The following is a 57,163-nucleotide window of genomic DNA, read 5'->3' as shown; positions in this document are numbered from 1 at the left end:
AGACTGTGCGGTTATGAAGTTCAAGCAGTGAAGCGAAACGGCAGCGATGGCGACAGGCGCAGAGTTTACCGATTGAAGGCGGCTCGAGTCGCATATCTGGAAGCAACCTCACGCAGGATGCAGACTGAACAAGAGCCTGTAGAATCTGTACAAACGTCCACCAGTGGGGTTTTTATGTATGTAAAACACCATGAAGTGGACGTAAATATACCAGAAAAGGCAACAGGAATACAGGCAGCAGAAACGACCGAATACAGATTAGAGGAGAACAGATTAGAGGAGAACAGACCAGTGAATAAAAAAGAACGGATATGTGAAGACGAGACGCCACCCATGCCGGAGAATAAACAACCCGAATGCTTAAGGCCTGCATATACCCAATGGGAACCCACGCACCGGAAGGAAGAGGCACCGTTGAAAGTCTTCCAGAGGGAGAGTGAAGTAGAACGGCCCGTTGAATATTGCTACGCCGTCAGCACTCTCCAGCCAGCTGAATACCTGCCTGATTGCCGTCACATTGTAGACAAGGCATGCCTTGTTCTACACAACAACATTGTGGGAAGCCACTGCCGTGCCGATTTCCCATCAATGGTGATGAATCAATACAAAGGCAGGGACGGAAAAAGGGAGACAGGAGACGGGAGACGGGAAAAAGCAAAAGCAAAAGGTTTTTGTAGAGACGCCCAATTTGGGCGTCTTCAGCACAACAGGTGGCTCATCTCACAACAGACGTTTCTGCAATGAAACTAATGTATCACCCTGTTTGTCCTGTCGTTTTTTTGGGGGCAATACAAAATGTAAATAGCATTACAGGCAAACACCTTCACCCACATCTCTCAGGAAGATTTTCACCACAAGACCCTCCGCTCCATTCTCCGCCGAAATCTCTCCGCCGAGCCTCCCTGCCAGCAACTGGCAGACAAAGAGACCGAGCCCCGTTCCTCTGCCCGCCTCCTTCGTGGTAAAAAATGGCTCAAACATTCGTGCGGCAACCTCTTCACTCACCCCGCCGCCGTTATCCCGCACCTCAAACCGCACACTCCCTCTGTCCCTCCTGCCGAAGAGAACAATCTCACCATCCTCCCTCATCGACTCCACAAGGGCATCCGCAGCGTTCAGCATACAGTTCAACACTATCTGCTGCAGAAGATCTGCGCTGCTGCGGAAGGCAGCACAGGTATCCTCACCGAGATCCAGGCGCACAGAGCAGTGACGCACCCCGGAGTGCATGGAGGCCAGCTCCGCACACTCCTCAAGAAATGCCCCGAGGACCAGTTCTTCGGCTTCAACTTTATCCGGACGGGAAAACTGCAACAGCTGAGAAATCAACCGCCCCACCCGGTCCAGCTCCTTCTGGGAATTCTCCGCAAAACTCACCCGTTCCTCAAGCTCAACATCATCAAGTTTGAGGAGATCAAGATACCCCTGTACAATCGCCAGCGGATTGCCTATTTCATGGGCCAGACCAGCAGAGAGCTGCCCCACCGTCACCAGTTTCTCGGATCGCACCAGCCGGGTCCGACTCGTCATAAGCTCTGCATTCACCCGCTCCAGCTCTACCACCTGCTCTCGCAGCTGCTTACGGTCCACATCAATCCGCTCAAGCATCTGTCGCAACCGGTGACTCAGTGCCCTGAAGGGTTGCCGCACCTCCAGCTCCCCGGTGAAAAACAGATCTTCATCACGATATTGCTCTGCCAGCAGACTTACCTTCTCCAGCGGCCGGACAAAAATCCGGTCCAGCCGAAAAAAGAGCACCACCCCGAGAGCCAGCGCATTCAACACCAGAAAAACCGCCGCAAGCCAGAAATGCTTGTCGTGGTTCCTCTGCAGCCACCGGGCCTCCCGCAGCTCTATGAGCGCACCGCGCACCTCATGGACATCTGTCCCCTTCTCAACCATATCCAGAACCACCTTTACCCTCTGACGAACCGCGTCACTATCGTGATGCACGGAGAGTGAGAGCAGAACAAAGCTCTGTACTCCGAGGGCAAAAGCAAGGAAGAAGACGATCAGCGTGAAGAGGCGAAAACGGATGTTGAGGAAGGTATCCATAAGAAAAAATTAAGAGAAAGGAAGGCTGAAGCTGGATGAGTACAATACGTGCAACACCGTGATATGAATAAGAGTACGCTGCCAGCAGCCCTCTCTTTTAGAAAGGTACCAGATCATGATCTTTCTTCAAACAGGAAGATCTCAGACTGAGCATACAGGGAGCTATATGTTCAGGGAACCTTGAATAATCAGTCTTTCGCCCATCTTCTTCGTTACAGTCAAAAATTTATCCTCGCAATATCAAACATATAGCTCCGGTAAATTTTCTCCTGTGCCTTGAATATGAACGAAATACAAGATTATTCAAGGAACCCTTCAGCTCTTTTCCCGTTTACTCGTACGTATTGAAACAGCGATGTTTCATACCATTTACATTTTGTATTGACCAGATAACGCAACTGCGTAGACATCTTTTTTGGCGATTGCGAATGAGTACTAATTCGTGTTTATCCGTGGTTTACCAGGAGCATGAGAACAGACCCTGCTCCAGATGGATCGATAAGCAGAAACAATACATTGCCACAATACTCATGTAGTTTGCTACCACGGAAAACACGGAAGGACACGGAAAACATCAATTACCTCAAAGCAATCACAAGGGCATTCTCTTATGTTTTTTTCAGTAATAATTCGTGTTTATTCGTGTCCATTCGTGGTTCCTTTTGTCGTTTGTAACTACGAATGGATAAACAGGATGCAAAACGGGTTACAACTTAATAGGAATGGTATCATACGTACGTTTTACGCAGAATTTACTTATCGTCAAGGACGGTATATCCTTGTAATATCGCCGAAAAATATTCGTGAAAACAAGGGTTTATTGTCAAACCGGGAAGAGCTGGCATCTGTTGAAGATTGTTGAAAAAATTGTATAATCATATTTTTAATTTTTTAGTTCTTCCAAAAATACTGCATATTTCTGAGAATCAGTGAACTCTGACGGTATCCTTTTGCTTGAAAAAAAATCCCCTCCTTCAGGCCGGAGAAAATGTCAATGCACAATAAGGCCATCTGAGATGAAAAAAAAAGTAATGATTTTAGGGGCCGGAGTATACCAGGTTCCGCTCATTCAGAAAGCAAAAGAGATGGGTTTAAATACTTTGGTTTTGAGTATTGCTGGTTGTTATCCAGGGATTGAGCTGGCTGATTTATTTCTTGAAATAGACACAACTGATGAAAAAACAGTGCTCCAGGCCGCTGTTCATCATGAAATAGATGCCATTGTTACAAGTGGAACTGATGTCAGTGTTCCGACTCTTGCATACGTGACCCAAAAAATGGGTTTGCCGGGACCATCAAGATTCGTTGCTCAAACCGTATCATCAAAAACAGCTTTCAGAACATTTCTTCAGAAGGAAGGCCTCAACTGTCCTGAATTTAAGGTTTGTAAGACTCCTGAAGATGCCTGGATATTTTATCAATCCCGAGGTTGTAAAATTGTCATTAAACCTGATGATGCTTCAGGGTCCAGGGGAGTAACCATTCTTCATCCTCATCTGAAGCGCGGGGACGTGCTGGAAGCCTTTAATCTCTCGCGATATTTTTCCCGAAATGATTTGATTTGTACTGAATCATTTTTAGAAGGAATTGAAGTTGGCGGAGATGCTTTTTTTCAAGATGGTGAGTTGCTGTTTTTTACTTCTACACGCAAATATCTGGATGGGGTTTTGGTTCGAGGTCATTCCCTGCCCGGTATTCTGAGCAAAACTGATGACATGCGTGTCAAGGACGAACTGTGCCGCATTGCAGGTAAACTGGGGTATACAACTGGCCCTGTAAATTTTGATGTTATGGTTGGACCTGAGCATATAACAGCTGTGGAAATCGGGATTCGGAACGGAGGAAATGGTATCACGGATTTAATTTACCAGAGCAAAAATGTTGATCTTATGGAGTGGCTTTTAGAAAGTGCTTTAGGCCATGTTATCAAAGGGGCAGTTGCACGTGATACAAAACCGATGTGCAGCTATGTCTTTGGCTCTGATCGTTCTGGAACACTCAGAGATATTTCTACGCTGGAAGAGCTAAAAAGTTATGTTCCAGAAATTACGACATTAGTGCTGGCTAAAAAAACAGGTGATTTCGTTGCCCCTTTTTCGCACAATGCAAATTTGATTGGTTACGCTATCCTTGAATGTAGCTGTAAGGAATACAGAAAAACAGCCGATAAGCTGCAACGTGCTTTGCACATAGAGGTTGATGATGAATACTATTAACTATTCTATCGTTATCCCATGTTATGCGTCCGGGCTCTGGTTGCCTGAACTGGTGCAGCGGATTGCTGAAGTCATGAAATCGTACGGTATTTTTGAAGTGATTTTTGTCAATGATAGAAGCCCTGATAAGAGAACGTGGGATACTATCGTACAATTATCTGAAAAATATGATTTTGTTCAAGGGATTGATTTGCTTTACAATATTGGCCAATTTCGAGCAACGCTGTGTGGGCTAGAGCATGCACAAGGTCGTTACGTCATTACCATGGATGATGATCTGCAGCACCCTCCGGAAGAATTACCAAAATTGATAAAAGCAATGGATTCCTCTCCTGATATGGATTGTATTATGGGCGCATATAACATAAAAAAACATACTTTTATCCGAAATTCAGGATCAAAATTTTTAGCATTTGTTATGGACAAGATGTATAACAAGCCTCGTGGTATTTCTACAACGAGTTTTCGAATTATGCCTGCAGAATTTGCAAAGATTTTAACTTTATACAGGATAGCATATCCGTTGCTGGGCCCATTGATCGTAAGCGTGACAAAAAAAGTTATGAATGTGTCGGTCGAACATCATGTTCGAAATTATGGACAGAGTGGATATTCTATCAGACGATGTGTCTATGCAACTTTTCACAGTATCATCAACGCATCAATTTTACCTCTGCGATGGTTTTCCGCCATTGGTTTTTCGACTGCGGGTTTCGCCTTTATACTCTCTCTTTGGTACTGGATGTGCTGGATGTTCGGAGGAAGTAGTGTGAAGGGTTTCACGTCACTGATTCTTACGATCTCTTTTTTTAGTGGTATGATTCTCGCTGGTATTGGTTTGCTGGGAGAGTATATTGGGCGAATCATAAGCGAAATTACAGGGTTGCCCAGGTACGAAGTGCGGTCCATCGTTGGACGTGGACGGTGATGGCTCCTGTAATTGAAGGGGACAATCTTTATCTGCGTAAACTGGTTGTATCCGATTTGAATAGAACTTGGGAATGGTTGCATCGGCGCGATATTTATTCAAAGATTGGCGTTCAGGTGCCTTTTACAAAGGAGCAACAGTTTCGCTGGTTTGGTAAGTTGCAAAATGACGATACTAAGATTGTTTGTGCTATTTGTCGGAATATCGATCAGATACATATTGGGAATGTATCGTTGGATATGATTGATCTCCGGCATCGCAATGCTCGATTGAGCATATTTATTGCGAACCCGGCGGCGCGTGGACAAGGATATGGATCTGAAGCTTTAACGTTACAGGAACAGTATGCTTTTTTTAAACTCAAGTTGCATAAAATATGGTGTAAGACAGATGCAGGACACCCCGAAGTGTTGCATTTTTACGAGAGGCTGGGGTATCTGCAGGAAGGTCTGTTGAGAGAGCATGAAGTCAAAGATGGGCAATTTGTAGATAAGGTTATCTTGGCTAAATTTGAGATAGCCAAAGTTCTTGAGAGGAAAAGTCAGGAATCAAATAGTAATGCATCTTTTTAGAACACCACATAAAGGGATATTTAATTACGCTTTGTGGTCTTGGTTGATCCGAAGATTTTTTTTATTTTAAAAAACCATAAAAAAATTAAGAGAGATCCTAATGAAATTTATTCAGAACCTCTTCGTTGATAAATTTCTTTGCTGCGGATTGATTTTATTGATCTTATCTAATTTACTGGGAGGCGTTTTAATTAAAATCTCTCCAATATATTATAATAAGCATTCGGCAATTGCATTGTTATCCCTTACGCTTGTGTGTGTTTATGGTGTCCGAACTCTACTCTGGTTACTGTTGGGAAAAAAATATCAGTTGTCATTTATATATCCTCTCCTTGGTGTTAACTATATATTATCGCTTTTTGTCGGTATATTATTTTTTCACGAACCATTTATTTTTCAACGTTTAGCCGGAGCTGTAATTATTTTAGTCGGAGTTTCGATTATCACTCTTTCAAAATATCGAGATGATACGAGTATGGGAAAAATGAAATGAGTATGGAGATTGGTTTTCTCTTACTTTTGCTGGTTTCCATGCTTGCGGCTGTTGGACATATTTGTTTTAAAAAAGCTGCCGTTGCAAATATTTCTTTTGCACGTAAATTCGTGCACCCATTTTTTTTGGCTGGTGTTTTCTTTTTTATCTGCTGCCCTGTTATTTCCTCACTTGCTGCGCAGGTTATTGATTTTTCGATAATGTACGCCATGACGGCGCTCAATTTCGTTTTTGTTCTTCTATTATCTCGAATTATTTTGGAAGAAAGTATTGATTGGCCCAAGATTACAGGTGTTTGCATTATAGTTATCGGACTTCTGGTGATGATTACTGCCTGATATTTTGAATTTTCATAAGGGTACCCTGAACCTTTCAAAGAGAAGAAATTATGTCATCTCAAACAGTTATCCCCTTCAACAAACCGTTCATCGTCGGCAAAGAGCTTTTTTATATCTCCCAGGCTGTTCTCAACGGCAATATCTCCGGGGACGGCAATTTTACCAAAAAATGTCATGCCTGGATGGAAGAGCGGTTCGGGGCAAAGAAGGTCTTGTTGACGAATTCCGGCACCGCAGCATTGGAGATGGCAGCCATTCTTGCGGATATCGGACCCGGGGATGAGGTCATCATGCCCTCGTTCACTTTTGTGTCCACGGCCAATGCCTTTGTGCTTCGTGGGGCCTCCATCCGATTCGTGGATATCCGGCCGGATACCCTGAATCTTAATGAAAAACGTATTGCCGAGGCCATTACTCCACGGACAAAGGCCATTGTCCCTGTCCATTATGCAGGGGTGGGATGTGATATGGAAACTATAATGGGATTGGCCGACGAACACGATCTGCTGGTTATTGAAGACGCAGCCCAGGCAGTGAACGCCACCCGCAACGGCAAGTACCTCGGCACCATCGGCCACCTCGGCTGTTACAGTTTTCACGAAACCAAAAATTTTATCTGCGGTGAAGGCGGTGCTCTGGCCGTCAATGACGAACGCTTTCTGGAACGGGCGGAGGTCATTCGAGAAAAAGGCACCAATCGCAGTAAATTTTTCCGGGGCGAAGTAGATAAATATACCTGGATCGATATTGGTTCCTCTTACCTCCCTTCGGAAATCCTCGCCGCATTCCTCTATGCCCAGCTGGAAGCATCAGCAACCATTACAAAAAAACGCAGAACCATCTTCTGCAACTACGCTACAGCCCTGGCACCCCTTGCAGCCCAGGGACATATCCGCCTCCCCTACACCCCCGACAGTTGTATCCACAACGGCCACATGTTCTACATCATCACCAATACAGCCCGGGAACGCAGCAACCTGATTGCCCATTTAAAGGCCCGGGGAATCCACGCCGTGTTTCACTATGTACCACTGCACACCTCCCCCATGGGACAGAAGATAGGAGTGAGCGGGGTTGAATTACCGGTAACTGAGGATATCAGCGAACGACTGGTGAGATTACCGTGTTATTTTGAATTGAGTGCGGAGGAACAGGAGATTGTTGTTGGGGGGATTTGTGAATTTTATCAGACAAGGACTGCTTAATAATAAGCATTACATTTTGGCAGGTGTTTTTTATGGAAAATGAAAACTTCTATATTTTTTTTAACAAATTAAGTGTCAGTTGTTTCTTTATATCTGTTTTTTTTGTTTTATTTATTACCGTTTTGTGTAATGAATACATGCCTATTTCGTTTTTTTTATGTTTGAAGATCCTTGGTCTTTCTGCCTTTTTTTTATTTATTCCTGATTTTTTTTATCTATATTTTAAGCAAAGAAAAAATTCTTCGAGGGTTATTTCTGTAGAAATTTCGACTATTTTATTAATGGCATTAATTTTTTTTATTGGCCTTATTAAAGCAAATCCTTTTTTAACGTATTTTTTAATCCTTATTCCGTTTTTAGCCTTTTTGTATTCTTTATTGCAATGGAAATTTTTAGAATTTATTCAAGTTGTTGCTTTTGTTTTTCTTGTATCAATTATACTTTTTTCATTCTTTTATGGCCAAGGGTATCACTTTCCTCTTTTTGCTAAAAGAGTAGCACTTGGAGGAGCTAACATAGACACAATGTTTCACTGTGCCATCTCGAATATGTTTAAAACAAATCTTTATCCGTCTACGGGTTTAGATGGTGCTCCATTATTGCACTATCACTTCGGAAGTCATGCACTTTTTGCTATGATATCAAGAGTACTTGGAATTAATTCGATAAACTTCTATAATATAGCTTATCCAATATTATTTATTCCGTTGTTTATAAAATCTTTTTTTATTTTTTTAAATAGGTTGTCTGTATATATATTTAAGCAACCAATAAATCTTTTAGTTGCTTCGACTTTTGTTTTATTTTTGCATATTGTGTATTGGATATTGGCGCTGGGACATCTGGGACATCCTTTCGTAAGTGAAAGTAATTTAATCTCCTTGTTGCTGTTTTTTTTAATATTAAGCTTTCTTATTTCTTTGGGTAAAGACTATTGTGAATTAATCGTTATTTTGTTTGTCTTTATTGGCGTTTTTTTGATTTCCTTTACAAAGATATCAACAGGAATAGTTTCCATTTGTCTTTTTTCTTTTTATATATTGAGGGTTAATAATTTTTCCAAAAAAACTTTTGCAATTATTTTCACGTTGTGTTCCTTAGAGATATTATTAATTTCAGTTTTTATTTTTCCTCATTCAACATCAACGACAAATGGTCTCTCAATATTTCGGTTCTCGAATGTTTTACAGGCAACTATGATTTTCGGACGTCCATCTGAAAATCTATCTCTGATAAATTATTTTTTCGTCATTTATTTATCTATATCTGTATTATTAAGAGAAATAAAATATTTTGGGCAGAAAAAAGTGTACTGGATGTTTGCTAATAAAAAATATTTACATATAGAAATACTTATTATTTCCACATGCTGTGGTACTTTTTTTGGTTTTATGACTTTATTAAAGACACAAAATGCCTCGGATTTCTTTTATTTTACCTATACATCGTATTTTCTATCTATAGCTTTTTTTGTTGTATATCTATGCAATCTTATTAATAATTGTAATTCAAACAACAAGATTCAAATAAAAATATTTATAATATTTATTATTCTGAATATGATTTTTGTATTTAGAATAATAAATATTCCTTTTATATGTAGAATAATAAATATTTCTAGAGTTTATAAAGAAATTATCAATACTAATATTGCTTTTCAAGCAATATCTAAAGATACCAATAAGAATATTTTTTCACAATTCCTTAAAGATTTAAATGCTATTGATAAGGACTACAATAAAAAAAATACATGTGTTTTTATACCTCATACCGAAAGGTGGTATTATGATTCTCAAAAACATCATAAATATGGGTCTCCGTTTGTTACGCCAGCTTTTTCTGGTATTCCCCTTATTGATGGTGTTCCTGAATATGCAAAGAGGAGAAATAGATACGGTTATTCTCAATATTCTCACAAAACAAGAAACATTACTACAACTGAAGCCATTCATGCAGCCAGAGAAGAGGGATATGCTGAGATAATTATATTTACTCACGTTAAATATGAATTAGTACAAAAACGTTATCAATTAAACACAAAAGAGTAGCGACTTCCGGTTTGGTAATAACTTGGATATAATTGGAATGCGCGAGGGCTGGATGAGTATAATAAGTGCAGCAGCGTGCTATGAAAAAGAGTGCGCTGCCGGTATGGTTACGTCACCACAACTTAACCGGAGGTTACCATGCACAAATGTACAAGTCCTTGCTACCAACAGATCACTCTTTTAGAAAGGTACCAGATCAGTGCATTTCTTCAAATAGGAAGATTTCAGACTGATATTGCTGATACGTTGAATCGTTCTAAGAGTACGATTTCACGTGAAATTAATCGCAACTCTTTTGAAGGAATCTATGATCCCTGTGTTGCTCATGTCATCGCGATGACCAGACGAAAATCTGCTGAGAAGGCCACAAAACAAAACCCTGAAGTATTGCAGATTGTACAAAAGTGGCTCCGACTTGGGTGGTCCCCAGAGTCTATAAGCTCTCGCTTTTCTGTTGAATTACCTCTGCAAGAATATGTTTGCCATACGGCGGTTTATGACTGGATTTATAAAGATCGGCAAAAGGGAGGAAAACTCCACACGTATCTCCCCCGGTATGGCAAACGTCGGTGGAAAGGGGGGAAACGTAAACGAGCCGGGGGTTCTCTTATCCCTGACCGCGTAGACATTGCAGAACGTCCTCAGATCGTGAATGAGAGGACGCGGATTGGAGACTGGGAAGGAGATACTGTTTATGGGCAGAATGCGTCCCTTGTGGAGCGTACCAGTCGTTTCACGCTTTGTGGCCGAACACAGACGAGAAAACTAACAAAATTGTTATTTATTCAAGGGCGTAACATGAGCATTAAAATATTTGGAGGTACAAAAGAGAAGAGTATCATAGTTGGCAATGCGAATGCTCTTCGGTGGACAGGGAGCGCCCTGTCATTAGCTGGAATTGCCTTTATGGTTATAGTTCCCAGCTGGTGAAACGATACTCTTTTGAATTTTTAATTGTCGATATATTGGTAAGTTGGCAGGATATTCTGGCTCAACTCAGCTGCTATGCACTATAAGAATGGATAAAGAGGATGTAAAATTGATCTCATTGTAGAAATGCCCGTTGTTCTGGAGATGCCCAAATTGGTCGTCTCTACGGAGCCTTTTGCTTTTTCCTGTCTCCCGTCTCCTTTCTCCTGCCTCCCGTCTCTTGTCTCCTGCCTCCCATCTCCCCTTTTTAATCTTTATTCTCAAAAGCTTTTCGCCCTTCTTCGCCCTTCTTCGCCTTTCTTCGCGTTCTTCGCGTTCTTCGCGGTAAAAGAACTGTTTTACCGTCTTTCGCTTTTCCCTTTCTCCCGTCTCCCTTCTCCTGCCTCCCATCTCTTATCTCCTGCCTTTAAATCCGCCAATACAAAATGTAAATAGTATTACAGACAAACACCTTCACCCACATCTCTCAGGAAGATTTTCACCACAAGACCCTCCGCTCCATTCCCCGCCGAAATCTCTCCGCCGAGCCGTCCTGCCAGCAGCTGGCAGACAAAGAGACCGAGTCCCGTTCCTCTGCCCGCCTCCTTCGTGGTAAAAAATGGCTCAAACATTCGTGCGGCAACCTCCTCACTCACCCCGCCGCCGTTATCCCGCACCTCAAACCGCACACGCCCTCTGTCCCTCCTGCCGAAGAGAACAATCTCACCATCCTCCCTCGCAGAATCCACAAGAGCATCCGCAGCGTTCAGCATACAGTTCAACACTATCTGCTGCAGAAGGTCTGCGCTGCTGCGGAAGACAGCAAAGGTATCCTCACCGAGATCCAGGCGTACAGAGCAGTGACGCACCGTAGAGTGCATGGAGGCCAGCTCCGCACACTCCTCAAGAAATGTCCCGAGGACCAGTTCTTCGGCCTCAACTTTATCCGGACGGGAAAACTGCAACAGCTGAGAAATCAACCGCCCCACCCGGTCCAGCTCCTTCTGGGAATTCTCCGCAAAACTCACCCGTTCCTCAAGCTCAACATCATCAAGTTTGAGGAGATCAAGATATCCCTGTAAATCGCCAGTGGATTACCTATTTCATGGGCCAGACCGGCAGAGAGCTGCCCCACCGTCACCAGTTTCTCGGATCGCACCAGCCGGGTCCGACTCGTCATAAGCTCTGCATTCACCCGTTCCAGCTCTACCACCTGCTCCCGCAGCTGCTTACGGTCCACATCAATTCGCTCAAGCATCTGCCGCAACCGGTGACTCAGTGCCCTGAAGGGTTGCTGCCCCTCCCTCTCCCCGGTGAAAAACAGATCTTCATCACGATATTGCTCCGCCAGCAGACTCACCTTCTCCAGCGGCCGGACAAAAATCCGGTCCAGCCGAAAAAAGAGCACCACCCCGAGAGCCAGCGCATTCACTACCAGAAAAACTGCCGCAAGCCAGAAATGCTTGTCGTGATTCCTCTGCAGCCACCGGGCCTCCCGCAACTCCACGAGCGCACCGCGCACTTCGGCAAAATCTCTCTCCTTCTCAACCATATCCAGAACCACCGTTACCCGCTGACGAACCGCGTCACTGTCATGATGCACGGAGAGTGAGAGCAGGACAAAGCTCTGTACTCCGAGGGCAAGGGCAAGGAAGAAGACGAGCAGCGTGAAGAGACGAAGGCGGATGTTGAGGAAGGTTGTCATAAGAGAGGGGAAAGTAGAAACGAATCAGGGAGTTTAATCCGAGTTATCAATACGAACAATTCTGGTCAGCCCCCAGCCGATAATGCCCACAATCAAATCCGCAAGAGTCGACCATAAGCGGGAAAAAGCAGAGACGACAAGAGCGATATCCTGAGGCAGATAATTATAGAGCAGGATTAACATAACTCCTTCTTTCACTCCAATCCCCGCCGGAGCAATTATCACCAGAAGTCCAACAACAGCAGAGAAGACATATATAATACCCAAAGGAATGGCAATGGATATATTTACCTCTGTTATCGAAGAAATAAACACATAAAAAGCCAGCCCGTTTATGATATTAAAAAAAGAATACAGAAGGAGATATTTTGCAATAATAAGAGGCCGTAGAAATAGAGTATCAGGCAGCAACTCTTTATTAAAAATGAATAGCATTACATTGATAATCTGACAGAAATAGAGAAGAATAACAAAGCCAATCAGACAAAATAAAATTGTTCCAAAAACGAAATATTCCCAATTCTCTGAAAGTTGCTTTACAGGAAAGAAGAGTACAATTCCGGGAAGACATATAATAAAGGCACTCAACACAATAAACGCATTTTCATACAGACTTGAAATAATGAGAAGGCTGGTTGAGATGTTTTTTTTGCGGCCCAGAACATATTTTGTGGTCACCATTCCAACCTTGCCCGGAACATACCGCCCAAACCATGAAAGAACCGAGATTATAACAGCTTCCTTCGTAGAGACAGCAGTGCAGCCAAGGTCTGCAAGTATCCATTTCCAGATAACACCAAGAACGATTATAACAAGGATAAGCAAAAAAGTTGAAAAGAAATACGGCAGAAAATGAAGAGATATCTGATACTCTGTAACATTTCCGATATTTTTGTATAAATTCCAACCAAAAAAGAGCACGATCAAAGAAAACAATCCGTATTGCAGTGCTTTTGTGATCACCTTATTTCTTCTTTAAGACAAACATATTGGCCTGTGACAAAAAACGCAGAGCGCGAATGGCAAACATGGGGAATTTTCCAACGACTGGAATTTTCATATAATACCTGTCCTGATATTTAATAATCTCCTGAGTGTATTCCTTAAAGAAAAATTTTTTCTTTAACATTCTCTTTAATTGAAACCATGTAAGGAGTTTAACGTCCTCCTGATAAATTCCCATGGTCTTCAACAAAGAGAAAAATAGAGTTCTGGGAAGATAGTGGATAAACCACACATTATAATGACCTTCCCACGGGAAAAGCCGGTTCGGACTCGCCAAATAGCAAATTCCACGCGGCTTCAACACTCTTTTTATCTCATTCAGGTGTTCGTTCCAGTCAGGCGTATGCTCCCCTACATGGTTTGAGAGAACGATATCAAATGTCTCTGCATCAAAAGGAAGAGCAGTTCCCTTAATCAGAGAAAATTTCACCTTTCCTGTTTTGTTCTTTCTCTGGTCAAAGACGTCAACCGCACACACCTCGTTATTTTTGGCAAAATATTCGGCGATCTCTCCGTTTCCCGTTCCAATGTCCAGGATATGATTTTCCTTTACCTCTGCGCCAAGGAAATCGCTTAAGACACGCTGTATCGTCAAAAATTTTTGTTCCCTGTTCGAGGTAATAGCAAATTTAACAATGGCACTCATGTTCAGCTCTCTCTCGTCTGCAACAGGTTAAGGAACTGTTTTCCAAGATATTCCGGGAGAATTCTCTCCCTCACGACATCATGATATAAATGAAACTCCTTCCACAAAGACTGCCTTTTTTTCACTGCTTCTACCAAGGCCTTCGCATCTGCAGGCGGGATCAAAACGACACCTTCATCTTCTGAGAGCAACTCGCGCACCGCAGGAGAGTCTCTTGTGATAAGTGGTTTCCCTTTAGACAATATTTGGAACACCTTATTAGGAATCACCCGTGCAGCCTTCCCGGTATCTCCAAAAATCCCAAGGCATACATTCGCCCGGTTTATCCACAGGGAAAGCTCTGAGTAATCCACCCACGGAATCCATTCAATATTTTCTCGCTGATGCGCCGCAAGGTCTGCTCTCAACCTGCCATCTTTCTGGCCTTTGCCAATAATGACCCATTTCCAGGGCAATCCCTTTGCCAACCGGGCAGCGTCTAAAATGGTATCAATACCATGCAGAGGAATGAAGGTTCCATAAAACAGCACGATAAATTCTTCAGGATCGTTGAATTTTTCTGCTGTCGCCGGGGGAAAGACTGTGGGCTCTGCCCCCACATGAATAACCTTAATTTTTTCAGGCGGCAGTCTGAACGTCTGCGCAAAATAATCGGCGTGAGCCCTGGTATCAAGAACAATGCAATCAGCCATACGGCAGGCAAGATATTCCAGCCCCCACAACAGTCCGGCTACAATCCCTCCTTTAGATGCCAGTTTACGATCAAAGACAACAGTGTCGTACAGAGAGATAAAAGCATCCCACACAATTGTCACGCCGCGCACCCTGCTGAAAGGCCAGAGGACAAAGAGATCCAGCAGGCCAAGGTGAGATACGACTACTGTTTCAGACTTTGGAGCCGTGAAAAAACAAAAGACAAGACGGGGATAGCTGCAAAGACACCGCAAAATCTTCCACACCTTCAGGAATCTCGTCATCTGAGTCTTGGTCTGCGGCCCCCAGATGGCACGGTGACAGCGAACAATTTCAACACCATTGCACTGAAGCCCCTGCTGCAGGATCTTGACTCTCGGGTTATCAGGATCATAGGTTCCCCACCACAACACCCGCATTCTGCCTTGCACTTCTGCCATCATTCAACCCTGTCATACCGCATCTGGGAAATCTGCTCAGAAACGAGTCCCATAAGAAAAACAATCACGGAGACGGAAAACAGGAGAACCACCATATTGGTCAACCTTCCCGACGTTATATAGGTATATGCATAGTAGAGCAATCCCAGGAGAAAAAAGCCGATACTCACCGGCAGGAAAATACGCAGGGGCGAGAACAGTGTTGCCACCTTGGTGATGATGAGGAAAAACCGTGAGCCATCCTGCAACAGTTTGATCTTGCTCTTGCCAAGCCGTGCCCTGGTGTCGATGGGAATATATTTTACACTGCGGCCACTGCGCAGATAGGCAAGGGTAATCGTCGAAGGGTAGGAGAAGGTGTTGGGAAGAAGATAGATATACTGGCGTACCACCTCCCGTTTCATCAGACGGAAGCCGGAGGTCAGGTCTTCCACCTTGAACTGGGTGACATAGGAGGCAAAGGCGTTATAGGTTTTGTTGGCAATGTCACGATGAAGAGAGGTGTCGGAGTCGCTCGTGCGCGCACCAACAACCATGTCATACCGATCTTTATGCTCCAGCAGCCGGGCAATGTCCTCAGGTTTATGCTGGCCATCGGCATCCATCAGCAGCACCCACTCCCCCTTTGCCGCACGAAGGCCATCTTTCACGGCGGCACCGTTCCCTATGTTGTAGGGATGTCTTATTACCCTGGCTCCAGCAGCCTCTGCCACTTCCCGCGTAGCATCGGTGGAGCCGTCATCGGCCACCAGAATTTCAAAATCGGGATACAGTTCCCGCACGCGCTTTACGGTGGCCCTAATGGCAAGTTCTTCATTATAGGCTGGCATGATTACAGTTACAGCATAGTTCTCGGACATTTTACCTTCTTTTAGAGTCAGGGTTAACACCTGCAACAGGCAGGTTCACTTTGAGTGAAATGAGTATAAATCAGGGAAGATAATTTTTCATACTCATAAAATAATAAATTTTCACGGCTCTTGAGTGACAAATTTTATCACCTGACAAAAAATGTCACCAGCAAAGAAGATGATTCGGGAGTATGTGACACTATTTTTCACAGTACCCTTCACATAGACAGCACGTGATGGGCTCCCTTTTACACAATTTTACTGCACAATAACAGCATATTACAAATTTTTAGAATTATTCTTCTTGAATCTGGCACATCCTCTGCATAAAATAGAGTCAACAAGCCATAACGGCTACGGCATTCGTGCCAGCAAAATTTCATCAGGAGAAAAATATCTATGAAAAATCAAAAAGGTTTTACCCTCGTCGAGTTGATGATCGTTGTTGCTATTATTGGTATTCTTGCGGCCATTGCTATTCCGCAGTATCTGGGCTACATGAAACAGGCAAAGCTGAATGCCTGCCAGGCTAATTTTGAAACTGCGACTTCTTACGTTAAGTCTGAACTCGCAAAACAATCTGCAGGCGGCAATGCCACCGGAAATGCCGCTCATGATTTAAATAGCGGAGATAAAAGGGACCCCTACAAGTCGGGTAATGTTGCTTTCATTGCGAGTACTACTGCAGAAACTGTAGCAGGAACTTGTCAAACGGGTATTGGCAACATCGCTCTCAACACAGCAACATTCGACAAAAACGTCACCATTTACGCGGGTTATGAATGGGCCAACAGCGAAAATGGGGTAACAAGTATTAATGTGCTTGTAGAATAATTACCCTACCGTAAGCTTTAGAGATTCTGCATATAACCCATCACATTTAGATGTGATGGGTTATATGCGTATGAGAAATTTCTTCTCATTGTCCGCAAGCCATTGTCAGAATAGACAGGTAAGGAAAATTATGATGCGAGAGCAGCGAAATACAGGCTTCACCCTGGTAGAGATGATGATTGTAATTGCTCTTATTGGAATTATTTCCGCAATCGCTATACCTCAATACCTCGGTTATTTGGAAACAAGTAAACGCCAGTCAGCCATTACCGTGCTGGAGCAGTTTCCTCTCCTTCTTGAGACATATCGCGCTGACTACGGTTATATGTGCCCAGACTGTAATGCCGCAGGAACTTACATTTATACCTACAAAGACAAAGATGATGCAAATGTTCTTACAGCCTATCCAGATTTCAGAGCGAAAGCAACCAGCACAGGGGATGAGGACGCACCTTATTCCTATTATCTGAAAATTGTCGTAGACGCAGATGGCACAGAAACAGCGACATTCAATGCCACTCCGGTAGATAGCAATTATCCGGGGGGTGTTCCAAGTGGCAGCTACGAATAACCTTGTTCTTTTATAATATTTAAAACTCTTTTCAGCATTGACGATTCCTCCACCTTGCAGCAGCCGTTCCCGGAGAGATCTTCATCTTCTAATTTTATGTATAAATTTTTATACACAGAATGTAAAATTGATCTCATTGTAGAAACGTCTGTTGTGCTGGAGACGCCCAAATTGGTCATCTCTACGGAGATATTTTGCTTTCTCCTGTCTCCCTTTTTCCCCATAAATATAAAACCATGTTGTCATCACGGGGATAACAGCGGGATTGCATCCGGATCTGCACAAGCAATATCCGTAAAATAAATTTCCGACATTGTAGAGACACTTAATTTAGGTGCCTGTCCCACTGTCTTTGAATCCGCCAATACAAAATGTAAATGGTATAACTACTCCTCTCTATAGACTTATTTTCCTGCGAATATATATGAACTCAAAACAAATATCTCCTCAAACATTTTTCCTTGTCATTCTATCCGCAATAATTATCAGTCTTGCTCTTTTGCAGCGTCTTCTCCCCATCAGTGGTTTTAATGCAGACCCTGCATACTTCACAGTAGATGGAGAACCGATCCTCGCCAACGTGGATGGGTATTACTATCTTCATGCAGCCAAAGAAATCATGAATGGCACCTACGATACGGTTGAAACGCACCGCGCCATTCCTGACACAATATCACGATCATCACTGCCCCCTCTGCTTAGCCTTGTGCTGGCGAAAATATCTGCTGTTACGGGATATTCTCTGAATGAGGCAGGCGTTATTCTCCCGGCCATCCTTTCTTTATTTCTGGCCATCCCGGTCTTTTTACTCGGGTATAGATGGGGAGGCAGTATTACGGCTCTTTCGGCGGTAATATTTACACTTTTCTCATCTCTGTATGTAACACGGACAAATTATGCGTTTCTTGATACTGACTGCCTGAACAGCTTTTTCGCCTGGATGGCCGTAGTTTTTGCTCTTCAATTTTCTATCTGCAAAAGTGGCCAAAAATATCTTTTCTTCATCGCAGCTCTGCTGAATACCGCGCTGTACCTCTGGTGGTGGGATCAAAGTCTTGCACCGCCGCTTATTTTGGGACTGGCCCCTCTCTTCCTTGCGGTCTTATTTTATTACAGGCCATCCAAAAATGAAAGATGCTTCGCAACCCCAATCACCCTGCTTTTTATCTGTATTTTCTTCTTTTTTGGTGGCTGGGAAATTGTTGCAAAAGTGTTTCATACCACAATCAGTCTTCTCTCTTACGTTACTGACACAAGGGATAACAGTTATCCAAGAATGAGTGAATGGATCAGTGAACAACAACGCATAGAACTGGGAAAATTTGCACAAGGAATATTTTATTACAAATTTCTCCTCATACCAGCGTGTGCCGGAACACTTCTTCTTCTCTGGCGTCAAAGGTTACGCCTGATTGTCTGTACTCCTGTATGCTTTGTTGGCATGCTCGCACTCCTTTTTGCCTCTCGCTTTACCATCTTTGCCGTCCCCGCTGCGGCCCTCAGTCTGGGCTACTTTTTTTCAGAAACCGTTACCTGGGTCAGTCGGCATGTCCCCCAAAAGATCTATACAAAAATGACGTGTGCTTTGCTGGCACTGCTCACCATCTTTATTGGCTGGCAGGAATTTGGCAGAACAGATAATGCATGGACCTTCTTCCCCTCACAGGCAGTGCGCGGAATGAAACGCCTGCAAGTTATCACGGAACCCAACGCTGTTATCTGGAGCTGGTGGGACCAGGGACACCCTCTTATTTACTGGGCTGAGCGGGATACCATCAACGATGGCATGGTTCACAGTGCAGCCCGCACCTACAGTAACGTCTTGCCTCTTACCATGGAGAACGACAGAGAAGCGGCAAACTTTATAAATTTTTATGTCGTTCGCGGATTGCAGGGGATAGAAACCTTTGCTCAATCTGCTGCTCAATTGGGCCTTCAGGGACAGCAGACCATGTTACGTATTCTTCGTACAGGCAGTGAGCAGTGGAAGAAGCTCTACCCACAATTAAGCAGTGAAACAAAAGAGAAGTGGCAGGCACTTCTTTTTCCGCAGCAGAAACGACCCGTCTATCTATTTAATGACATAAGACAACAGAAGACACTTCCCCTGTTCTACTGGGTTGCGACGTGGGACCCGCAAAAAAGCCAGGGAGAAAAAATATTACCCTTGTATACATTCCCTTTTTCAAAAAAAGCTGCTGAGAATTTTATGGTGGGAAAGCTGCCATCGCAGGAATCGTTTCACGTCGATCCACAGACCTTGACCTTAACCTCTAATGCAATACTTGAAGAAGGGTTTCCTCTCTATAAAGTCACCATGACAACACAGGAGGCAAGCAGTCAGCAGGGCCCTCTTGCAGGCTATCCGGGAATCGTTTCTCCAAAGTTCACTCCTTACAGCAAGAAAACACACTTAATATATACAGACTCAGGCCGATATGATGTTAATATCAACATTCCCATGCAGATGTTATATCTGCTTGATGACAAGCTCACAAAGACATTGATATACCGCCTCTTCTGGAGAAAAAACGCTTACGATTCCCTCTACTTTAAACCGGTAGAGCTCAAAGAGCCCTACTACCAGATCTGGAAGGTAACCAGCGATATGGCCCCGGAGAACCTGCCGAAGCCTGCTGCGGAGGAAAAATCTGTTCAGTGAAAAAAAATCTGGACATCCCCTCTTTAATTGCCTATATTACGTTTCTCCCTTTCACAGGGATTAAAACTTGATTTCAGTGGTCGACTTTGACAGCCGGGCCCTGCGCAACAAGGAATCGTGAACTCCGCCAGGTCCGGAAGGAAGCAACGGCAGCGAATCTTCTTGTGTGTGCAGGTCACCCGGCTGTCTTTTTTTTGTGCACCACATTTTCACGGCTCTCATCCCGGCAGGCGTTCTTCTCTCGACACCGCCATTCATTCCACCACACATTGCCATGTCCTATTTAGTACTCGCGAGAAAATCAAGACCGCAGAACTTCGATGAAGTTATAGGACAGAAGCCCATTGTCAAAACCCTGAAGAACAGCATCGTCCGTGAGCGGATTGCCCACGCCATCCTCTTCTCCGGAGTACGCGGGGTGGGCAAGACCACGCTGGCGCGCATCATGGCCATGGCGATAAACTGCGAAGCTCCTCCCGCAGAGAGACCCTGTAACAAGTGCAGGTCCTGCCTTGATATCGCCGCTGGCCGCTCTCTTGATATTGAAGAGATTGACGGGGCCTCCAACAACGGCGTGGACAATGTGCGCGAGCTGCGGGAAAAGGTGAAGATCATGCCCACCAGTTCGCGCTGCAAGGTGGTCATTATTGACGAAGTACACATGCTCTCCATCTCCGCCTTCAACGCCCTGCTGAAAACATTGGAAGAGCCGCCGGAGCATGTCTATTTCATATTTGCCACCACCGAGATTCACAAGGTTCCGGTGACAATTCTCTCCCGTTGTCAGCAGTATGAACTGAAGAAGATCTCGGAACTGGAGTTGATCGCCCATTTCAAAAAGCTGGTGGAGGGGGAAGGTTTCACTGTTGAGGAGAGCGCCCTTTCGCTGGTTGCCCGGGAAAGCGGCGGCTCGGTGCGCGACGGGTTGTCGCTCTTAGACCAGATGTTCTCCTTCGGCGAGAAGAATATCACCAGTACAGATGTGGTGGAGATGCTCGGGCTGGTGGGCCGGGAGGTGTTGATGAAACTTACCCGCGCCCTGCTTGACGGCCAGCGTCAGACGGTCTTTGCCACTCTGAACGAGGTCTTTGACTTCGGTGGAGACCTCAAACGCTTCATGGAAGATCTGCTTGGCAATTTTCGTACCCTGCTGCTGCTCTCCATGCACGGCTGTGAAAAGCTGGTGGAACTCTCCGAGGCGGAGTTTGATGAGTTCAGCGAACTGGCGCGACGTTTCAGCATGGAGTCCATCCATCTGAAACTCACGCAGCTGATGAACACTGCGGAGTCTCTGCAGTACGCCGCGCAGCCGCGCCTCACCCTTGAAACATCTTTGCTCAAGGTTATTGAGGCAGGAAACGTGATGCCACTCTCCGCCGTGCTCGGCCAGATGAACAGGATTCTGCCCCAGCTGAAGGAACTCGGAGAACTCAAGGCACAGGCCGTTGTTTCTACTACTCCAGCCAGACCACAGAGCAGAGGAGAAGAAAACACTCCTGGAAAAAAGCCTGAACCTCCCGTCGCGGAGGTTTCTGAAATTGATCAACCTGCCCCTGTCTGTGAAGAACTTCCCCTTCCACCACAACCAGAGAAACTGCACGAGCCGAAACTAACACCGGCAGCAACTCCGCCTCCTCCTCACCAGGCTCCCCCTGCTCCGCAGGCTCTGTTCTCTTCCGACACATCATCTTTTGCCAACTGCGCTGCCATAAAGGAAAAATGGCCGGAATATATCGCCCATGTGGAGAGTGAGGTTGAGTGGATGGCCGCCGTGCTGCAGGATGCCCTTGAGGTGACAGTAGAGGATGGAGATCCCTGCCGCATTGAGGTGTATTATGACGATGAAACAAGCTGCTCAATGCTGCGGCAGCCTGCCCACCTGCAGATACTGGAACGCCATGCGCTGGATTTTTTCGGTAGAGCCATTACAATCTCTTTGACTGCGGCAGTAGAGGATAAGAGTGATGAAAACTCGCCGCGCGCCATGCGCAAACGCCTCGCCAATGATCCAAAGGTACGTTTGACCGCTGAGGTTTTTCTTGGCCAGGTGGGAGAGGTGCGTGTACGTTCGAAGGCTATGCAGAAGAAAAACTAAAGATAAAAAGGGGAGAAAGGAAAAAGGAGACGGGAGACGGGAGACGGGAAAAAGCAAAAGACGGAAAGACAATTTTTTTACCGCGAAGAACGCTAAGGAACGCGAAGGAAAGCAAAAGCATTTGAGAATAAAGATTTTTTTGAATTAAAGCGGAAAGAACAGCTCCGTGGAACCTCTAAAGGATAGCATTATGGATATCAGCAGTATGATGGAACAAGCCAAATCCATGCAGCAAAAGATGGCTGGCATTCAGGAAGCACTCAGCAAAAAGACGATCACCGGTAATGCTGGCGGCGGCATGGTTGAGGTTACAGTGAATGGTCAGGGCGATGTGCTCAGAGTAAAACTGGAACCTATAGTCATTGATGTGGAAGAAGCAGAAATGCTGCAGGATCTCATTACCGCAGCCACCAACGATGCACTGCGCAAGGCAAAAGAGCTGAGCAAGCAGGAGCTGGCACAGCTCACCGGCGGGCTGAACATCCCTGGTCTGACGAACTTTCTGCGTTGACAGAATGCAGGTTATCCCCCCCGCCCTTGAAAATCTTATTGAGCAGTTTTCCCGTCTCCCGGGAATAGGCAACAAGTCCGCTACGCGGCTGGCACTCAATATCCTGCGCAGACCTGCCAGGCAGGCACACGAACTGGCGAATGCGCTGCAGGAGCTGCACAGCTCCATTCGCCTCTGCTCCAACTGCTTCTCCTTTTCGGAGACAGATCCCTGTGCCATCTGCGGTGACCCGAAACGCAATACTTCAGTGGTCTGTGTGGTGGAACAGAGCGCGGACATGCTCGCCATTGAGAAAACGGCTTCCTTCCGTGGCCAATATCATATCCTCCACGGGGTACTTGCGCCGATGGACGGCATCGGCCCGGATGAGCTGAAGATAAAGGAACTGCTCGCCCGTATTCACCGGGGCGTGATTGAAGAGGTTATTATTGCCACCAGCTCCACCGTACCAGGAGAGGCGACGGCCTCTTTTCTTATCGATCTGTTATCTCGTGAGGAGGTAAAGTTCACCCGGCTTGCCTGTGGAATTCCAATGGGAATGGACATCAAGTATGCCGATAAATACACCCTTTCCAGAGCCCTTGAGGGGAGATATTCTCCCTGAAGAGAGGGGGACGGGGAAAGGGAGAAAGGAGACGGGAGACGGGAGACGGGGAAAAGCAAAAGACGGAACAGCGAAAAACTTTTTGCCAACGAATAAAAGCTCTAATCATGCGAATAAAGGCAAAAAACTTTAAAAAAGATTTTAAAATTAAACAGAGAATTGCTGTTGTTCTATCTTTACTCTTTGCGTTCTCTGGTCAATACAAAATGTAAATGGTATAAATCCTTTTCCGGAATGTAATATCAATTCCATTTTGTATTGGCGAATTCAAAGGCAGGTGGGCGTCTGCAGTACAACAGGTGGCTCATCTTACAACAGGGTACCTTGAATAACCAGTCTTTCGCCCATCTTCTTCGTTATCAAGGTACCCAACAGACGTTTCGGCAATGAAATTAATTTATCACCCTGTTTGTCCTGTCGTGTTTTTGGATCAGTAAAAAATGTAAATGGTGTAATTGAATGAAACGAGCCATCGTCCTCCTTGCCCTTCTTACCAGTTCCTGCGGATTTTTCAGCCATGAAAACTCCCTGTCCATCGCTGTTGACACTCCTGTCCCCTGCACTCCAGAGTGGTACAGCTTTGTGAGCAGGAACCTCTCCCTTGAGGGATCAGTACAGACACCTCTCCCGGGGACACCGCAGTGGATGCAGAGCGTGGAGAATCAGCTCGGCGCGGAAGAGAACTCTTCCTGGCCGCGGGTGGGAACGAAGGAGTGGTGCAGCATGGCCGACAGCAGATTGAAAGCCATGATGCTCGCCACATCTCAGCCCGCCTCTTTTTCCTGCGACCGGGTGGACGAAGAGAGCACGGAGGGGACCATTTGTCAAACGCCGGAACTGGTACAGCTGGATCGCAGTCTGAGCGAGTCCCTGAAATTTTGTGAAGAGGAGAGTTCGCTGAATATTCAGCGTCTCCTCGAAAAGAAACAGCGCGAGTGGCGAGTTTCCCGTGACAGCTGCGGCTATGGTGAGGAAGCTGTGCCCTGTATTGCACACTCTTATCGCAGGCGCATTGCCGCTTTGCGGGCAACGTTTGATCTGGCGTTGAAGAAGGGGCCGATCCATTTCACCTGTCCGGCGAATCCAGACGGCGACCTCACGGCGTTGTTCTACGCCACTGATCCCCCCACTCTCCTCGCCACGCGGGAAGACAGCACGTCGGTGCTGTTTCTCGTCCCCTCAGAGAGCGGGGAAAAGTATGAAGGGGAAAACACGATGGTGTGGGAGCAGGATGACAAGGTGCTGGTTCGCTGGGGCTACGGTGCTGCTACCCTTGAGTGCACGAAATAAACCAGGGAGAAAAGGAGACGGGAGACGGGAGACAGGAAAAAGCAAAAGACGGTAAGACATTTTTTTTCACCGCGAAGAACGCTAAGGAACGCGAAGAAAGGCAAAAAGATTTGAGAATAGAGATTTTTTAAATCAAACAGAAAAGGGCGGAGAAAGGAGACGGGAGGCAGGAAAAAGCAGGGCAACAAAACTTGATGACGTTTATTATGGGATGAGACGACTTAAGGTGTTCTGGTGAAAGACAGAACAGCGAAAAGATTTTTTTTTGTTGGCTATCCAGTTTTTCGCGTTCCGCGTTTCTTCGCGTTTCTTCGCGTTCTTCGCGGTGAAAAAACCGTTTTACAGCTTTTTGCTCTTTCCCGTCTCCTGTCTCCTTTCTCCCTTTTTATCTTTTTCATAACTTTTTAAGAATCATTACTTTCATCAACCCCTACAAGACTGAGACATCATGGGAAATCATATTATTGAAGAGGCAGACCGCTGCCTGCAGTGTAAAAATCCGCAGTGCACCAAAGCGTGCCCGGTGGGAACTCCGGTCAACGTGGCCATCCGTCTGCTGAAAGAAAACAATATCAAGGCGGCCGGATCTCTGCTGTTTGAGAATAATCCACTGTCCGTGGTCTGTTCGCTGATCTGTCCCCACGAAAGATTCTGTGAGGGGCACTGCATCCTCGGCAAAAAGAGCACACCGGTGCAGTGGAGTACCATTGAGCACTACATCTCGTGCTATTTCATCGACCGTTTTCAGGAGGACTCCTTCCTGCTTCCGCAACGGAATGAGCGGGTGGCGATTGTCGGTTCCGGCCCGGCAGGCATCACCATGGCCTTTATCCTCGCCATAAACGGTTTCAAGGTAACGATTTTTGAATCAGAAGACAAGATCGGCGGCGTGCTGCAGTATGGCATTCCAGATTTCCGTCTGCCAAAGAAAATTCTCGACAAGCTCCACCACGCCCTCCTGCGTGTCGGAGTAAAAATTCGGCCGAACATTCTCATCGGGCCGGTGGTCAGTCTGCAGGATCTGCTCCAGTCAGAATATCAGGCGGTATTTATCGGCACGGGGGTGTGGAATCCGAAACCGCTGCGCCTTCCCGGTGAAACTCTCGGTAACGCTCATTATGCGATTCACTATCTCAAAAACCCGGACGTCTATCAGCTCGGCGATCAGGTGGCGGTTATCGGCGCGGGAAATGTAGCCATGGACGTAGCACGCACGGCTCTGCGCAAAGGCAGTGATGTTACTGTACTCTACCGCCGTGGAGCAGAAGATATGAGTGCCACGAAATATGAATATGAATATGCCAGACTGGACGGGGTACAGTTTCAATTTTACACCTCCCCAGTACGTATTACTGAGGAAGGTGTGATCATCTGCACGACGCGTAAAGAAACCAGCGCAGACGGGAAGGTCTCCATTGTTAACGTAGAGGGTACGGAGGAACTGTTCCCGGCGGATTCCGTAATGATTGCGGCGAGTCAGGCTCCGCGCGGCAACCTTTCCGGCATTGAGATTGGCAAGACCGGGCTTGTTATTACAGACCGGGTCGGCAGAACAAGCAATCCGGCCATCTTCGCCTCCGGGGATGTGGTCACCGGTGCAAAGACCGTGGTGGAAGCGGTGGCCTGCGCCAAAATCTCCGCAGCGGCAATTATGGACTATCTTGACTGCAGAGCAAAAGGTGGCACAGACTGCGATACGACAAAGGACTGATTCCAGATGCTTCCTGAGGGTACACTGCAGTCCGCGCCGCACAGGCCCGGTGTGTATATCATGCTCAACGCCGCTTCGGCAGTGATCTATGTGGGCAAGGCGAAAGACCTCTTCAAGCGCCTCTCTTCTTATGAGCATTTCTCCGCTAAAGAGTGGAATAAGACCGGGGTAATGCTGCAGAAGGTGGTAAAGGTGGACACCATCATCACCTCCACCGAGAAGGAGGCACTCATCCTTGAGGCCTCGCTGATCAAGAAGCACAAACCGCGCTACAACGTTCTGCTGCGCGACGACAAGAACTATCCGTGGATCAAGGTGACGGTGCAGGAGGAGTGGCCCCGGGCCTTCATGGCGCGACGTAAATCGAAAGACGGTGCACGCTACTTCGGCCCTTATTCTTCTGCAAGTGCGATGTGGGCGACACTGCGGGTTATCTCCTCTCTCTTTCCCCTGCGCACCTGCAAAGGAGCGGCGCTGAAGATGCGGGAACGGCCCTGTCTCAACCGGCAGATTGGCCGCTGTCTCGCACCCTGCACGGGAAAGGTCTCGCGGGCGGAGTATATGAAGCATGTAGACCAGGTGTTGATGCTGCTTGAGGGACACAGCCATGAACTGGTAAAGCTGCTCACCGGGCGCATGGAGCAGGCAGCAGCCAGCCTGCAGTTTGAAACCGCCGCCATCCTGCGCGATCAGATCGCCGCCCTCAGCCGCACTCTCGAAAAACAGCTCATCTCTGCCAGCCACGACAAGGACCAGGACATCTTTGGTTTTGCCCGTAAAGACGCGGCGGTGGTGGTGGCTGTTCTCTTTATCCGCAACGGCCTGCTCAACGGCAGCCGCAGTTTCTTTCTCGCCGATCCCTACGGTGACGACGAGGCCATTCTCTCTCAGGCCCTTGGCCAGCTCTACGCTGGCGATACCGTTTTCCCTTCCGAGATATTACTCCCCTTTTCCCTCGAAGATATCGAACTGCATGAAGAAAATTTTTCCGACAGCGCGGGCCATCGCGTATATATAAGAACGCCGCAGCGCGGGGATAACGTCCGTCTCATTGAAATGGCGAACGCCAATGCCATGCAGGTGTTTGAGGAACGGGAGAAAAAGAAGAGTTCGTGGGAAAATCTGTGTGACTCCATGGAGAAAAGCCTGCATCTCGTGCGCACACCAACGCGGGTGGAGTGCCTTGATATCTCCAACATTGGCGGAAAGCAGGCGGTGGGCTCGCTGGTCTGCTTTACAAAGGGCGAGGCGGACAAGAAGAACTTCCGACATTTCAAGATTCGCACCGTGGACGGGCCAAATGACTACGCCATGATGCGCGAGGTCCTCATGCGGCGACTGAGCCGTGGCATTGAGGAGGATAATCTGCCCGATCTCTTCGTGGTGGACGGTGGCAAAGGACAGCTCGGTATCGCCATTTCCGTGGCGAAGGAACTGGGGATCTCTAATGATATCGACTGGCTCGGCATTGCCAAGGAGCACCACGAGGAAGGAGAGAAGCTCTTCAAGCCGGGGCGGAAGAATCCGCTATTGCTGCCAGCACATAATCCAGTACTGCTCTATATCATGCGCATTCGTGACGAATCCCACAGGTTCGGCATTACATTTCATAGAAAGTTGCGCAACAAAGAGACGTTGACATCTGAACTTGATAGTATTCCAGGGATTGGAGACGCGAAGAAAAAAGTACTCTTGAAAAGCCTTGGCAGTCTGAAGCGGGTAAAAGAGGCCAGTAAAGAGGAGTTGATGGCGGTGAAGGGGGTTGGCGTTGAGCTGGCCGAGGCGATTTTGCGACATTTTGCGGAAGAAAAGAAGGGGAGAAAGGAGACGGGAGACGGGAGACAGGGAAAAGCAAAAGACGGAACAGCGAAAAACTTTTTGCCAACGAATAAAAGCTCTAATCATGCGAATAAAGGCAAAAAAATTTAAAAAAGATTTTAAAATTAAACGGGGAATTGCTGTTGTGCTGATTTTTCACCAATGATGTGTAAGGTCACCGTTATCACCCCGTGGTGACAATGTGGCGTGTATGTTTCACGGGTTATCGGTGTTCCGTATTCGGTTACGGTTGCACCGTTATCGTTACGTTTACCGTCACCGTGTAGACAAGGCATGCCTTGTCTCTACAACACCATTGCTGGAATCACTGTTGTGCCGATTTTTCACCAGGATGTGTAAGGTCACCGTTATCACCCCGTGGTGACAATGTGGCGTGTATTGTTTCGCGGGTTATCGGTGTTCCCTATTCGGTTACGGTTCCACCGTTATCGTTACATTTATCGTCACCGTGTAGACAAGGCATGCCTTGTCTCTACAACATCATCGCTGGAATCACTGTTGTGGCTATTTTTCACCAATGCAATAAATTTTACATCCTGTTTTTTCCTGTCTCCCTTCTCCCGTCTCCTGTCTCCCTTTTTTTTGTCTTTCCTCTTTGCAAATCTGAGAAGAGTCTGGAAGAATCCTATCCACAGGTTTATAATCAAGGGTACCTTGAAACAGCCTGCATTCGTTTATATTTGAGGCCCCCACAACGGTCTTTCATCGTCCTACAACCCGTTCCTTTCTGAGATCCCATGAAAAAACGTATCCTCAGCTGCGTCCAGCCGGGCGGCAGATTTGTCTATGGTATTCACAAACCCTCCTACAACGTAAAAAATATGCGCGGAACCACCCGCTTTGATATCCTCGGAGAGGACGAAAACGGGGTGGTACGCAACACGGAGAATTTCCCTGTTGGCACGGTAGAGGTTGCCGGTGCGGACTGGATCTATGAGATTCCCAATCCCTTTCCCTTTCGTGGCCGCACCTTTATCGACAAAGAGTGGGCCGACCATTCGGCGGAGGATCCAGCGCGAATCAAGCTGCCACAGATGCCCGCTGTCAGTATGAGTGAGTTGTTCGGCAACCCCCCGGAAAATTGTGAAATTATTACGAAGCTCCCCGCTCCGCTTCAGCTTGCTCTGGCAACCACCTCCACCGATCCACGTGATCTGGTACTGCTTGCCCGCACCTGCTGTGAACTGATTGAAGAGGAGGGAGAACCGATACGCCTTCGCTACAGCAATAAAGGTGGCCGCAGACGGGCGGTCATCCACGATCATCTTCTCTTTGAAGGGGTGGCCAATAATCCCCACCTGCCGGATGAATACAAGGTGGCAATGGTCATCCGCCCCGGCGCACAGGGGGCAAGCGAGATTGTCGGCGAGTGGAAGGTGGAAGGTGAGAGCCACATCTATGAATATCTGCGTCGCAACTCCTATATCAGCGGCGGCCACTACGCAGCCAACATGGCGGAAGATGCCATCCGCTACAGCACCCCTGCCCTCAGCGAGTGTGATATGGAGGGGCTGCGTCATCTCTACTGTCAGCGCAGTTACGTCAGACTGGCCGAGGCGCTTGACCTGCCAGTGCCGGAGGAGGATCGCACCCTCAGCAGCAGCGAACTGGAAGAGTTGCGCCTCGCCATCTGCGCCGCCATGAAAGATGGCGCACAGGCCGAAGGACTGTCCGCCACCCTGTGGGGCTGGAATTACGGCTTCGACTATGCCCCGACCGGCTACCGCCTGCACGCCTCTCACCAGCAGATTCATCAGCAGTATGCAATGCTTCCAGAGGAGATTGAGGCCTTTCACGGCGGTGCAAGCACAACAGATGGTACCCTGCCCGCCTACGGTTGCGGCGACCTGATAGCAGATGTTATTGAACAGTATGCTGCAGAGTATCATTCTGATTTTTTTACAGATTATCGACAGGCAATTCAAAGTAATGAACGCATGGATGAACGCCGACTGGAGCAGTCGCTCGTTGTCTGGCGGGATGAAAACGTGATGCTTTTCGTCCCCAAGGCGCAAACCTCGCAGTGGGAGCTGCAACTGATGACACTCCCCGGCGCAGACGGCAGATTACCGGGCAATATTGTGGAGTGTAATCCGGCAGTGCGGCGTTCTCTGAACCAGGGTCTGCGCACCGCTCAGCGGGTGCTGGCGGGGATGGGAGCACGGATGGTGACCAGTATCGAGTTTCCCAAACGTCTTGGGGCATCTATCTCGCAACCACTGCTCTACTCACTGCTGCCCCGTCTACCGGAGTCTCCCGGGGCTTTCAGTGAGGCGCAACTGCGATTCATCATCGGTCATTTTCCGGAGGATTTTGCCATCGCCTGTCGCAAACAACTGTAATACCATTTACAGGCAGGGACGGGAGAACGGAGACGGGAGACAGGAGACAGGAGACAGGAGACGGGAAAAAGCAAAAGGAACCACGAATGGACACTAATAAACACGAATTATTACTAGAAAAACCATAAGAGAATGCCCTTGTGGTCAAATTCGGTCTGTTCTCATGCTCCAGGTAAACCACGGAAGACACGGAAAGCACGGAATATGAGAGCGTAAAACGCTCAACCCCGACTTTCGGATGACGCCCAAAGTTAACTAATAATCCTGGTGCACTGTATGGCTTAACTTCGGATACAAACGTTTTCGTTTAATGTGTTGTCCCTGTTCGTGAAAATTCGTGTCCATTCGTGGTTACAAACTGCAAAAGGAATCACGGATAAACACGAATTATTACTCATTCGTGATCACCCAACAAAATGTCCACGCAGCCGCGTTCTCTGGTCAATAAAAAATGTGATTGGTATGAGTAGCCGCCCTGCTCAACAGTTCGGGCGTTCCGCTTCACTAATTGGCAACTTTCTGGTATTGTTTTTTTCTTTTACCCTTCCCGACAGCGGGAGCACAATTTGGAATAATCTTCAACGAGAATAAAACTATGAATCCACCTACTGAAGACGGCCATTACGGCCGCTGGGGAGGCTCCTATGTCCCCGAAGTCCTGCATGATACTTTCAAACGCCTGAAAGAAGATTTTGCTGCGGCCAAAGCCGATCCGGATTTCTGGCGTGAATATGTTGAGCTGATGTCTACCTACTCCTGCCGGCCGACTCCGCTCACCTTTGCGGAAAATCTCACTCGCCACTTTGGCGGGGCAAAAATCTACATCAAGCGGGAAGACCTCAATCATACCGGCGCCCACAAAGCCAACAACGTGATAGGCCAGGGCCTGCTGGTGAAACGGATGGGCAAGACACGGGTTATCGCCGAGACCGGTGCGGGACAGCACGGTGTCGCCACCGCCACCATGGCCGCAAAATTTGGTTTTGAATGCACTGTCTATATGGGCGAAGTTGATGTTCTGCGTCAGCGGCCCAATGTCTTTTGGATGGAGAAACTGGGAGCAAAAGTAGTGCCGGTAACCGATGGCTCCAGAATCCTCAAAGATGCCATCAATGAGGCCTTTCGCGACTGGGTGACCAATATGGATAACACCCATTATGTTCTTGGCACCGCCTGCGGTCCGGCCCCCTTTCCCGAAATGGTGAGCTGGTTCCAGTCAATTATTGGCATAGAGGCACGGAAACAGATTCTGCATTATCACCATACCCTGCCCGCCCGGGTATATGCCTGTGTCGGCGGCGGCTCCAACGCCATGGGAATCTTTCAGGGATTTCTCGATGATGACAATGTGGAACTGGTCGGTGTCGAGGCTGGCGGTCACGGTTTGAGTACAGGAAAGCACGCCTCCCGCCTCTGCAGCGACGACGCCAGTCCCGGCATGGCGCAAGGATACAAAACAATGTTTTTGCAAAACAGCGACGGCCAGATGCTGGAGACCCACAGTGTCTCCGCCGGACTGGATTATGTCGGTGTCAGTCCGATCCTCGCCAATCTCAACGACCAAAAGCGGGTGCGCTTTGAATCTGCCACTGATGTTGAGGTCATTGAAGCTCTCAATCTGACGATGAAGAAGGAGGGAATTATTCCGGCGCTTGAATCTTCCCACGCCTTCGTGCAGGCCTTTAAAGAGGCACCCGGCCTGCCGAAAGACTCCGCCATCATTATCAACCAGTCCGGCCGGGGAGACAAAGATATCTTTACCATTGCCCATGCTCTTAAGGATCCGTCATGGAAGGAATTTATCATTAACGAGGCCCGCGAATATCAGCAGGGGGAAAGCAAATGAAACTTGAAGAGAACCTGCGCAGGCGCAGAGAAAACAAAGAAATTCTTTTGATGACGCATCTAGTGCTCGGCTATCCTGATTTTGACACCAACCGTGAGGTTATCGCGCAGATGGTGGAAAACGGAGTGGACAGTATTGAGCTGCAGATTCCCTTTTCCGAGCCGGTCGCCGACGGGCCGGTGATTCTCAAGGCAAGCCAGGAGAGTCTTGATCACGGCACAAAAGTAAGTGATTGCATTAACTTTGCAAAGGAAATGGTTGAAAAGTGGGACATTCCTTTTCTCTTTATGACCTACTACAACATCGTTTTCAAGTACGGTGAAGAGGCCTTTTTCAAGAAATGCGCTGAGATTGGCATCACCGGTGTCATCGTCCCCGATATCCCGCCGGAGATGGGCGGCAGTTTTTATCAATTTGCTGAACAGTACGGAATCTCTCCGGTGTTAATTTTTGCCCCCACCTCCAGCGACGAACGCATGGAGATCACCGGTAAATGCAGCCGTGGCTTTGTTTACTGTGTTCCCCGCAAGGGCGTTACCGGAGCAAAATCAGAATTTGGTGACGGGCTGACGCAGTATCTTGTCCGCTGTCGCAAACACACCAGCCTGCTCCTCGGCGTCGGTTTCGGGATAGAGAGCCGTGCGAATGTGGAAGCGCTGATCGGTAAGGCGGACATCGCAATCATCGGTTCGAAGACCATCAAACTGGTGGATGAGAAAGGTGCGGCTTCAGTCGGACCCTTTATTCGTCAGCTGCTGGGAGAAAAATAATGACTGTTGAAAAGAGCATTGGCTGCGAAAAGACCTTCTGGAATCTCACGGATCTCTATGCCGCACCCGATGCTCCCGCCGTCTCCACAGACATGGAGTGGTGTAGAAAAGAGGCTGAGGTAATTCACAAAGAGCATTCTCAACAGGTGGCAAAGCTTGATGCCGCCTCCCTTGCGTCTCTCGTCCGGCGTCTGGAGCAGCTCGACTGCCGTATTCTCAAACTTGAGACCTACGCTTTTCTCAACCACTGTACACAGCTCGACAACGCCGGGGCAGGTGCTCTGGAGCAGAAGGTGCGGGAGATGGCAGCCACCTGCGGTACACAGACCATCTTTTTTGCTCTGGAATGGAACAAACTGGAAAAGGCATACTGCGATACTCTGCTTGCCGATCCGGCACTCACCTCGTACCGCCATTATCTTACTGCCCAGCGTCGCTATCAGACCCATTTGCTCTCCGAGGTGGAAGAGAAACTGCTGCTGGAAAAGAGCCCGGTAGGGCGAGAATCGTGGATTAGCCTCTTCGACAAGGTTCTGTCAGGCTTGAAATTTGGCGAGAAAGGCCGTCTTGAAGAGGAGGTGTTGACCGATCTCTACAGCCCCGACCGTGAAGTGCGCGAGAGTGCGGCGAAGGAGATGACAGAGGGCCTGCAGGCAAATTTGCATATTCTCACCCATATCTTCAATACCCTTGCCGCCGACAAGATGATCAGTGACCGGCTGCGCCGCTACGGAAACTGGATCAGTTCCATGAACCTGCACAACGATCTGCATGACTCCACGGTGGACGTGCTGGTAGAGACCGTAACCAGTCGCTATGATCTGGTCGAGCGCTACTACAATTTAAAACGCGACACTCTCAAACTGCCGCAGCTGGAGGATTACGACCGTTACGCTCCCCTGCCCTCACTGCCGTCCCGGAAGATCTCCTGGCAGGAGTGTCAGAAGATGGTACTTCGATCCTTTTCTGAATTTTCACCGGAAATGGCGGAAATTGCCGGGCAGTTTTTTGAGAAGCAGTGGATTCATGCCCCGGGAATGCGCGGGAAACAGGGCGGAGCTTTTGCCCATCCCTGCGTACCCGAAGTGCATCCCTATGTGCTGGTGAACTACAACGGAACGCTTAACGATGTCTCCACCGTCGCCCATGAACTTGGCCACGGAGTACATCAGGTGCTGGCGGCGCAGGCGGGGTTCTACAACAGCGACACCCCGTTGCCACTGGCCGAAACCGCTTCAGTTTTTGCGGAACTGCTGGTCTTCAACAGTCAGCTTGCCCTGCTTGAGAACCCGGCAGAGCAGCATGCCTTTATCTGTCAGAAACTGGAATCGATCTTTGCCACAGTCTTCCGGCAGACCGCCATGAACCGTTTTGAAAATGCCATGCACAACGGCAGGCGGAAAAAGGGAGAACTGAGCAGTGAACAGCTCAGTGCATACTGGCTGGAGACCCAGCAGGCGATGTTCGGCAACTCCGTCCATCTGAGAAAGGACTACGGCATCTGGTGGTCCTATATTCCCCACTTCCTTTCCACTCCCGGCTATGTCTATTCCTACGCCTTTGGTGAACTGCTGGTGCTGGCGCTCTATGGAATATATCAGAAAGAGGGGGAGAGTTTTGTGGCGAAATATCTGCAGCTCCTTGCCTCGGGCGGCTCACAGTCACCTTATGATCTGATGAAACCGTTCGGCATTGATTTAAACAGCGCGGATTTCTGGAAGCAGGGACTGCGGGTGATTGAAGAGATGCTGGAGAGAATCGAGTGAACGACGATGTGAGCTGGATGAACCTCGCCCTTGAGGAGGCCCGCATAGCCGCCTCAAAGGGCGAAGTTCCGGTAGGCGCGGTGATCGTGCGTGAGGGAGAACTGCTGGCCCGGGCCGGAAACAGTCCCATAGGCCTGCATGATCCAACTGCCCATGCGGAGATTCTTGCACTGCGTGCCGCCTGCCGGCGAGAGGAGAATTACCGCCTGCCCCGCGCCACCCTTTACGTCACCCTTGAGCCCTGTGTCATGTGCATGGGCGCAATGCTTCACGCCCGGGTGGCGCGTCTTGTATATGGCGCAACCGACCCGAAGACGGGGGCGGCCCATTCCCTGTTTCAACTGGGCGGAGACGAGCGGCTTAATCACTACATTGAGATTACTGGGGACGTGCTGGCCGAGGAGAGCGGAGAGATGCTGCGGGAGTTTTTCCGCAGTCGACGGAAACGGGTAAAGGGATAAAAGGGAGAAAAGGGAGACAGGAGACGGGAGACGGGAGACAGGGAAAGGCAAAAGACGGAACAGCGAAAAACTTTTTGCCAACGAATAAAAGCTCTAATCATTCGAATAAAGGCAAAAAACTTTAAGAAGTTACGTTTTTATAAAAAATGCCCTTTTTCGCATGATTAGACCATTTCTATTAAGTTATGCTCTTTTTACATCCTGTTTATTCATTCGTAATCACAAAAAAAGATGTCCACGCAGTCGCGCTCTCTGGTCAATCCAAAATGTAAATGGTATGAAAGAATACAACGCCATGTTGTCACCACGGGGGGATAATGGTGGAATTTCATCACCCCTGGTGGCAAATCGGTACGGCGGTGATTTCCCGCGATGTTGGTGTGTAGACAAGGCATGCCTTGTCTCTACGGTGTGCGGCAATTGTAGCGGTAACTCTTATCGATAACCCGCGAAATAAATCGCCAGTACAACGGACGTTATCAGGTTTTGTTGCCCTGCTTTTTCCTGCCTCCCTTCTCCCGTCTCCCTTCTCCTGTCTCCCTTCTAATCCCGTTTATTCGACCTCATCAAGAATGATACAGTGCAAAGCCCGCGGCCCATGCGCTCCATGAACCAGTACTGCCTCAATATCCGCTGTTTTTGACGGCCCGCTGATAAAGACCATTGCCTCTTCAGAATATTTTCCCAGCCGCGCGTAAAACTCGTCATAATCCGCCACAATATTTTCCAGACGCAGCAGTGCAATATGAATCGACGGCAGCAGCGAGGTTGAACGAGGCTGTCCCGGCAGATCACGCTGCACGATGGCCGCTCCGGCAGCCATGGCAAGTTCGGGGGCAGTGATTCCGGCGAGAGCTTTCTCACTGCGGGCGCGAATATCCTTTTCTCCTCTTGCGGTGGAGTAGCTGGTAATCTTCTTTTTTTGCAGCACTTCAGGCAGATTGAGAGCGACAAGATCGGGATGGTCGTGCACCATAACAATCTTTTCGGAGGAGAACTCAGGCTCTGTCTCCTTAAGAATCTTGACAATGATCTTCTGCGCCTTTTTAAAGGAGGCAGCCCGATAGCAGGTCAGATTCAAGGTCTTCGCAACATCCTCAAAAAGAGAGGCGAGCTGCAGCAGTTCTTCATGACTGCGACGATGCGTTTTTGCCGCGAGGGCATCCTGATCTTCCGAGGCGAAAATGGCGGGGAAGTCTGCCGGGTCACGCAGAGTCTCTCCATCCTGCCCGGTGGCGATGGCGATCTTTTTCAAAAAAGCGGTTCTCTCAGCCATTACTTTTCCTCCCCTTCATCTTTTCCACTGTTGTCTTCTTTCTTCTCTGCCGGAAGAGGTCTGTTCTGCAGCTTTTCCTTCCAGAGGCGCGCAAAACTTTTCTCCGCTATCGGCGGAAGATCACGATCATCTGTCCATGCACGGCCAGGGCCGGACATGGCGGTAACCATATCGTTCTGGTGCGGTTTCTTTTTCATGATGGAGCGGACGACTTTCTCCCCCGTGTGCCAGAGGCGGGGTGAGACCATGGCCTCACCGACACCGCGAAAGGCCAGTTCCTCCAGGGGGTTTTGCTGCTCTACATCCCACTTTTCGTCACCATAAGCCAGTTTCTCCCGCAGAGCGAGCAGCATGCGGGGAATATTATTTTTCACCGGGCAAACCTTCAGGCACGCGCCGCAGAGAGTTTCCCCTTTGCAAAGGTCAGCCTGGGCGTTAATTCCATTGAAGAGAGGCTCGATTACAGCACCAATCGGTCCACTGTACGTTGCACGGTTGTAGGAATGTCCGCCGATTTTGCCATAGACGGGACAGACATTGAGGCAGGCACCACAGCGAATACAGCTGAGAATTTCACTGAAGGTCTCATCGGCAAGAATCTTTGAACGGCCGTTGTCGATAATAATCAGGTGAAACTCCTGCGGACCGTCTGGACAACCTTCCGCCACCGGCCCGCCGTTGAAACTGACATAGGTAGAGATCTTCTGCATCGCCGCACCCAGGGTGAGAAGCTGCAGCATATCCTTGTGTTCCTGCATATTGGCGACAACGCGCTCCATGCCCATGAGGGCAACATGAATCGGCGGCATCGTGCCTGTCATACGAATATTTCCCTCATTGGAAACCAGCGAAACCTGTCCTGTTTCAGCAACGGCAATATTACAGCCGGTGATTCCCATATCTGCCTTGAGAAATTTCCTGCGCAGGGCCTTACGGGCAGCAAGGGTCAGTGCAGGGGGATCATAAGAGAGAGGCGTGCCGATTCGTTTCGCAAGAAGGTCACCGATATGCTCTCTATTCATGTGAACAGCCGGGGCAATAATATGAGAGGGAATATCTTTATCAAGCTGAACGAGATACTCACCGAGGTCGGTTTCCCAGTGTTCAATACCCGCATCTGCGAGGGCCTGATCAATCTTGATCTCCGCACTGAGCATGGACTTGCCCTTCACCACCATCTTTACATGGCGGCGTTTCGCGAGTTCGATGGTGTAGAGCCGGGCCTCTTCCGCCGTCTCGGCGAAGAAGACGTGACCACCACGTGCCTCCACAGAATCGGCAAGTTTTGCCAGCAGGATATCAAGATTTTTCAGATTTTTATCTTTGGCTGCCTTCACTCTGTTCCGCAGTTCATCCATTTCAGGCTTCTCTTTCCACAAATTGAGAAGTCCTGTACCGAATCGATCCTGGATCAGGTTAATCGCAGCCTGCAGTTTGTCGTCAGCTATCGCCTTTTTCGCATTTTCCCGATAGAAACTTTCACTCATTTTTCGCTCCCTGCCAGAATTTCAGCGATATGAACCACCTCAACCGTCTCCCCCAGGCGAGAGAGTCGACCCTTGATATTCATAAGACAGCTCATGTCACAGCCACAGACGACATCGGCACCGGAGGCGAGGATGTTTTTGATCTTTTCATCCACGAGGGCAGTAGAAATTTCGGGATAGTTGATGGAGAAGGTGCCACCGAAACCGCAGCACTGAGTACTGTCTTTCATCTCAATCAACTCAAGCTCTTTAACATTATTCAGCAGTACCCGGGGCTGGCGGTCGATGCCAAGGTTGCGATAGAGATGGCAGGAGTCATGATAGGTGACTTTACGCCTGAAGGTTGCCCCGCAGTCACTCACACCGAGCTGATCAACGAGATATTCACTGAACTCATAACAGCGTTTGCCAACGGCCCGTGCCCGCTCCTGCATTTTCGGAGAATCTTTGAAGAGCTCCGGATAATCATGACGCACCATAGAGACGCATGAGCCGGAGGGACAGACAATATCTTCGGAATCTTCAAAGAGTTCGATGAAGTGCAGGGCCGCTTTACGCGCCTCCTTCTGGTACCCCGCGTTGAAAGAAGGTTGTCCGCAACAGGTCTGTCCGGGAGGATATTCAAGGGGAATACCGAGTCGGTCGAAGACCGTAACCATCGCCTCGCCGACGTGGGGAAACATTGAGTCAACAAGACATTGAATAAAGAGGGAGACTTTTCGTTTTGCCATGGGATTAAAGAGGAAAGAGTTATTGAAGGTGCCGGAGGAACCCGCCGACATAGAGCTCGGCGGCTGGTTATCTGCCACCGAGGAAGACAATTTAAAAATTAACTAATGCTGAATAATATTGTATAGATTCATTTGTAATGTAGTAAAATGTAGTATATCATGGATATTGTAGCTCGGTAGAGTCTATCGAGTACATACGTGGAGAATCTTTTAAACTTCGGTTTTATCGAAGATCTTTAAGGATTTATAGAAACGTATAATTTTCTATAGTAGATAGTAAATTACTGTTAGATTCAAGATTATAGCACTGTTCTTGTTTTCCGGGGCTTGATTTTTTTCTAATAAGATCAACTGGGCAAAATATACGAAAAAAAAGGAGATTATATAAGGTACCCATAATACTAATCACATTTTTTATTGACCAAAGAATGCGGCTGCGTAGACATCTTTTTTGACGATTACGAATGAGTAATAATTCGTGTTTATTCGTGTCCATTCGTGGTTCCTTTTGCTTTTTCCTGCCTCCTGTCTCCTGTCTCCTGCCTCCTTTCTCCCTTTTCCCGTCCCTTCCTTTGTTTCCGCGTCAATTTCAGATTTTCATCAATCTCACTGTTGCCATCAGTGTCAATGTCGTTGCCTTTCCACAAGAAACAACAAAACCCCACAACTCTAAAGTTGTGGGGTTTTTTATATCCTGGCGGAGAAGGAGAGATTCGAACTCTCGGTACTTGCGTACACACGCTTTCCAGGCGTGCACCTTAAGCCACTCGGTCACCTCTCCGCAAAATAAAAATCTATAAAAAGATTACTTTTTCTTCTTAGCAGCAACAGGAGCAGCAACAGACTCTACCAATGCTTTGTCGACAACAACAGCAACGCCCGGATCTTCAACCAGAGTTACATTCGCGGGCAGCGGAATGTCTTTACATTCGATACTGCTGTCAATGGTAAGGCTGGTAACATCCACAGTAATTTCATCCGGAATATCAAGAGGCTTGCCAGAAAGCAGCAAAACACGGTGATGAATATGCAAAATGCCACCAAGATCAACACCTTTCGCAACTCCCGTGTAAACGATGGGAACTTTATAGCTCTGAACCTTGTCGAGATCAATTTCACAGAAATCAACATGAATCAGGGAGTTATCCACCGGGTGAACTTGAATTTCACCAACACGAACGCTTCTCGAACTGCCCTCTACATTCAGGGTGACGACAGCATTACGTCTATGGAAGTCAAGCAGCTGGCCATAAAGGACTTTAGTATCAAACTCCAGCATCTGAGCATCTTTGCCACCACCGTAAACGACTCCAGGGGTTTTACCCTGCATCCGCAATTGACGCATGGGGCCTTTTCCTGTTACTTCTCTTGCTGAAGCGGAAATCTCAACCTGATACATTGTCTTCCTCCTGCTGCTGACCCCGAATAAACTCTTTTCAGACAGCGCGTGATTCTAAATTTTATTTTAAAATATCTCTTATTTCCTGCAGTTATACAAAAAGATAACTTACAGAATCTTCGTTGTGAATTCGATCAATTGCGTTGGCGAGAAGTTTCGAAACAGAAAGCACTTTGATTTTATCACAGGCTTTTGCTTCCTCCCGCAACGGAATGGAGTTCGTTACAACCAGAGATTTCAGCTCTGAGTTGGTGAGACGATCAATTGCCGGGCCTGAGAGAACGGGATGAGAACAGCAGGCATGAACTTCTGCAGCCCCATGTTCCATTAGCGTTCTCGCTCCAGCACAGAGCGTCCCGGCTGTATCTACCATGTCATCCATGAGAATGGCAACCTTCCCTTCAACATCTCCGATGACATTCATTGCTTCGCACTCATTCGGACGATCACGGCGCTTATCGATGATTGCAAGCCCTGTATCCATCCGTTTCGCAAATGCCCGTGTCCTTTCGACACCACCGGCATCCGGAGAAACCATAATAACGTCTTTCCCGGCGAATTGTTCACGAACATACTCGATAATGACGGGAGCTGCATAGAGATGATCGACAGGGATGTTGAAAAAACCCTGGATCTGTCCCGCATGAAGATCCATGCAGAGAACCCGTCGCACTCCGACCGCCATAAACATCTCAGCAACAACCTTTGCTGTGATAGGCACCCGGGGAGCATTTTTACGATCCTGCCGCGCATACCCGTAATAGGGTACAACAGCAGTAATCCGCCGTGCAGAAGCTCTGCGAAGCGCATCCACCATAATAACCAGCTCCATGAGATTGTCATTGACTGGAGTACAGGTGGGTTGAACGACAAAAACGTCCGTACCACGAACGTTATCTTTAATTTCAACGAATATTTCGCCGTCACTGAACTTACGAACATCCGCCTGACTCAACGGCATGTTCAAATGATCGGCAATTTCTTGTGCCATCGCTCGGTGGGCATTACCAGAAAAAACTTTTAAGTCTCGCATTATACTGCCGTGGATAGGAAATCAGGGGATAAATGATGGCTGGGGCGGCAGGGATCGAACCTACGAATGCCGGGATCAAAACCCGGTGCCTTACCTCTTGGCGACGCCCCAGTATACCTTAGACCAAAAAACTTTACTTCCGTACTCCGCCTGCAACTTCTCGAGAATACTGCACTTCTCGTCCGTTTCCACAGAACCAACTGCGAATACTCCGAACACCGTACCTCCGCTGCCTGACATTAATACCTGTCGAGCTCCAACTTCACGCAACGTCTGTTTTAAATTCTCTATCTGAGGATACAATGCAAAGCTGATTGATTCAAGATCATTATGCATATCCTGCAAATTGAAGCTTTGTTGTTGAAGACGCGCTAATTTAGATTTTTTACCGGCACTTGTCAATATTATTTTTCGAAAAATTTCGGCGGTAGAGACACTGAACCCCGGATTGACCAGCAGAAACTCGTAATTTTCCAAAGAATCAACAGGATACATAAGGTCCCCAATTCCGCCAGCAATAACAGCAGGCGCATCAATTGAAAAAAAGGGGACATCCGCACCAAGCCCGCGTGCAAATTTGATCAATTCTTTGTCAGAAAACTCCTTCCCCGCCAGATCGTTCAGCGCCCGGAGCACTGTTCCGGCATCGCTGCTGCCGCCACCGAGTCCCGCCGCCACCGGAATATTTTTCTCGAGGGAGATGTGAACCCCGGAACCAGACAGTTGCCTGCTTTCTCTGAAAAAAAGTTCCGCTGCCCTGACCGCAAGATTGTTTTCGTCTGTCGGAATCGTCTTGTCAGAGCAGCTGCATTCCACCCTGCCGCTGTCATTGAGATCAATATCAAGGATATCGCAGAGATCAATCTTCTGCATCCGCGTCAGCAGATCATGATAGCCATCCTCCCGTCTGCCGAGTACATACAGGAAGAGATTAACTTTGGCCGGAGCCTCAAAACGCATGGGAATCAGCTCTTTTTGACGTGTTGAACAAACCTCAATTTTGCATCGTAGAGAATGCTCTTCAGCAGTTGCTCCTCTTCGTTGGTCAGATTGCCTTTTGTTTTGTTCTCGATCACAGTGAGACTGTCAATGGCATTTCTCGCCAGGTCAAGGTTAACCACGGTTTTCCCGGTATCAGGATCCGCAATGTCACCAAGATGGTAGAGTGCAGAGGTATTCAATGAAAGAATAAATGCAGAAAAGGTCACCTCCGGCATGACACATTTCCCCTCTTTATTTGGGACTTTTCCTTTACAAAAGTCCGTATCACCAGCATATTCTTTTTTCTGATCAGCCATCTTGCTTCCTCCAGATTCGTTTACCGTAAGTTCTTCCTTTTATACCAATCACATTTTTTACTGACCAGAGAACGCAAAGAGTAAAGATAGAACAACAGCAATTCTTTGTTTAATTTTAAAATCTTTTTTAAAGTTTTTTGCCTTTATTCGCATGTTTAGAGCTTTTATTCGTTGGCAAAAAGTTTTGCGCTGTTCCGTCTTTTGCTTTTCCCTTTCTCCCGTCTCCCGTCTCCCGTCTCCCTTTTTATTTCTCCTTTTTCCCGTCCCTGCCTTTGAATCCGCCAATACAAAATGTAAATGGTATTACTCTGTCTCTTCGGAAACGCCTTCGTGGCTTCTCAACCTGTCCCGCCGAAACCGTAAAAGAAACCGTAAAAACAACAGACTGCCCAAAATAATCCCGACAGATGGAACGAGGCAGCACAAAGTACATTTTCCCAGATGCCATGAAATGAATCCAAAGACTTATAGGAATTTCACACAGTGAAATCAAGGCACGAAGATGCTTTTTCTATTCAGGTTGAGATTCCCGGTTCATAGTGATATAAAAAGAAGTTTTATCAACCCTGCAAACAGGAGCAGAACATGAGTGAGACTCGCCTTCGTTTTCCCCCCAGCCCCACGGGCTACCTTCATATCGGCGGTGCACGTACCGCCCTCTACAACTGGCTCTACGCAAAGCAGACCGGCGGCAAGCTGATTCTCCGTATCGAAGACACCGACACTGAACGTTCCACAGATGAGTCCATTCGTGGAATCATTGAAGGTCTTGAGTGGCTCGGCATTGATTTTGATGAGGGGCCCTACTTCCAGACTGATTTTGAAGCCGACCATTGCGCTGCCGCACAAAAGCTGCTGGAATCCGGAGCAGTGTACAAGTGCTTCTGCACGAAAGAGGAACTTGAGGCCAAACGGGAAGCGGCAATAGCCGCCAAAAACCCCAATATCGGTTATGATGGAACCTGTCGTCATCTCACTGCGGAGCAGGTTGCCGAAAAAGAAGCTGCCGGAATACCGAGTGTCCTGCGTTTTAAGGTCCCCGAGTCCGAGGGACAGGTCTCCTACGACGACCTTATCATGGGCCGCATTGCCGCCAGTTATTCCGAGATTGAGGACTTTGTCATCGTTCGTTCCAACGGCAAACCGCTCTATCTTCTTTGCAATGTGGTAGACGATATCCGCGACCGCATCACCCATGTCGTTCGTGGCCAGGATCACATGACCAACACTCTCAAACAGGTTATGCTTTATGAAGCCCTCGGTGCTCCCCTGCCCCGTTTCGGGCACATGCCGTTGACTCTGGATAACAAGAAGGCAAAGATTTCCAAGCGCAGCCACGGTGAGATTGTCGCGGTGCAGTTCTACAAAGAGCATGGCTTCATTCCCTGGGCACTGAACAATTTTCTCGCCCTGCTCGGCTGGTCCGCCGGGGACGACAAGGAGTATTACAGCAAAGAGGATCTGATCAAAGCGTTCTCCTTTGACCGTATCAATCGCTCCAGTGCGGTGTTCAACTTTCGCAAAAACGACCCCAGGTTCTTCACCGATCCGAAGGCGATTTCCATGAATGAGCACTACCTGCGCACCATGCCCATTGAAGAAATCGGCGAGTTGGTCCGCAGAGATTTCGAAGCCGAAAATCTGTGGAAGGAAGAGTACGCCGGCGACCGTAAAGAGTGGTACCTTAAGACCCTCGATCTCATCCGCGAACGCTTTCACACCCTCAAGGACTTTGCATCCCTCGGTCGCGCCTATTTTGCCGACGATTATACCGTTGAGGAGAAGCCTCTGAAAAAAAATATCCTCAAAAACGAGGGCCTGAAAGAGTGGTTTCCGCAACTTGCCAGCCGCTACGAAGCACTCTCTCCTGAAGAGTGGACAATTGAAAAGACCGAAGAGATTGCCAAAGCGTATGCTGAGGAACTGGGGGTGAAGCCAGGAATTATTATAAACGGAATGCGCACCGTGGTTACCGGACAGGCCGCCGGCCCGTCACTTTTCGATATTCTGATGCTCATTGGCCAGCAGAAGGTAATCCAGCGACTGCGGAAAATTGACAGCTTTTACGCCTGAGTTACCTGAAAAATTTTACAGCGAAACCTGATATGAGTGACAATACCGAAGAAAAAAAACCTCTTGATTTTATCCGTCAAATCGTTGCCGACGACTTGAAAACGGGCAAACATAAACAATCCGTAACCCGTTTTCCACCGGAGCCCAACGGCTTTCTGCATATTGGCCATGCCAAGTCAATCTGCCTCAATTTCGGCATTGCCGAGGAGTTTGGCGGCCGCTGCAATCTGCGCTTTGACGACACGAATCCAAGCAAAGAAGAGGAAGAGTACGTCGATGCCATCAAACGCGATGTGGAATGGCTGGGGTTCAAATGGGCTGGCGACGTTCACTACGCCTCGGACTATTTCCATCAGCTCTACGATATGGCCCTTGAGTTGATCAAAAAGGGAAAAGCCTACGTCTGTGAACTGGACGCTGAAAAAATGCGTGAATACCGTGGCACACTTACCACGCCGGGAAAAAACAGCCCCTGGCGGGATCGCAGCGTGGAGGAGAATCTTGAGCTGTTTGCCAGAATGAAAGAGGGAGAGTTTGCCGAGGGCAGCCATGTGCTGCGGGCAAAAATCGACATGGCCTCCCCTAATTTCAACCTGCGTGATCCGGTCATCTATCGCATTCTCAACGCGGTTCACCATCGCACCGGCAGTGAGTGGCATATCTATCCAATGTATGACTACACTCACTGCCTCTCAGATATGCTGGAGGGAATCACCCACAGCCTCTGCACTCTGGAATTTCAGGACCATCGCCCGCTCTATGACTGGGTGCTTGATACCCTTGAGACACCCTGCCATCCACAGCAGATTGAATTTGCCCGTCTCAACCTGAGTTACTTCATTACCAGCAAGCGCAAATTGCGGCGGCTGGTGGAAGAAAAGCATGTCAGCGGCTGGGACGATCCACGCATGCTCACCGTCTCAGGTATCCGCAGACGGGGTTACACTCCAGCCTCGCTTCGCAACTTCTGTACCACCATCGGCATCGGCAGGAGCGACAGCCGTATTGACCTCAGCGTCCTGGAAGATGAACTGCGCAACGACCTCAATGTCAACGCCCCGCGACGCATCTGTGTCCTTGATCCCCTTAAATTGATTGTCGACAACTTCCCCGAAGACAAGGTGGATATGGTGGATGGCAAAAACCATCCCCAGAATCCAGAGATGGGTACTCGCCCTCTTCCTTTTACAAAGGAACTCTATATCGAACGGGAAGATTTCATGGAGGAGCCACCGAAAAAATATTTCCGCCTTGGCCCCGGCCGTGAAGTCCGTCTGAAATACGGCTATCTCGTGCAGTATGTTTCCCATGAAAAGGACAGCGACGGCAACATCACCGCTGTCCACTGCACCTTTGACCCTGAAAGCCGCGGCGGCTTTGCAGTCGACGGTCACAAGGTCAAAGGCACCATTCACTGGGTCTCCGCGAGTGAAGGCAAGACGGTGACAGTAAATCTTTACGAACGTCTTTTCAGCGTTCCCGATCCGGAAACTGATTCCGAGGTGGATTTTATTGACCAGCTCAATCCATACTCCATCAAGGTGGTAACGAATGCTGTTGCCGAACCGGAACTGCTGAACCTCGAGCCTGACACCACCGTACAGTTTGAAAGGATGGGTTATTTCTGTATCGATCTTAAGGACTCTGCGCCGGGAAAACCGGTATTCAACCGCGCAGTCACCCTGCGTGATTCGTGGAAGAGTAAATAAATCCCCCTGCTGTAACAAACAAAAAGGGTGCATGGCTTCGCGAAGCCATGCACCCTTTTTTATTCCCTCGGACCTCTCCGTCAGCGCAGATGGTGATCCCGCTTCAGATCTTTATACACCAGCGTGGAAACCTCGCGAATGATGTTCCCTCTGGAGTTCATCCATCCAGAGTAGTTTGAGGCCCGGGAACTTCGCTCAATCAGCCCAACTACGATGTATGGATAACGTCGACCGCTTTGTGTCTTCGGCACCAGAATTCCCATATCACCGATCAGGTGAGCGGTGGAACCCGTCTTGTTATAAACCAGAGTCCCTTTGGGAATCGGCGTCCCGTTGTAGATACGATCGCGTCCCGGCAGCGCCATCAGGCGTCGAATCTCCCGACTGTTCGGGAGGTTGTCATCCCACAGCGCACGAAGAAAACGCACATAATCCGCAGGAGCTGCCGTGTTACGGTACGTACGTCCTCCCGCCGGAATATATTCGCGGATATGAATATTGCGCAGTGTTTTGTGATAATATTTGCGCAACAGCCTGTCACAGGCAAGGGGCCCGCCAACTTGTTTCATTACCCAGTTGGTGGCTGCGTTGTTACTGTGCTGAATCATCAGGCTCAGCTTGCGCCGTGCCTTCGCACCATATTTCAATTTTCCTTCTTTTACCTGGTGAAAAAAGGCCAGCGCGACAAAGGGCTTGATCATGCTCGCCGCCTGAAACTGTTTCTCGGCGTTAATATCAACCACGCTTTCATTCTGTTGCAGGTCATACACCATCCAGCCGGTTGCTTCATCGCCACGAATCTGTCCTGTGCTGCGCAGGGTGTCAATATGATGCTCTATTGACTTTTCCAAAGCCGTATTCGTTCGCCCCATGTTATAGGACGCAAGGTGGCGCGGCGGCGGTGGAGGAGGGCCGCCCGCTCTCCGATATCCCGGGGCAGGTGGAGGAGGCCTGACTGTGGCAATTTTTACAGAAGTATCAGCTTTTCCACCCCCCTCGACTTCAAGGGAAGTGCCTGCAACCACCGGCTGATGGCCACGGGAATATTTCACTTTGTGTTTATCGGCAAGAAGAGCAGCGACAGCGCCTTCTTTCACCTTCAGATGATATTTGACGATCTTTAATGCCTTAATGACCAGGCGGCCGCGACGGTCCCGATTGATATCATCGACAATCTTCTGTTCAACAGGGTCATCGTTGATACGGCTCGACTCGCCGTAAACAACATTTTTGCCATCTTCCGGGACAATCTTCGGCTTAATACCTGTCTGCCCAAGCGCCAGGGACTGTTCATCGGCTGTTCTTTGAGCCAGCTTCCGCTCTCCGCAATAGTGATAAACAAGGGTGTAACTGCCACTGTCGTTCTGTTCAATATATAATTCATCGTGAAGCTGCGAACCAATCGTATTAGACACTGTCGAGTAAAGATTTTTTAACTCATCGAGGTTTCTGCCTGTACGATAACTAATATTATAAAGGGGATGGAAGAAATTGTCACGCAGGGCATAGGGCTCATCGAAACCGGCGGCATGCAGTGTTTTACTGTGCTTTTTAAGAGTTTTATATACATTTTTCCGAGAGGAATTACAGTCATAAATGAGAGCATATTCGGAACCTTTCCCCATCACCTTTATCTTATCGCTGATGGTATTATCGAAGATACTTTCCAGTTCCTGTTTATAGTCGAGGATCCGGTCAAGCTCGCGTGAATTGAGGTAAACGAGGTCATACTTCACCTGCGGTTGAGCAGCCAGGGAAAGGACCGGCACGGCAAAAACAGCGATCACCAGGACTGAAAAAGCTGTTCTTCCGAGAAGAGAAAATAGTGGCTTCATAGGAGCTGTTGAAAGGCAGGATGTCAATTAGTTTTCTCTGCGCAGATCCGCAGAAACTGATATTACGACTCTTTTTTTTACCTTATACCGCGAAAAACCGCAAGCCCGGAAGCGCTGCCATGCAGGAATTCTTTTTCTTGTTCAATCCTTAATTTTCACCGCAAAAAAAACAAGTTACATGATTTTATGACCAGAGAAATCTTCTTTGCACCATCGTTTCTCATCAGATTTCTGATTTTCTCTAAAAAAACAGAAAAGCATCTGCCGCAATACTTTCTCCTTTCTTCGCGTATTTTGTAAAAAAAGAGCTGGGAAACAAAATTTATTGAATATTTTCAATATGTTACGAGACAGATAACCATAACTGAAGATTTCAGTACTTTATAGAGAGAGCAGACTGCGCTATATTGCCGGATTCGATTATTTTTCCAACTATTGCATGCAAACTTTTACCACAGGATACACCCATGGATATAAACACTGTTGACCCTGAAATTGCCGCCCTCATTCATGATGAAGAGAAACGTCAGGCCGGAAAAATTCGCCTGATTGCCTCTGAGAATTACGTTTCGAGGGCCGTACTGCAGGCTACTGGTTCCGTACTCACCAATAAATATTCTGAAGGCTACGCTGGACACCGTTACTACGAAGGACAGCAGGTCATTGACCAGATAGAGACTCTTGCCGTGAATCGGGCCAAAACCCTTTTTGGAGCGGAACACGTCAACGTTCAGCCCTACTCCGGTTCACCGGCAAACCTTGCCGTCTATCTTGCCTTCATGAAACCGGGTGACTCCTTCCTCGGCATGGCCCTGCCCCACGGCGGCCACCTCACCCACGGGGCAAAAGTGAGCATCACCGGCAAGTTCTTTGATGCCCACGCCTACTCCCTTGAGGAAGGGACCGACATCCTCAATTACGATACCATCCGCAAAATTGCTCTTGAGGTAAAACCGAAGATCATCATCGCCGGTCACTCCGCCTACCCGCGGATTATGGATTTTGCAAAATTCCGTGAGATTGCCGATGAAGCGGGTGCTCTCCTCTGGGTGGATATGGCCCACTTTGCAGGTCTCGTCGCTGCGGGAGTTCATCCCAGCCCGGTTCCCTATGCCGATGTTGTCACCACCACCACCCACAAAAGCCTGCGCGGCCCCCGTGGAGCAATGATTCTCTGTAAAGAAAAATATGCCAAAGCGATCGACAAGGCCGTTTTCCCCGGTCTTCAGGGCGGCCCGCATGACAACACCACCGCCGCTATTGCCGTCGCCCTCAAAGAAGCCGCCAGTGACGAGTTTAAGGCCTATGGCCGTCAGATTGTCGCAAACGCAAAGGTCCTTGGAGAAGAACTCAGCAAACGGGGGTTCCAGCTGGTTACCGGCGGTACCGAAAACCACCTGATGCTTATCGATCTCGCAAGTAAAAACACCGGTGGCAAAGCCGCTGCAAAGGCACTTGATGCAGCGGGCATCGTCCTCAACGCCAACGCCGTTCCTTTTGATACCCGCAAGCCCATGGATCCAGGTGGAATCCGTCTTGGCACACCCGCAGTCACCTCCCGTGGCATGAAAGAACAGGAGATGAAAGTGATAGCCGAGCTGATAAATGCAGTGATCACCGCACCCGAAGATGAAGCGGTGCGCAATGCTTCCCTGGCAACTGTTGACGCTTTGTGCAAAAGGTTCCCTGCACCTGGTCTTGAAGAGCTTGCCTGACACACCCACCCGCAGACCGGTTTCGCCTGAGGCGGATCCGGTCTGTACTGCGCCCTTTCCCTGGCGGCGCAATATCTACGCCCTGTACGTTCTCAAGCTGAGTAAATGGCTGATGCTGATCATGCCGGTGGTCGCTCTTTTCTACAACGAAAACGGGCTTGATGCCGAGTCGATCTACCTGCTGCAGGCCATCTATTCCCTCAGCGTCGCTTTCCTTGAAATTCCCTCCGGGTACACAGCTGATATCATCGGACGGCGCAAGAGTCTCATCCTCGGATCAATCCTCGGTACTCTCGGTTTTATCGTCTACAGCGTCTCCAGCTCCTTCGCCGGTTTCGCCGCTGCCGAACTGATTCTCGGCCTTGGCGGCAGTTTCATTTCCGGTTCGGACACGGCCCTGCTCTTTGACACCCTTGACGCCGCGAACCGACGTGAAGAATACCTGCGTTTTGAGGGACGAATCAGCGCCTCCGGCAACTTTGCCGAGACAGCCGCTGCCATCCTCGGCGGCCTTCTTGCCGCCGCCCTCGGCTACCGTTCAGTCTATGTGGCCCAGACGCTTATTGCCGCCATCGCCATTCCGGCCAGTCTGCTGCTCATTGAACCACCGGTGGAGAAGGTGCAGCGCCACCCTGGCCCCGTCCACCTGCTCGCCGTCTGCCGCCACGCTCTGATCATCAACAAGCCCCTTGCCGCAGCCATCCTGCAATCCTCAATCACCGGCATCTGCACCCTGTGCATGGCATGGACAGCGCAGATTTATTTTGTCAAACAGGGGTACGGCGCGACAATAGTCACCTCTTTGTGGGTCGGCCTCAATCTTCTCCTCGCCCTCGTTTCCGCTTGGACACCGGCCATCGACCGTCTTCTTCATCCCAAACTGGCCCTCGCCCTCATCGCCATCGCCATCCCCTGCAGCTATATCGGTCTCGGCCTGCTGCCGGTGATACCGGCCATCTGCCTTCTCTTTGTCTTCTACGCCCTGCGCGGGTATGCCACTCCGGTACTGAAAAATGTCACCAACCAGTTCTGCAGCTCCGACATCCGCGCCACCATCTTTTCCATCCGCAGTCTTATCATCCGAGTAGGATTTTCCATCCTCGGTCCCGCCATCGGTGCCCTTTCCGGCCATTTTTCCCTTGCCACGGCCCTCATCTGCGCAGGCATCGTCCTCACCTGCCTTTCCGCAGCCAGCGGACTGCTGCTCCATCGCCGTCTTGCAGAGAATGCCGCCACCCAGCCGTAACCTTCTCCCCTCCTCGAATTATCGCGACTTTTTCATCACTTCTTGACATAATAGAAAACAAGCCATACGAAAGAGTGTATTTAACAGTTTAATTAAATATCAGCACTTTCTGGAGATATGATGAAAAAAAAGCTCCTGCCCCCTGCCCTGCTGCTGAGCCTGGCATTTTTCACACAAGCCGCAGCGACCACCGACTCGCAACTTCCACAGCAAATAATTCCCGCACACTGGAGCGCGGAGGAAGCCGTCAACTTTGCCCTTGGCAACAGCCCGGAGACAGAGATTGCTCTGCAGCAGACAGCCGCCGCCGAGGCCATGGCGAAAATGGCTGCCGCAGCCGACTACCCGCTGGTCAGTCTCAGCAGCGAGTACTCCATGACCAGCAACGCGATGTACTCCTTCGGCAATATCCTCAATCAGGGGGCCTTCGACAACTCCATTGATTTCAACGATCCCGGCCGCACTGATGCCCTCAGCCTTACCGCGCAGACGCAGTACCGCATCTATAACGGCGGCCGCGATACCGCCAGCAACCGTGCCGCCGGGGCAGGGGTCTCCATGGCGAGGGCCAACCGTGTTGAGGTACATCAGCTTCTCGCTTTTGAGGTGGTAAAGGGCTACGAGGCAATCCTCGAAGCGCAACAGATGCTGCAGGTTCGATACGACGCACAGCAGGCCATTGCCTCCTCCCGCCAGGTGGCACAGGAACGCTGGGCCTCCGGCGACCTGCTCAAGCGCGAGCTGCTTGCCCTTCAGGCCGAAGAGGCGCAGGCCGGGGCCAGCCTGATCGCTGCAGAGAACACCCTCGCCCTCGCCCGCCAGCGTTTCCTCACCCTGCTTGGTCTCTCCAACCAGAAGATAAGCCTCAGGGAAAGTGTCGAAGGACTGCAGCCGCCGCCAACCCTCGACATCACCCGTCGGCAGCTCTACCGCCAGATTGAGGCGCAGGAGGAACAGGCCCGTGCGCAACTCGATGTCGCTGCCGGGGGCAAAAAACCAACGGTGGACGCCTTCGGAAACTATGAAGTGCAATATGGCCCGGAACTCGACGGCAACGGGGATTCATGGACTGCCGGGGTAAAGATGAACTACGCCCTCTTCGACGGCTACAGCACCAATGCCGCCATAGCCGCCGCACAGTCGAAAGTGCGTGAAATAACCGCCCGGAAAAAGAGACTGGTGCTGAATCTCAATCTTGAACTGGAACGGGCACGCCTCAATCTTGACAAAGCGGTCAGACGCCTTTCTGTAACACAAAAAGCTGAAGAGGCTGCGGCAGAAGCCGCCCGTTTGAGCCGCATTCAGTTTAAGGAGGGAACAGTTCTTGCCTCCGATCTCATTGACTATGAAATGTACCTCTCTGAGGCCCGCGCCCGTCGGCTCACCGCCAATGCCGAAAAGATTGTCGCGCTGGCCAACCTGCGCCGCGCCGCCGGATATGGCCAGTTTGACACATCCGAAGCCCCGAAAGCTGAAAATTAACCCCTCTAAAACCATGAAAAAATATTTTCTCTCCGTCTCCATACTTTTTCTTTTCCTTACGGCCTGCTCCCACAACGCGGAAGAGACGCAACCCCGCGAGCAGCTGCCCCTCGTGCAGGCGATTGCAGTGGCTGCTGTCAAGGCTCCCGCTCCTCACAGTCTTGAGGTCTCCGGCACCGTGGAAGCGGTCACCCGCGCCGACATCTCTGCGCAGACTTCAGGGAATATTCTCGCCATCCCCGTAAAACTTGGACAGAGAGTTGAAAAAGGGGAAATCCTCGTGGAACTGGATCAGAGCAGTCCGAAAGCGCGCCTGCGTGAAGCCGAGGTCTCCCTCGCCCAGGCTCAGCGGAACCTCTCCCGTGAATCCCGGCTGCTCTCCAGAAACGCCGCCACTCCAGAGAACGTGAAAAATCTCAAAGATACGGTTGCCATTGCCAGAGCCAGAGTGAACCAGGCGAACACCAGCCTGAGCTTTACCCGTATCCGTGCCCCCTTCAGTGGTATCATCAGTGCAAAGCCGGCCAATACCGGTGATCTCGCCACTCCCGGTCAGTCCCTTGTCCGCCTGGAAGATCTCACCCGACTGGAAGTCGTGGCCGACATCCCGGAGACCCTGCTCGACGGTATTCACGTCGGTGAGGTCCTGCCGGTGGAGATTCCCTCCGCCGACATCACCCTGAAAGGCACCGTCAGTGAAATCTCCCCTGCCGTGAATCCCGCTTCCCGCACCGCTCCCGCCACACTCAGCCTTGATCCACAGGACACCGCCCATATCCGCCTCTCCAGCGGCATGTTTGCCCGCATCCGGCTGCCGCTGACGACCCTTGCCGATCGAGGGGAAAACCTGCAGAGTATCTTCGTTCCGGAAGCCGCTCTGCAGCGGTATGGACAGCTTGAGCGGGTTTTTGTGTTGACCGGCGGGCACGCGGTGATGCGCATTGTGCGGATTGGCACCACCATTAACCGTAACGGCGAGATGCTGCTGGAAATTCTCAGCGGGCTGGACGCCGGAGAAAAGGTCCTGCTGAGCCCCATCCGCCTGCACAACGGTCAGCCAATCGAACTGATGACAGCCACACAGGCTGAAGTTTCTTCTCAAGCTCAGGGAGTGCGCGATGGACAGTGAAAATCCTGTGAAGAAACCGTACCACAGTAAAGGTTTTGCCGGTTCCCTTGCGGCCGCCGCCATCACCAGCAAAATCACCCCGCTGGCCATAATCGCCTCGCTGCTCCTTGGCATCTTCGCCATTGTCCTGCTGCCAAGGGAAGAGGAACCGCAGATCAAGGTGCCGATGATCGACGTGATGGTCAGCCAGCCCGGCGCATCTCCAAAAGAAGTGGAACAGCGTCTCACCATCCCCATGGAGAAACTGCTCTACGAGCTGCCGGGCGTGGAATATATCTACTCCACCTCCAGCGAGGAGCAGTCCCTGCTGGTGGTGCGTTTTTATGTTGGCGAGAAGATGGAGGACGCCATTGTTCACCTGCAGGAAAAACTCACCAGTAACTTTGACCGCATCCCGCCGGGAGTCTCCCGCCCACTGGTGAAACCGCACAGCATCGATGATGTCCCCGTCCTCGCCCTTACGCTTCACAGCAGCCACAGTGATCCCTATACTCTGCGCCGTATCGCCGCCCAGCTTGACGATGAGATCAAGAACATCACCAACGTGGCGGAGACGAAGATCATCGGCGGAGACCGCCGTCAACTCACCATCCACTTCGACCCGCTGCGCCTGGCCGCCCGCAGAATTGATGCCACACAGCTCATTCCCGTTATCCAGGCGGCCAACCGTCAGTCCCTGACCGGCGAGTTGAAATCTCTCAACAAAGAGGTTCAGCTCCAAACCGGGACCTTTCTGCAGAGCGTGGCCGATGTACAAGCAATCGTCGTCGGCGTAGACAAGGGCCGACCTGTCTATCTCGGCGATGTGGCCAAGGTTATTGACGGTCCCGCCGCGCCACGCAACTACGTCCTTCACCTCGATAAAGACGGCAGCGGCCCGCAGGCAGCGATTACCCTCTCCATCGCCAAACGTCCGGGGGCCAACGCGGTCTCTGTCACCCGCGAGATACTCGCCCGCGTCGATGCACTGCGCAGCCTGCTCCTGCCGGATGACGTACAGATTGAGGTAACCCGGGACTACGGGGAAACAGCGGCAGAGAAATCCAACGAGCTGCTGCTGCACATGGGCATTGCCGTCTTCGGTGTGGCCATATTGATTCTCATTTTCCTCGGCTGGCGGGAGTCGCTGGTTATTCTCCTTGCTGTCCCCACTACCCTGGCACTCACCCTGCTCATCTTCTACCTTTACGGCTACACCCTCAACCGTATAACGCTCTTTGCGCTGATCTTCTCCATCGGAATTCTCGTAGATGACGCCATTGTGGTGGTGGAAAACATCGTCCGTCACTACCGCCTGCCAGGCAGTGAAACACGCACCACCACCGAACTCGTGGTGGAAGCCGTGGCCGAGGTGGGGAATCCCACCATTCTCGCCACCTGGGCAGTTATCGCCGCCATCCTGCCGATGGCCTTTGTCGGCGGACTGATGGGGCCCTATATGCGGCCTATTCCCATTGGCTCTTCCGCCGCCATGCTCTTCTCGCTGATCATCGCCTTCACCATCACTCCGTGGGCGGCAATCCGTCTCATCAAAAGGCACAGTGGAAAACCCGGCAATGGCAGCACCGATCATGACGCTGTCCCCACCGACTGGTTCACCCGCTTCTACCACTGGCTGATGGAGCCGCTGCTGGCCCATGTACGCTGGCAGATTGCCTTTTTTGTCATCATCATTGCCCTGCTGCTCGGCGCCTGTGCCATGGTGCTGACGGGAACGGTGAAGGTGAAGATGCTCCCCTTTGACAACAAGAGTGAGTTTCAGGTGGTGATTGACATGCCGGAAGGCTCCACCCTTGAGCAGACAGCCCGGGCGACTATGGAGATGGCAGAAGAGGTGCGCCGCGATCCGGTGGTGACCAGTTGCCAGCTTTATATCGGCACCGCCGCGCCCTATAACTTTAACGGTCTCGTGCGCCACTATTTCATGCGTCAGGGGCCGACAATGGCCGACATTGAAGTTCATCTGCCGCCGAAGGGAGAGCGCTCGCTGCAGAGCCATGACATCGCCCGGCGGGTACGTCCGAATCTGACGGAAATTGCCCGGAAATATGGTGCGACCATTGCCGTCGCCGAGGTACCCCCCGGCCCGCCGGTAATGCAGACACTGGTTGCGGAAATCTACGGGCCGGACGCCGCCGAGCGCCGTAAACTCGCAGCGAAGGTGAAGGATATTTTTCAGAATACGGAAGGGGTGGTTGATGTAGACTGGATTCAGCAGAACCCCCGCCTGCGCGAAGTGCTGACGATCGATGCAGAGAAGGCAGCCCGCAGCGGCATCAGCGAAGAGCAGATTGTGCAGACGCTGGCGCTCTCCGTACAGGGCATCAGTTTCGACCTCTTCCATCTCCCCGGGGAAAAAGAGGATGTCAACATGGTACTGGAACTGCCCGACGCCCTGCGCGCACGGGTAGATTCCCTGCTTAATATCTCCCTGCGACCGCAAAACGATCCTGCCGCAGCGCTGGTTTCTCTGCGGGAGCTGGTGAAGGTAACCAGTGTTCCCGTCGCACAGCCCCTCTATCGCAAGAATCTCAAACCGCTGATCTATGTCACCGGTGATGTGGCGGGCAGTGTGGAGAGCCCGGTGTATGCCATTTTTGCCATGAACCAGGAGTTACAGAAGCTGCAGAGGAAAGACTTCGGCGGCAGCGGTGAGAGCGGCATCAGGCTGTGGAATCTGCATCAGCCGGAAACCCAGATACAACCGGCGATTAAATGGGACGGGGAGTGGCATATAACCCTTGAGGTTTTCCGCGACCTTGGTATCGCTTTCGCGGTGGTGATGCTTCTCATCTATGCCCTGATGGCGGGCTGGTTCAAGAGCTATATCACCCCGCTGGTGGTCATGGCGGCGATTCCCTTCTCACTGATCGGAATCCTGCCCGCGCACTGGGCTCTGGGTGCATTTTTCACCGCTACCTCGATGATCGGTTTCATGGCCGGAGCGGGAATCGTGGTACGAAACTCGATTATTCTCGTGGATTTCATTGAACTGCGGGTGGCCGAGGGCTACCCCCTCGCACAGGCAGTGGTCGATGCCGGGGCTATTCGTTTCCGACCAATGCTGCTGACAGCACTTGCGGTCGTCGTGGGAGCTTCGGTGATTCTCGCTGACCCGATATTCCAGGGGCTTGCCATATCGCTGATGTTTGGAGAGATCGCTTCACTGTTGATCAGCCGCATGGCAGTGCCGGTGCTCTACTTCATGGTCAACGAAAAGAGGTAGAAAAAGGGAGACAGGAGAAGGGAGAAAGGAGAAAGGAGACAGGGAAAGGCAAAAGACGGAACAGCGAAAAAATTTTTGCCAAAGGAAAGCTCTAAATATGCGAATAAAGGCAAAAAAC

Annotated in this window: 48 protein-coding genes, 2 tRNA genes and 1 other RNA gene; 32 read left to right on the top strand and 19 right to left on the bottom strand. The window is 49.3% G+C overall.

The features are described from left to right. Positions 1 to 291: 291 nt before the first annotated feature. Positions 292 to 744 carry a hypothetical protein gene (locus JWG39_RS09510; protein WP_205219156.1) on the top strand — a complete coding sequence of 151 codons (453 nt, stop codon included), beginning with the start codon at positions 292 to 294 and terminating at the stop codon, positions 742 to 744. A 63-nt stretch (positions 745 to 807) separates the two neighbouring features. Here JWG39_RS09510 and JWG39_RS09505 read toward each other — a convergent pair whose 3' ends face one another. Next, a complete protein-coding gene (locus tag JWG39_RS09505) occupies positions 808 to 2,055 on the bottom strand; it encodes a sensor histidine kinase (protein ID WP_205219155.1) in 1,248 nt (415 codons plus the stop codon). A 1,016-nt stretch (positions 2,056 to 3,071) separates the two neighbouring features. Between JWG39_RS09505 and JWG39_RS09500 the strand changes: the two genes are divergently transcribed. The 8 genes from JWG39_RS09500 to JWG39_RS09465 all read left to right on the top strand — a co-directional run bounded on the left by JWG39_RS09500 (position 3,072) and on the right by JWG39_RS09465 (position 10,785). After that, the gene (locus JWG39_RS09500) at positions 3,072 to 4,271 is read left to right on the top strand and encodes an ATP-grasp domain-containing protein (protein WP_205219154.1); all 1,200 of its coding nucleotides are present in this window, start codon (positions 3,072 to 3,074) and stop codon (positions 4,269 to 4,271) included. After that, entirely contained in the window at positions 4,255 to 5,199 is a 945-nt protein-coding gene (locus JWG39_RS09495; protein WP_205219153.1) for a glycosyltransferase, read from the top strand. The genes JWG39_RS09500 and JWG39_RS09495 overlap by 17 nt, the downstream gene beginning before the upstream one ends. After that, entirely contained in the window at positions 5,199 to 5,771 is a 573-nt protein-coding gene (locus JWG39_RS09490) for a GNAT family N-acetyltransferase (protein WP_205219152.1), read from the top strand. Before JWG39_RS09495 ends, JWG39_RS09490 begins: the two co-directional genes overlap by 1 nt. Before the next feature lie 100 nt (positions 5,772 to 5,871). Then, entirely contained in the window at positions 5,872 to 6,264 is a 393-nt protein-coding gene (locus JWG39_RS09485) for a DMT family transporter (protein WP_205219151.1), read from the top strand. Beyond that, positions 6,261 to 6,602: a hypothetical protein gene (locus tag JWG39_RS09480; RefSeq protein WP_205219150.1), complete on the top strand. Its 342-nt coding sequence runs from the start codon at positions 6,261 to 6,263 to the stop codon at positions 6,600 to 6,602. Before JWG39_RS09485 ends, JWG39_RS09480 begins: the two co-directional genes overlap by 4 nt. A 50-nt stretch (positions 6,603 to 6,652) precedes the next feature. Continuing rightward, positions 6,653 to 7,807, top strand: a complete 1,155-nt coding sequence (gene rffA, locus JWG39_RS09475) for a dTDP-4-amino-4,6-dideoxygalactose transaminase (RefSeq protein ID WP_205219149.1) — start codon at positions 6,653 to 6,655, stop codon at positions 7,805 to 7,807. Positions 7,808 to 7,839: 32 nt separating this feature from the next. Further along, a complete protein-coding gene (locus JWG39_RS09470) occupies positions 7,840 to 9,855 on the top strand; it encodes a hypothetical protein (RefSeq protein WP_205219148.1) in 2,016 nt (671 codons plus the stop codon). Between the two features lie 138 nt (positions 9,856 to 9,993). Next, entirely contained in the window at positions 9,994 to 10,785 is a 792-nt protein-coding gene (locus tag JWG39_RS09465) for an IS30 family transposase (RefSeq protein WP_205219147.1), read from the top strand. 66 nt (positions 10,786 to 10,851) lie between these two features. Here JWG39_RS09465 and JWG39_RS09460 read toward each other — a convergent pair whose 3' ends face one another. From JWG39_RS09460 to JWG39_RS09430, 7 genes are read right to left on the bottom strand one after another with little or no spacing between them, the layout of a single operon-like run. Further along, entirely contained in the window at positions 10,852 to 11,175 is a 324-nt protein-coding gene (locus JWG39_RS09460; RefSeq protein WP_205219146.1) for a hypothetical protein, read from the bottom strand. Between the two features lie 47 nt (positions 11,176 to 11,222). Then, positions 11,223 to 11,792: an ATP-binding protein gene (locus JWG39_RS16510; RefSeq protein ID WP_205219145.1), complete on the bottom strand. Its 570-nt coding sequence runs from the start codon at positions 11,790 to 11,792 to the stop codon at positions 11,223 to 11,225. Beyond that, positions 11,789 to 12,469, bottom strand: a complete 681-nt coding sequence (locus JWG39_RS09450) for a sensor histidine kinase (RefSeq protein ID WP_205219144.1) — start codon at positions 12,467 to 12,469, stop codon at positions 11,789 to 11,791. Before JWG39_RS09450 ends, JWG39_RS16510 begins: the two co-directional genes overlap by 4 nt. A 33-nt stretch (positions 12,470 to 12,502) precedes the next feature. Then, on the bottom strand, positions 12,503 to 13,390 hold the full coding sequence (locus JWG39_RS09445; RefSeq protein ID WP_338032199.1) for a lysylphosphatidylglycerol synthase domain-containing protein: 888 nt from the start codon (positions 13,388 to 13,390) through the stop codon (positions 12,503 to 12,505). Positions 13,391 to 13,433: 43 nt separating this feature from the next. Further along, on the bottom strand, positions 13,434 to 14,120 hold the full coding sequence (locus JWG39_RS09440) for a class I SAM-dependent methyltransferase (RefSeq protein WP_205219142.1): 687 nt from the start codon (positions 14,118 to 14,120) through the stop codon (positions 13,434 to 13,436). A gap of 2 nt (positions 14,121 to 14,122) precedes the next feature. Continuing rightward, positions 14,123 to 15,253, bottom strand: coding sequence for a glycosyltransferase (locus tag JWG39_RS09435; protein WP_205219141.1), 1,131 nt, complete (start codon positions 15,251 to 15,253; stop codon positions 14,123 to 14,125). Further along, positions 15,253 to 16,113, bottom strand: coding sequence for a glycosyltransferase family 2 protein (locus JWG39_RS09430; RefSeq protein ID WP_205219140.1), 861 nt, complete (start codon positions 16,111 to 16,113; stop codon positions 15,253 to 15,255). The genes JWG39_RS09435 and JWG39_RS09430 overlap by 1 nt, the downstream gene beginning before the upstream one ends. 390 nt (positions 16,114 to 16,503) lie before the next feature. On the opposite strand from JWG39_RS09430, the gene JWG39_RS16785 reads away from it, so the two are divergent. From JWG39_RS16785 to uvrC, 10 genes are all read left to right on the top strand, one after another. After that, positions 16,504 to 16,938: a prepilin-type N-terminal cleavage/methylation domain-containing protein gene (locus tag JWG39_RS16785; protein ID WP_275888990.1), complete on the top strand. Its 435-nt coding sequence runs from the start codon at positions 16,504 to 16,506 to the stop codon at positions 16,936 to 16,938. Between the two features lie 130 nt (positions 16,939 to 17,068). Continuing rightward, the gene (locus JWG39_RS16780; RefSeq protein WP_275888989.1) at positions 17,069 to 17,509 is read left to right on the top strand and encodes a type IV pilin protein; all 441 of its coding nucleotides are present in this window, start codon (positions 17,069 to 17,071) and stop codon (positions 17,507 to 17,509) included. Positions 17,510 to 17,933: 424 nt separating this feature from the next. After that, complete coding sequence (locus JWG39_RS09415; RefSeq protein ID WP_205219139.1) at positions 17,934 to 20,171, top strand: STT3 domain-containing protein; 2,238 nt, start codon at positions 17,934 to 17,936, stop codon at positions 20,169 to 20,171. A gap of 91 nt (positions 20,172 to 20,262) precedes the next feature. Next, positions 20,263 to 20,359, top strand: an RNA gene (gene ffs, locus JWG39_RS09410) — signal recognition particle sRNA small type. Between the two features lie 86 nt (positions 20,360 to 20,445). Then, positions 20,446 to 22,266, top strand: coding sequence for a DNA polymerase III subunit gamma/tau (dnaX, locus tag JWG39_RS09405; protein ID WP_205219138.1), 1,821 nt, complete (start codon positions 20,446 to 20,448; stop codon positions 22,264 to 22,266). A gap of 190 nt (positions 22,267 to 22,456) precedes the next feature. Continuing rightward, positions 22,457 to 22,777, top strand: a complete 321-nt coding sequence (locus JWG39_RS09400; protein ID WP_205219137.1) for a YbaB/EbfC family nucleoid-associated protein — start codon at positions 22,457 to 22,459, stop codon at positions 22,775 to 22,777. A gap of 4 nt (positions 22,778 to 22,781) precedes the next feature. Continuing rightward, entirely contained in the window at positions 22,782 to 23,381 is a 600-nt protein-coding gene (gene recR / locus JWG39_RS09395; protein ID WP_205219136.1) for a recombination mediator RecR, read from the top strand. 459 nt (positions 23,382 to 23,840) lie between these two features. After that, positions 23,841 to 24,671 carry an MliC family protein gene (locus tag JWG39_RS09390; RefSeq protein ID WP_205219135.1) on the top strand — a complete coding sequence of 277 codons (831 nt, stop codon included), beginning with the start codon at positions 23,841 to 23,843 and terminating at the stop codon, positions 24,669 to 24,671. A gap of 448 nt (positions 24,672 to 25,119) precedes the next feature. Continuing rightward, positions 25,120 to 26,382 (top strand): NAD(P)-dependent oxidoreductase, encoded by a 1,263-nt coding sequence (locus JWG39_RS09385; RefSeq protein WP_205219134.1) that lies wholly within the window; start codon positions 25,120 to 25,122, stop codon positions 26,380 to 26,382. Positions 26,383 to 26,388: 6 nt separating this feature from the next. Beyond that, the gene (gene uvrC, locus JWG39_RS09380) at positions 26,389 to 28,311 is read left to right on the top strand and encodes an excinuclease ABC subunit UvrC (RefSeq protein WP_205219133.1); all 1,923 of its coding nucleotides are present in this window, start codon (positions 26,389 to 26,391) and stop codon (positions 28,309 to 28,311) included. 14 nt (positions 28,312 to 28,325) lie between these two features. Here uvrC and JWG39_RS09375 read toward each other — a convergent pair whose 3' ends face one another. Further along, entirely contained in the window at positions 28,326 to 28,496 is a 171-nt protein-coding gene (locus JWG39_RS09375; RefSeq protein ID WP_205219132.1) for a hypothetical protein, read from the bottom strand. A 462-nt stretch (positions 28,497 to 28,958) separates the two neighbouring features. Here JWG39_RS09375 and JWG39_RS09370 point away from each other — a divergent pair, with 462 nt between their 5' ends. From JWG39_RS09370 to JWG39_RS09345, 6 genes are all read left to right on the top strand, one after another. Beyond that, on the top strand, positions 28,959 to 30,563 hold the full coding sequence (locus JWG39_RS09370) for a hypothetical protein (protein WP_205219131.1): 1,605 nt from the start codon (positions 28,959 to 28,961) through the stop codon (positions 30,561 to 30,563). 595 nt (positions 30,564 to 31,158) lie between these two features. Beyond that, positions 31,159 to 32,409, top strand: coding sequence for a tryptophan synthase subunit beta (gene trpB / locus JWG39_RS09365; protein ID WP_205219130.1), 1,251 nt, complete (start codon positions 31,159 to 31,161; stop codon positions 32,407 to 32,409). Further along, positions 32,406 to 33,179 carry a tryptophan synthase subunit alpha gene (gene trpA / locus JWG39_RS09360; RefSeq protein WP_205219129.1) on the top strand — a complete coding sequence of 258 codons (774 nt, stop codon included), beginning with the start codon at positions 32,406 to 32,408 and terminating at the stop codon, positions 33,177 to 33,179. The genes trpB and trpA overlap by 4 nt, the downstream gene beginning before the upstream one ends. Beyond that, positions 33,179 to 34,945 carry a M3 family oligoendopeptidase gene (locus JWG39_RS09355; protein ID WP_205219128.1) on the top strand — a complete coding sequence of 589 codons (1,767 nt, stop codon included), beginning with the start codon at positions 33,179 to 33,181 and terminating at the stop codon, positions 34,943 to 34,945. The genes trpA and JWG39_RS09355 overlap by 1 nt, the downstream gene beginning before the upstream one ends. After that, entirely contained in the window at positions 34,942 to 35,406 is a 465-nt protein-coding gene (tadA, locus tag JWG39_RS09350) for a tRNA adenosine(34) deaminase TadA (RefSeq protein WP_338032197.1), read from the top strand. Before JWG39_RS09355 ends, tadA begins: the two co-directional genes overlap by 4 nt. A 277-nt stretch (positions 35,407 to 35,683) precedes the next feature. Further along, positions 35,684 to 35,851 carry a hypothetical protein gene (locus JWG39_RS09345; RefSeq protein ID WP_205219127.1) on the top strand — a complete coding sequence of 56 codons (168 nt, stop codon included), beginning with the start codon at positions 35,684 to 35,686 and terminating at the stop codon, positions 35,849 to 35,851. Between the two features lie 108 nt (positions 35,852 to 35,959). Here the strand turns inward: JWG39_RS09345 and JWG39_RS09340 are convergent, their stop codons facing one another. The 9 genes from JWG39_RS09340 to JWG39_RS09300 all read right to left on the bottom strand — a co-directional run bounded on the left by JWG39_RS09340 (position 35,960) and on the right by JWG39_RS09300 (position 42,630). Continuing rightward, a complete protein-coding gene (locus JWG39_RS09340; RefSeq protein WP_205219126.1) occupies positions 35,960 to 36,682 on the bottom strand; it encodes a LutC/YkgG family protein in 723 nt (240 codons plus the stop codon). Beyond that, a complete protein-coding gene (locus tag JWG39_RS09335; protein ID WP_205219125.1) occupies positions 36,682 to 38,169 on the bottom strand; it encodes a LutB/LldF family L-lactate oxidation iron-sulfur protein in 1,488 nt (495 codons plus the stop codon). The genes JWG39_RS09340 and JWG39_RS09335 overlap by 1 nt, the downstream gene beginning before the upstream one ends. Then, a complete protein-coding gene (locus tag JWG39_RS09330) occupies positions 38,166 to 38,951 on the bottom strand; it encodes a (Fe-S)-binding protein (protein WP_240192069.1) in 786 nt (261 codons plus the stop codon). Before JWG39_RS09330 ends, JWG39_RS09335 begins: the two co-directional genes overlap by 4 nt. 644 nt (positions 38,952 to 39,595) lie before the next feature. Then, positions 39,596 to 39,681 (bottom strand) — tRNA-Ser (locus JWG39_RS09325). 24 nt (positions 39,682 to 39,705) lie between these two features. Next, positions 39,706 to 40,299, bottom strand: coding sequence for a 50S ribosomal protein L25 (locus JWG39_RS09320; RefSeq protein WP_205219124.1), 594 nt, complete (start codon positions 40,297 to 40,299; stop codon positions 39,706 to 39,708). Between the two features lie 91 nt (positions 40,300 to 40,390). Next, positions 40,391 to 41,332, bottom strand: a complete 942-nt coding sequence (locus JWG39_RS09315; RefSeq protein WP_205219123.1) for a ribose-phosphate diphosphokinase — start codon at positions 41,330 to 41,332, stop codon at positions 40,391 to 40,393. 36 nt (positions 41,333 to 41,368) lie between these two features. Continuing rightward, positions 41,369 to 41,443: transfer RNA gene (locus JWG39_RS09310), tRNA-Gln, on the bottom strand. Then, on the bottom strand, positions 41,423 to 42,292 hold the full coding sequence (ispE, locus tag JWG39_RS09305; protein WP_205219122.1) for a 4-(cytidine 5'-diphospho)-2-C-methyl-D-erythritol kinase: 870 nt from the start codon (positions 42,290 to 42,292) through the stop codon (positions 41,423 to 41,425). The genes JWG39_RS09310 and ispE overlap by 21 nt, the downstream gene beginning before the upstream one ends. 5 nt (positions 42,293 to 42,297) lie before the next feature. After that, entirely contained in the window at positions 42,298 to 42,630 is a 333-nt protein-coding gene (locus JWG39_RS09300) for a DUF1844 domain-containing protein (RefSeq protein WP_205219121.1), read from the bottom strand. Positions 42,631 to 43,215: 585 nt separating this feature from the next. On the opposite strand from JWG39_RS09300, the gene gltX reads away from it, so the two are divergent. Both gltX and JWG39_RS09290 read left to right on the top strand, forming a co-directional pair. After that, complete coding sequence (gltX, locus tag JWG39_RS09295; protein ID WP_205219120.1) at positions 43,216 to 44,703, top strand: glutamate--tRNA ligase; 1,488 nt, start codon at positions 43,216 to 43,218, stop codon at positions 44,701 to 44,703. Between the two features lie 32 nt (positions 44,704 to 44,735). Next, positions 44,736 to 46,412 carry a glutamine--tRNA ligase/YqeY domain fusion protein gene (locus JWG39_RS09290; RefSeq protein ID WP_205219119.1) on the top strand — a complete coding sequence of 559 codons (1,677 nt, stop codon included), beginning with the start codon at positions 44,736 to 44,738 and terminating at the stop codon, positions 46,410 to 46,412. Between the two features lie 80 nt (positions 46,413 to 46,492). On the opposite strand, the gene JWG39_RS09285 is transcribed toward JWG39_RS09290, so the two are convergent. Then, a complete protein-coding gene (locus JWG39_RS09285; RefSeq protein ID WP_205219118.1) occupies positions 46,493 to 48,247 on the bottom strand; it encodes a serine hydrolase in 1,755 nt (584 codons plus the stop codon). Between the two features lie 467 nt (positions 48,248 to 48,714). On the opposite strand from JWG39_RS09285, the gene glyA reads away from it, so the two are divergent. The 5 genes from glyA (at position 48,715) to JWG39_RS09260 (ending at position 57,045) form a co-directional block, all read left to right on the top strand. After that, positions 48,715 to 49,962: a serine hydroxymethyltransferase gene (glyA, locus tag JWG39_RS09280; protein ID WP_205219117.1), complete on the top strand. Its 1,248-nt coding sequence runs from the start codon at positions 48,715 to 48,717 to the stop codon at positions 49,960 to 49,962. Further along, on the top strand, positions 49,892 to 51,208 hold the full coding sequence (locus tag JWG39_RS09275) for an MFS transporter (RefSeq protein ID WP_205219116.1): 1,317 nt from the start codon (positions 49,892 to 49,894) through the stop codon (positions 51,206 to 51,208). The genes glyA and JWG39_RS09275 overlap by 71 nt, the downstream gene beginning before the upstream one ends. A 117-nt stretch (positions 51,209 to 51,325) precedes the next feature. Beyond that, entirely contained in the window at positions 51,326 to 52,690 is a 1,365-nt protein-coding gene (locus JWG39_RS09270; RefSeq protein WP_205219115.1) for a TolC family protein, read from the top strand. Further along, entirely contained in the window at positions 52,647 to 53,819 is a 1,173-nt protein-coding gene (locus JWG39_RS09265) for an efflux RND transporter periplasmic adaptor subunit (RefSeq protein WP_205219114.1), read from the top strand. Before JWG39_RS09270 ends, JWG39_RS09265 begins: the two co-directional genes overlap by 44 nt. Further along, positions 53,809 to 57,045, top strand: coding sequence for an efflux RND transporter permease subunit (locus JWG39_RS09260; protein ID WP_205219113.1), 3,237 nt, complete (start codon positions 53,809 to 53,811; stop codon positions 57,043 to 57,045). The genes JWG39_RS09265 and JWG39_RS09260 overlap by 11 nt, the downstream gene beginning before the upstream one ends. Positions 57,046 to 57,163: the final 118 nt, after the last annotated feature.

The organism is Desulforhopalus vacuolatus (assembly GCF_016918505.1).
In the GTDB taxonomy this organism is placed as follows: Bacteria; Desulfobacterota; Desulfobulbia; order Desulfobulbales; family Desulfocapsaceae; genus Desulforhopalus; species Desulforhopalus vacuolatus.
This window is presented reverse-complemented; position numbering and strand designations above follow the sequence as displayed.

What these genes read in the sequence shown, in the direction of transcription:
- JWG39_RS09505 (WP_205219155.1), bottom strand. Translation starts at nt 2,055, where the DNA reads ATGGATACCTTCCTCAACATCCGTTTTCGCCTCTTCACGCTGATCGTC.
- JWG39_RS09500 (WP_205219154.1), top strand. Translation starts at nt 3,072, where the DNA reads ATGAAAAAAAAAGTAATGATTTTAGGGGCCGGAGTATACCAGGTTCCG.
- JWG39_RS09495 (WP_205219153.1), top strand. Translation starts at nt 4,255, where the DNA reads ATGATGAATACTATTAACTATTCTATCGTTATCCCATGTTATGCGTCC.
- JWG39_RS09490 (WP_205219152.1), top strand. Translation starts at nt 5,199, where the DNA reads ATGGCTCCTGTAATTGAAGGGGACAATCTTTATCTGCGTAAACTGGTT.
- JWG39_RS09485 (WP_205219151.1), top strand. Translation starts at nt 5,872, where the DNA reads ATGAAATTTATTCAGAACCTCTTCGTTGATAAATTTCTTTGCTGCGGA.
- JWG39_RS09480 (WP_205219150.1), top strand. Translation starts at nt 6,261, where the DNA reads ATGAGTATGGAGATTGGTTTTCTCTTACTTTTGCTGGTTTCCATGCTT.
- rffA (WP_205219149.1), top strand. Translation starts at nt 6,653, where the DNA reads ATGTCATCTCAAACAGTTATCCCCTTCAACAAACCGTTCATCGTCGGC.
- JWG39_RS09470 (WP_205219148.1), top strand. Translation starts at nt 7,840, where the DNA reads ATGGAAAATGAAAACTTCTATATTTTTTTTAACAAATTAAGTGTCAGT.
- JWG39_RS09465 (WP_205219147.1), top strand. Translation starts at nt 9,994, where the DNA reads ATGCACAAATGTACAAGTCCTTGCTACCAACAGATCACTCTTTTAGAA.
- JWG39_RS09460 (WP_205219146.1), bottom strand. Translation starts at nt 11,175, where the DNA reads ATGGGAGGCAGGAGAAGGGAGACGGGAGAAAGGGAAAAGCGAAAGACG.
- JWG39_RS09450 (WP_205219144.1), bottom strand. Translation starts at nt 12,469, where the DNA reads ATGACAACCTTCCTCAACATCCGCCTTCGTCTCTTCACGCTGCTCGTC.
- JWG39_RS09440 (WP_205219142.1), bottom strand. Translation starts at nt 14,120, where the DNA reads ATGAGTGCCATTGTTAAATTTGCTATTACCTCGAACAGGGAACAAAAA.
- JWG39_RS09435 (WP_205219141.1), bottom strand. Translation starts at nt 15,253, where the DNA reads ATGGCAGAAGTGCAAGGCAGAATGCGGGTGTTGTGGTGGGGAACCTAT.
- JWG39_RS09430 (WP_205219140.1), bottom strand. Translation starts at nt 16,113, where the DNA reads ATGTCCGAGAACTATGCTGTAACTGTAATCATGCCAGCCTATAATGAA.
- JWG39_RS16785 (WP_275888990.1), top strand. Translation starts at nt 16,504, where the DNA reads ATGAAAAATCAAAAAGGTTTTACCCTCGTCGAGTTGATGATCGTTGTT.
- JWG39_RS16780 (WP_275888989.1), top strand. Translation starts at nt 17,069, where the DNA reads ATGATGCGAGAGCAGCGAAATACAGGCTTCACCCTGGTAGAGATGATG.
- JWG39_RS09415 (WP_205219139.1), top strand. Translation starts at nt 17,934, where the DNA reads ATGAACTCAAAACAAATATCTCCTCAAACATTTTTCCTTGTCATTCTA.
- dnaX (WP_205219138.1), top strand. Translation starts at nt 20,446, where the DNA reads ATGTCCTATTTAGTACTCGCGAGAAAATCAAGACCGCAGAACTTCGAT.
- JWG39_RS09400 (WP_205219137.1), top strand. Translation starts at nt 22,457, where the DNA reads ATGGATATCAGCAGTATGATGGAACAAGCCAAATCCATGCAGCAAAAG.
- recR (WP_205219136.1), top strand. Translation starts at nt 22,782, where the DNA reads ATGCAGGTTATCCCCCCCGCCCTTGAAAATCTTATTGAGCAGTTTTCC.
- JWG39_RS09390 (WP_205219135.1), top strand. Translation starts at nt 23,841, where the DNA reads ATGAAACGAGCCATCGTCCTCCTTGCCCTTCTTACCAGTTCCTGCGGA.
- JWG39_RS09385 (WP_205219134.1), top strand. Translation starts at nt 25,120, where the DNA reads ATGGGAAATCATATTATTGAAGAGGCAGACCGCTGCCTGCAGTGTAAA.
- uvrC (WP_205219133.1), top strand. Translation starts at nt 26,389, where the DNA reads ATGCTTCCTGAGGGTACACTGCAGTCCGCGCCGCACAGGCCCGGTGTG.
- JWG39_RS09375 (WP_205219132.1), bottom strand. Translation starts at nt 28,496, where the DNA reads ATGCCTTGTCTACACGGTGACGGTAAACGTAACGATAACGGTGCAACC.
- JWG39_RS09370 (WP_205219131.1), top strand. Translation starts at nt 28,959, where the DNA reads ATGAAAAAACGTATCCTCAGCTGCGTCCAGCCGGGCGGCAGATTTGTC.
- trpB (WP_205219130.1), top strand. Translation starts at nt 31,159, where the DNA reads ATGAATCCACCTACTGAAGACGGCCATTACGGCCGCTGGGGAGGCTCC.
- trpA (WP_205219129.1), top strand. Translation starts at nt 32,406, where the DNA reads ATGAAACTTGAAGAGAACCTGCGCAGGCGCAGAGAAAACAAAGAAATT.
- JWG39_RS09355 (WP_205219128.1), top strand. Translation starts at nt 33,179, where the DNA reads ATGACTGTTGAAAAGAGCATTGGCTGCGAAAAGACCTTCTGGAATCTC.
- JWG39_RS09345 (WP_205219127.1), top strand. Translation starts at nt 35,684, where the DNA reads ATGAAAGAATACAACGCCATGTTGTCACCACGGGGGGATAATGGTGGA.
- JWG39_RS09340 (WP_205219126.1), bottom strand. Translation starts at nt 36,682, where the DNA reads ATGGCTGAGAGAACCGCTTTTTTGAAAAAGATCGCCATCGCCACCGGG.
- JWG39_RS09335 (WP_205219125.1), bottom strand. Translation starts at nt 38,169, where the DNA reads ATGAGTGAAAGTTTCTATCGGGAAAATGCGAAAAAGGCGATAGCTGAC.
- JWG39_RS09330 (WP_240192069.1), bottom strand. Translation starts at nt 38,951, where the DNA reads ATGTCGGCGGGTTCCTCCGGCACCTTCAATAACTCTTTCCTCTTTAAT.
- JWG39_RS09320 (WP_205219124.1), bottom strand. Translation starts at nt 40,299, where the DNA reads ATGTATCAGGTTGAGATTTCCGCTTCAGCAAGAGAAGTAACAGGAAAA.
- JWG39_RS09315 (WP_205219123.1), bottom strand. Translation starts at nt 41,332, where the DNA reads ATGCGAGACTTAAAAGTTTTTTCTGGTAATGCCCACCGAGCGATGGCA.
- ispE (WP_205219122.1), bottom strand. Translation starts at nt 42,292, where the DNA reads ATGCGTTTTGAGGCTCCGGCCAAAGTTAATCTCTTCCTGTATGTACTC.
- JWG39_RS09300 (WP_205219121.1), bottom strand. Translation starts at nt 42,630, where the DNA reads ATGGCTGATCAGAAAAAAGAATATGCTGGTGATACGGACTTTTGTAAA.
- gltX (WP_205219120.1), top strand. Translation starts at nt 43,216, where the DNA reads ATGAGTGAGACTCGCCTTCGTTTTCCCCCCAGCCCCACGGGCTACCTT.
- JWG39_RS09290 (WP_205219119.1), top strand. Translation starts at nt 44,736, where the DNA reads ATGAGTGACAATACCGAAGAAAAAAAACCTCTTGATTTTATCCGTCAA.
- JWG39_RS09285 (WP_205219118.1), bottom strand. Translation starts at nt 48,247, where the DNA reads ATGAAGCCACTATTTTCTCTTCTCGGAAGAACAGCTTTTTCAGTCCTG.
- glyA (WP_205219117.1), top strand. Translation starts at nt 48,715, where the DNA reads ATGGATATAAACACTGTTGACCCTGAAATTGCCGCCCTCATTCATGAT.
- JWG39_RS09275 (WP_205219116.1), top strand. Translation starts at nt 49,892, where the DNA reads ATGCTTCCCTGGCAACTGTTGACGCTTTGTGCAAAAGGTTCCCTGCAC.
- JWG39_RS09270 (WP_205219115.1), top strand. Translation starts at nt 51,326, where the DNA reads ATGATGAAAAAAAAGCTCCTGCCCCCTGCCCTGCTGCTGAGCCTGGCA.
- JWG39_RS09265 (WP_205219114.1), top strand. Translation starts at nt 52,647, where the DNA reads ATGGCCAGTTTGACACATCCGAAGCCCCGAAAGCTGAAAATTAACCCC.
- JWG39_RS09260 (WP_205219113.1), top strand. Translation starts at nt 53,809, where the DNA reads ATGGACAGTGAAAATCCTGTGAAGAAACCGTACCACAGTAAAGGTTTT.